54 protein-coding genes and 1 other RNA gene (1 of these 55 only partly in view) are annotated in these 54,927 nt (G+C 67.0%); 27 read left to right on the top strand and 28 right to left on the bottom strand.

Going from position 1 to position 54,927, the window contains the following annotated elements; genetic code table 11:
- Both murG and ftsW read right to left on the bottom strand, forming a co-directional pair.
- Positions 1 to 678, bottom strand: the 5' portion of a protein-coding gene (gene murG, locus AC1Q87_RS21940; protein WP_492610954.1) for an undecaprenyldiphospho-muramoylpentapeptide beta-N-acetylglucosaminyltransferase. It extends 420 nt beyond the left edge of the window; only the first 678 of its 1,098 coding nucleotides appear in the window; its start codon is at positions 676 to 678; its stop codon lies off the left edge, out of view.
- 9 nt (positions 679 to 687) lie between these two features.
- Positions 688 to 1,872, bottom strand: coding sequence for a putative lipid II flippase FtsW (gene ftsW, locus AC1Q87_RS21935; protein ID WP_293403094.1), 1,185 nt, complete (start codon positions 1,870 to 1,872; stop codon positions 688 to 690).
- 150 nt (positions 1,873 to 2,022) lie between these two features.
- Between ftsW and AC1Q87_RS21930 the strand changes: the two genes are divergently transcribed.
- Positions 2,023 to 2,856, top strand: coding sequence for a class I SAM-dependent methyltransferase (locus AC1Q87_RS21930; protein ID WP_492610953.1), 834 nt, complete (start codon positions 2,023 to 2,025; stop codon positions 2,854 to 2,856).
- Here AC1Q87_RS21930 and murD read toward each other — a convergent pair.
- The 9 genes from murD to rnpB all read right to left on the bottom strand — a co-directional run bounded on the left by murD (position 2,853) and on the right by rnpB (position 12,370).
- Positions 2,853 to 4,268 (bottom strand): UDP-N-acetylmuramoyl-L-alanine--D-glutamate ligase, encoded by a 1,416-nt coding sequence (gene murD / locus AC1Q87_RS21925; RefSeq protein WP_492610952.1) that lies wholly within the window; start codon positions 4,266 to 4,268, stop codon positions 2,853 to 2,855. The two genes, AC1Q87_RS21930 and murD, sit on opposite strands and share 4 nt — an antisense overlap.
- An 18-nt stretch (positions 4,269 to 4,286) precedes the next feature.
- Positions 4,287 to 5,396 (bottom strand): phospho-N-acetylmuramoyl-pentapeptide-transferase, encoded by a 1,110-nt coding sequence (gene mraY, locus AC1Q87_RS21920; protein ID WP_492610951.1) that lies wholly within the window; start codon positions 5,394 to 5,396, stop codon positions 4,287 to 4,289.
- Entirely contained in the window at positions 5,396 to 6,793 is a 1,398-nt protein-coding gene (locus AC1Q87_RS21915) for a UDP-N-acetylmuramoyl-tripeptide--D-alanyl-D-alanine ligase (protein WP_492610950.1), read from the bottom strand. The genes mraY and AC1Q87_RS21915 overlap by 1 nt, the downstream gene beginning before the upstream one ends.
- Entirely contained in the window at positions 6,786 to 8,240 is a 1,455-nt protein-coding gene (locus AC1Q87_RS21910; protein ID WP_492610949.1) for a UDP-N-acetylmuramoyl-L-alanyl-D-glutamate--2,6-diaminopimelate ligase, read from the bottom strand. The genes AC1Q87_RS21915 and AC1Q87_RS21910 overlap by 8 nt, the downstream gene beginning before the upstream one ends.
- Complete coding sequence (locus AC1Q87_RS21905) at positions 8,240 to 9,994, bottom strand: peptidoglycan D,D-transpeptidase FtsI family protein (RefSeq protein WP_492610948.1); 1,755 nt, start codon at positions 9,992 to 9,994, stop codon at positions 8,240 to 8,242. The genes AC1Q87_RS21910 and AC1Q87_RS21905 overlap by 1 nt, the downstream gene beginning before the upstream one ends.
- Positions 9,991 to 10,314: a cell division protein FtsL gene (gene ftsL / locus AC1Q87_RS21900; RefSeq protein ID WP_492610947.1), complete on the bottom strand. Its 324-nt coding sequence runs from the start codon at positions 10,312 to 10,314 to the stop codon at positions 9,991 to 9,993. Before ftsL ends, AC1Q87_RS21905 begins: the two co-directional genes overlap by 4 nt.
- Positions 10,311 to 11,240 carry a 16S rRNA (cytosine(1402)-N(4))-methyltransferase RsmH gene (gene rsmH, locus AC1Q87_RS21895; protein WP_492610946.1) on the bottom strand — a complete coding sequence of 310 codons (930 nt, stop codon included), beginning with the start codon at positions 11,238 to 11,240 and terminating at the stop codon, positions 10,311 to 10,313. Before rsmH ends, ftsL begins: the two co-directional genes overlap by 4 nt.
- Complete coding sequence (locus AC1Q87_RS21890; RefSeq protein ID WP_183769392.1) at positions 11,241 to 11,705, bottom strand: division/cell wall cluster transcriptional repressor MraZ; 465 nt, start codon at positions 11,703 to 11,705, stop codon at positions 11,241 to 11,243.
- Between the two features lie 284 nt (positions 11,706 to 11,989).
- Positions 11,990 to 12,370, bottom strand: an RNA gene (gene rnpB / locus AC1Q87_RS21885) — RNase P RNA component class A.
- Positions 12,371 to 12,608: 238 nt separating this feature from the next.
- Here rnpB and AC1Q87_RS21880 point away from each other — a divergent pair.
- Positions 12,609 to 12,842, top strand: a complete 234-nt coding sequence (locus AC1Q87_RS21880; RefSeq protein ID WP_492610945.1) for a hypothetical protein — start codon at positions 12,609 to 12,611, stop codon at positions 12,840 to 12,842.
- Positions 12,843 to 12,967: 125 nt separating this feature from the next.
- Here the strand turns inward: AC1Q87_RS21880 and AC1Q87_RS21875 are convergent, their stop codons facing one another.
- The 4 genes from AC1Q87_RS21875 to AC1Q87_RS21860 form a co-directional block, all read right to left on the bottom strand.
- On the bottom strand, positions 12,968 to 13,735 hold the full coding sequence (locus AC1Q87_RS21875) for an SDR family oxidoreductase (RefSeq protein ID WP_492610944.1): 768 nt from the start codon (positions 13,733 to 13,735) through the stop codon (positions 12,968 to 12,970).
- Between the two features lie 87 nt (positions 13,736 to 13,822).
- Positions 13,823 to 14,338, bottom strand: coding sequence for a GNAT family N-acetyltransferase (locus AC1Q87_RS21870; protein WP_492610943.1), 516 nt, complete (start codon positions 14,336 to 14,338; stop codon positions 13,823 to 13,825).
- Positions 14,335 to 15,060 carry an N-acetylmuramoyl-L-alanine amidase gene (locus tag AC1Q87_RS21865; RefSeq protein WP_492610942.1) on the bottom strand — a complete coding sequence of 242 codons (726 nt, stop codon included), beginning with the start codon at positions 15,058 to 15,060 and terminating at the stop codon, positions 14,335 to 14,337. The genes AC1Q87_RS21870 and AC1Q87_RS21865 overlap by 4 nt, the downstream gene beginning before the upstream one ends.
- Positions 15,057 to 15,950 (bottom strand): DMT family transporter, encoded by an 894-nt coding sequence (locus AC1Q87_RS21860; protein WP_492610941.1) that lies wholly within the window; start codon positions 15,948 to 15,950, stop codon positions 15,057 to 15,059. The genes AC1Q87_RS21865 and AC1Q87_RS21860 overlap by 4 nt, the downstream gene beginning before the upstream one ends.
- A gap of 107 nt (positions 15,951 to 16,057) precedes the next feature.
- Here AC1Q87_RS21860 and AC1Q87_RS21855 point away from each other — a divergent pair, with 107 nt between their 5' ends.
- Entirely contained in the window at positions 16,058 to 16,639 is a 582-nt protein-coding gene (locus tag AC1Q87_RS21855; protein ID WP_492610940.1) for a gamma carbonic anhydrase family protein, read from the top strand.
- On the opposite strand, the gene AC1Q87_RS21850 is transcribed toward AC1Q87_RS21855, so the two are convergent.
- From AC1Q87_RS21850 to AC1Q87_RS21840, 3 genes are all read right to left on the bottom strand, one after another.
- Positions 16,632 to 17,138: a hypothetical protein gene (locus tag AC1Q87_RS21850; RefSeq protein WP_492610939.1), complete on the bottom strand. Its 507-nt coding sequence runs from the start codon at positions 17,136 to 17,138 to the stop codon at positions 16,632 to 16,634. The genes AC1Q87_RS21855 and AC1Q87_RS21850 overlap by 8 nt on opposite strands.
- A gap of 71 nt (positions 17,139 to 17,209) precedes the next feature.
- Positions 17,210 to 17,629: a VOC family protein gene (locus AC1Q87_RS21845; RefSeq protein WP_492610938.1), complete on the bottom strand. Its 420-nt coding sequence runs from the start codon at positions 17,627 to 17,629 to the stop codon at positions 17,210 to 17,212.
- A gap of 83 nt (positions 17,630 to 17,712) precedes the next feature.
- Positions 17,713 to 18,747 carry an aldo/keto reductase gene (locus AC1Q87_RS21840; RefSeq protein WP_492610937.1) on the bottom strand — a complete coding sequence of 345 codons (1,035 nt, stop codon included), beginning with the start codon at positions 18,745 to 18,747 and terminating at the stop codon, positions 17,713 to 17,715.
- 144 nt (positions 18,748 to 18,891) lie between these two features.
- Here AC1Q87_RS21840 and AC1Q87_RS21835 point away from each other — a divergent pair, with 144 nt between their 5' ends.
- A complete protein-coding gene (locus tag AC1Q87_RS21835; RefSeq protein ID WP_492610936.1) occupies positions 18,892 to 19,641 on the top strand; it encodes an exonuclease domain-containing protein in 750 nt (249 codons plus the stop codon).
- A 58-nt stretch (positions 19,642 to 19,699) separates the two neighbouring features.
- On the opposite strand, the gene AC1Q87_RS21830 is transcribed toward AC1Q87_RS21835, so the two are convergent.
- Positions 19,700 to 20,845 carry an acyl-CoA dehydrogenase family protein gene (locus AC1Q87_RS21830; protein ID WP_492610935.1) on the bottom strand — a complete coding sequence of 382 codons (1,146 nt, stop codon included), beginning with the start codon at positions 20,843 to 20,845 and terminating at the stop codon, positions 19,700 to 19,702.
- A gap of 85 nt (positions 20,846 to 20,930) precedes the next feature.
- On the bottom strand, positions 20,931 to 22,133 hold the full coding sequence (locus AC1Q87_RS21825) for an acyl-CoA dehydrogenase family protein (protein WP_492610934.1): 1,203 nt from the start codon (positions 22,131 to 22,133) through the stop codon (positions 20,931 to 20,933).
- Positions 22,134 to 22,354: 221 nt separating this feature from the next.
- Between AC1Q87_RS21825 and AC1Q87_RS21820 the strand changes: the two genes are divergently transcribed.
- On the top strand, positions 22,355 to 23,086 hold the full coding sequence (locus tag AC1Q87_RS21820; protein WP_492610933.1) for an endonuclease/exonuclease/phosphatase family protein: 732 nt from the start codon (positions 22,355 to 22,357) through the stop codon (positions 23,084 to 23,086).
- On the opposite strand, the gene AC1Q87_RS21815 is transcribed toward AC1Q87_RS21820, so the two are convergent.
- The gene (locus tag AC1Q87_RS21815) at positions 23,073 to 24,530 is read right to left on the bottom strand and encodes a phospholipase D-like domain-containing protein (protein ID WP_492610932.1); all 1,458 of its coding nucleotides are present in this window, start codon (positions 24,528 to 24,530) and stop codon (positions 23,073 to 23,075) included. The genes AC1Q87_RS21820 and AC1Q87_RS21815 overlap by 14 nt on opposite strands.
- Before the next feature lie 152 nt (positions 24,531 to 24,682).
- The gene (locus AC1Q87_RS21810) at positions 24,683 to 25,000 is read right to left on the bottom strand and encodes a hypothetical protein (protein ID WP_492610931.1); all 318 of its coding nucleotides are present in this window, start codon (positions 24,998 to 25,000) and stop codon (positions 24,683 to 24,685) included.
- 173 nt (positions 25,001 to 25,173) lie between these two features.
- On the opposite strand from AC1Q87_RS21810, the gene AC1Q87_RS21805 reads away from it, so the two are divergent.
- The 3 genes from AC1Q87_RS21805 (at position 25,174) to AC1Q87_RS21795 (ending at position 26,471) form a co-directional block, all read left to right on the top strand.
- A complete protein-coding gene (locus AC1Q87_RS21805; RefSeq protein ID WP_492610930.1) occupies positions 25,174 to 25,596 on the top strand; it encodes a PaaI family thioesterase in 423 nt (140 codons plus the stop codon).
- Between the two features lie 20 nt (positions 25,597 to 25,616).
- Complete coding sequence (locus tag AC1Q87_RS21800) at positions 25,617 to 25,835, top strand: DUF1289 domain-containing protein (RefSeq protein ID WP_492610929.1); 219 nt, start codon at positions 25,617 to 25,619, stop codon at positions 25,833 to 25,835.
- 132 nt (positions 25,836 to 25,967) lie between these two features.
- Positions 25,968 to 26,471, top strand: coding sequence for a TIGR02281 family clan AA aspartic protease (locus tag AC1Q87_RS21795; protein ID WP_492610928.1), 504 nt, complete (start codon positions 25,968 to 25,970; stop codon positions 26,469 to 26,471).
- Here the strand turns inward: AC1Q87_RS21795 and dusA are convergent.
- Complete coding sequence (gene dusA / locus AC1Q87_RS21790; protein ID WP_492610927.1) at positions 26,415 to 27,437, bottom strand: tRNA dihydrouridine(20/20a) synthase DusA; 1,023 nt, start codon at positions 27,435 to 27,437, stop codon at positions 26,415 to 26,417. The two genes, AC1Q87_RS21795 and dusA, sit on opposite strands and share 57 nt — an antisense overlap.
- Positions 27,438 to 27,550: 113 nt before the next feature.
- Here dusA and AC1Q87_RS21785 point away from each other — a divergent pair, with 113 nt between their 5' ends.
- Positions 27,551 to 28,639 (top strand): tyrosine-type recombinase/integrase, encoded by a 1,089-nt coding sequence (locus tag AC1Q87_RS21785; RefSeq protein ID WP_492610926.1) that lies wholly within the window; start codon positions 27,551 to 27,553, stop codon positions 28,637 to 28,639.
- Here AC1Q87_RS21785 and AC1Q87_RS21780 read toward each other — a convergent pair.
- Positions 28,636 to 29,013: a hypothetical protein gene (locus tag AC1Q87_RS21780; RefSeq protein WP_492610925.1), complete on the bottom strand. Its 378-nt coding sequence runs from the start codon at positions 29,011 to 29,013 to the stop codon at positions 28,636 to 28,638. The genes AC1Q87_RS21785 and AC1Q87_RS21780 overlap by 4 nt on opposite strands.
- 92 nt (positions 29,014 to 29,105) lie before the next feature.
- Complete coding sequence (locus tag AC1Q87_RS21775) at positions 29,106 to 30,314, bottom strand: TraB/TrbI/VirB10 family type IV secretion system protein (RefSeq protein WP_492610924.1); 1,209 nt, start codon at positions 30,312 to 30,314, stop codon at positions 29,106 to 29,108.
- Between the two features lie 1,456 nt (positions 30,315 to 31,770).
- Between AC1Q87_RS21775 and AC1Q87_RS21770 the strand changes: the two genes are divergently transcribed.
- From AC1Q87_RS21770 to AC1Q87_RS21715, 12 genes are all read left to right on the top strand, one after another.
- Positions 31,771 to 32,526, top strand: coding sequence for a hypothetical protein (locus AC1Q87_RS21770; protein WP_492610923.1), 756 nt, complete (start codon positions 31,771 to 31,773; stop codon positions 32,524 to 32,526).
- On the top strand, positions 32,527 to 33,135 hold the full coding sequence (locus tag AC1Q87_RS21765; RefSeq protein WP_492610922.1) for an RES family NAD+ phosphorylase: 609 nt from the start codon (positions 32,527 to 32,529) through the stop codon (positions 33,133 to 33,135).
- Between the two features lie 298 nt (positions 33,136 to 33,433).
- A complete protein-coding gene (locus tag AC1Q87_RS21760; RefSeq protein WP_492610921.1) occupies positions 33,434 to 36,016 on the top strand; it encodes a Z1 domain-containing protein in 2,583 nt (860 codons plus the stop codon).
- A 52-nt stretch (positions 36,017 to 36,068) separates the two neighbouring features.
- A complete protein-coding gene (locus AC1Q87_RS21755; RefSeq protein WP_492610920.1) occupies positions 36,069 to 37,877 on the top strand; it encodes a hypothetical protein in 1,809 nt (602 codons plus the stop codon).
- Positions 37,878 to 37,883: 6 nt separating this feature from the next.
- Positions 37,884 to 38,786 (top strand): hypothetical protein, encoded by a 903-nt coding sequence (locus AC1Q87_RS21750; protein ID WP_492610919.1) that lies wholly within the window; start codon positions 37,884 to 37,886, stop codon positions 38,784 to 38,786.
- On the top strand, positions 38,783 to 39,523 hold the full coding sequence (locus AC1Q87_RS21745; RefSeq protein WP_492610918.1) for a DUF6339 family protein: 741 nt from the start codon (positions 38,783 to 38,785) through the stop codon (positions 39,521 to 39,523). The genes AC1Q87_RS21750 and AC1Q87_RS21745 overlap by 4 nt, the downstream gene beginning before the upstream one ends.
- A 3-nt stretch (positions 39,524 to 39,526) precedes the next feature.
- Positions 39,527 to 41,083 carry an AAA family ATPase gene (locus AC1Q87_RS21740; protein WP_492610917.1) on the top strand — a complete coding sequence of 519 codons (1,557 nt, stop codon included), beginning with the start codon at positions 39,527 to 39,529 and terminating at the stop codon, positions 41,081 to 41,083.
- Complete coding sequence (locus tag AC1Q87_RS21735) at positions 41,080 to 41,940, top strand: HNH endonuclease (RefSeq protein WP_492610916.1); 861 nt, start codon at positions 41,080 to 41,082, stop codon at positions 41,938 to 41,940. The genes AC1Q87_RS21740 and AC1Q87_RS21735 overlap by 4 nt, the downstream gene beginning before the upstream one ends.
- 308 nt (positions 41,941 to 42,248) lie before the next feature.
- Complete coding sequence (locus AC1Q87_RS21730; protein ID WP_492610915.1) at positions 42,249 to 43,760, top strand: DNA cytosine methyltransferase; 1,512 nt, start codon at positions 42,249 to 42,251, stop codon at positions 43,758 to 43,760.
- The gene (locus tag AC1Q87_RS21725) at positions 43,757 to 44,302 is read left to right on the top strand and encodes a hypothetical protein (RefSeq protein WP_492610914.1); all 546 of its coding nucleotides are present in this window, start codon (positions 43,757 to 43,759) and stop codon (positions 44,300 to 44,302) included. The genes AC1Q87_RS21730 and AC1Q87_RS21725 overlap by 4 nt, the downstream gene beginning before the upstream one ends.
- Positions 44,303 to 44,304: 2 nt before the next feature.
- Positions 44,305 to 44,802 (top strand): very short patch repair endonuclease, encoded by a 498-nt coding sequence (locus tag AC1Q87_RS21720; RefSeq protein WP_492610913.1) that lies wholly within the window; start codon positions 44,305 to 44,307, stop codon positions 44,800 to 44,802.
- On the top strand, positions 44,799 to 45,326 hold the full coding sequence (locus AC1Q87_RS21715) for a hypothetical protein (protein WP_492610912.1): 528 nt from the start codon (positions 44,799 to 44,801) through the stop codon (positions 45,324 to 45,326). Before AC1Q87_RS21720 ends, AC1Q87_RS21715 begins: the two co-directional genes overlap by 4 nt.
- 18 nt (positions 45,327 to 45,344) lie before the next feature.
- Here AC1Q87_RS21715 and AC1Q87_RS21710 read toward each other — a convergent pair whose 3' ends face one another.
- Both AC1Q87_RS21710 and AC1Q87_RS21705 read right to left on the bottom strand, forming a co-directional pair.
- Positions 45,345 to 47,048 carry a hypothetical protein gene (locus tag AC1Q87_RS21710; protein ID WP_492610911.1) on the bottom strand — a complete coding sequence of 568 codons (1,704 nt, stop codon included), beginning with the start codon at positions 47,046 to 47,048 and terminating at the stop codon, positions 45,345 to 45,347.
- 10 nt (positions 47,049 to 47,058) lie between these two features.
- The gene (locus tag AC1Q87_RS21705) at positions 47,059 to 47,550 is read right to left on the bottom strand and encodes a hypothetical protein (RefSeq protein WP_492610910.1); all 492 of its coding nucleotides are present in this window, start codon (positions 47,548 to 47,550) and stop codon (positions 47,059 to 47,061) included.
- A gap of 93 nt (positions 47,551 to 47,643) precedes the next feature.
- On the opposite strand from AC1Q87_RS21705, the gene AC1Q87_RS21700 reads away from it, so the two are divergent.
- The 6 genes from AC1Q87_RS21700 to AC1Q87_RS21675 all read left to right on the top strand — a co-directional run bounded on the left by AC1Q87_RS21700 (position 47,644) and on the right by AC1Q87_RS21675 (position 53,268).
- A complete protein-coding gene (locus tag AC1Q87_RS21700; RefSeq protein WP_492610909.1) occupies positions 47,644 to 49,134 on the top strand; it encodes a hypothetical protein in 1,491 nt (496 codons plus the stop codon).
- A 439-nt stretch (positions 49,135 to 49,573) separates the two neighbouring features.
- The gene (locus AC1Q87_RS21695) at positions 49,574 to 50,167 is read left to right on the top strand and encodes a GbsR/MarR family transcriptional regulator (RefSeq protein ID WP_267231362.1); all 594 of its coding nucleotides are present in this window, start codon (positions 49,574 to 49,576) and stop codon (positions 50,165 to 50,167) included.
- Entirely contained in the window at positions 50,160 to 51,587 is a 1,428-nt protein-coding gene (locus tag AC1Q87_RS21690; RefSeq protein WP_492610908.1) for a cytochrome ubiquinol oxidase subunit I, read from the top strand. Before AC1Q87_RS21695 ends, AC1Q87_RS21690 begins: the two co-directional genes overlap by 8 nt.
- Positions 51,584 to 52,585 carry a cytochrome d ubiquinol oxidase subunit II gene (gene cydB, locus AC1Q87_RS21685; RefSeq protein WP_492610907.1) on the top strand — a complete coding sequence of 334 codons (1,002 nt, stop codon included), beginning with the start codon at positions 51,584 to 51,586 and terminating at the stop codon, positions 52,583 to 52,585. The genes AC1Q87_RS21690 and cydB overlap by 4 nt, the downstream gene beginning before the upstream one ends.
- Entirely contained in the window at positions 52,585 to 52,701 is a 117-nt protein-coding gene (locus tag AC1Q87_RS21680) for a DUF2474 family protein (RefSeq protein ID WP_492610906.1), read from the top strand. Before cydB ends, AC1Q87_RS21680 begins: the two co-directional genes overlap by 1 nt.
- A gap of 93 nt (positions 52,702 to 52,794) precedes the next feature.
- On the top strand, positions 52,795 to 53,268 hold the full coding sequence (locus tag AC1Q87_RS21675; protein WP_492610905.1) for a DUF411 domain-containing protein: 474 nt from the start codon (positions 52,795 to 52,797) through the stop codon (positions 53,266 to 53,268).
- Here the strand turns inward: AC1Q87_RS21675 and AC1Q87_RS21670 are convergent.
- Positions 53,265 to 54,674, bottom strand: a complete 1,410-nt coding sequence (locus tag AC1Q87_RS21670; protein ID WP_492610904.1) for a helix-turn-helix domain-containing protein — start codon at positions 54,672 to 54,674, stop codon at positions 53,265 to 53,267. The two genes, AC1Q87_RS21675 and AC1Q87_RS21670, sit on opposite strands and share 4 nt — an antisense overlap.
- Between the last annotated feature and the right edge of the window lie 253 nt (positions 54,675 to 54,927).

Here is a 54,927-nt window from a genome sequence, read left to right as displayed (position 1 = left end):
GCGGGTCTGCTGCTGGACGTCGAGGCGATGGCGCAAATCCTCGGGCAGCTTCTTGATCGCTTCCGGCATCAGCTCGGAGAGCAGCCGCGCCCCCTGGCTGCCGCCGGTGATGAGGATGCGGATCGGGCCGTCGGCGGTCGGCGGCGTATAGGGATGGTCGGCCAGGGCCCGTATGTCGGGCCGGATCGGATTGCCGACGACGACCGCGTTCTCGGCGACGCGGCCGGGCGCCTTCTGCAGCACCGGGAACGCGCAAGCCACCGCGCGGACATGCCCAGCCAGCCGGCGGTTGGCGCGGCCCATCACCGCGTTCTGTTCGTGCAGCAGGGTCGGCCGGCCCTGGGTGATGCCGGCCAGCAGGCCCGGCACCGACGGATAGCCGCCAAAGCCGACGACCACGGCGGGATCGATGCGGGTGAACGCGTTGCGCGCTTGCATGACGCCGCGCACGATCGCGACGCCGGCCTGGGCCATGCCGACCACGTCGCCGCGCTGGAAGGTGCGGGCCGACAGCCCGATGCGCTCCTCGGCCGGGAAGCTCTCGGCGAAGGCGGCGGCGCGCTCGTCCGAAGCCAGCACGATGCGCCATCCACGGGCGATCAGCGCCTCGGCCAGGGCCTGTGCGGGAAAGAGATGCCCTCCGGTTCCACCGGCGGCGACGACAGCGATCTTGCGCATCACGAGCCTTTAGGCGAACGCGCCGGCCTTGGCGAGGCCCTCGCCCTGGGAATAGGCGCCCGGTCGACGGCGAGTCAGCGCAAGCGCCATGCCGAAGGTCAGACAGATCGCCCACATCGACGAGCCGCCGTACGAAATGAACGGAAGGGTCATGCCCTTGGTCGGGATCATGTTCAGGTTCACCGCCACATTGATGAAGGCCTGCTGCCCGACCAGGACGAATAGTCCCGCCGCAGCGACCTGCTCGAAGGGATCGGTCAGCTTCATGGCGCGATAGAGGCCGCGGGTGACGATGAAGCCCAAAAGTATGATCAGCAGCAGCGAGAAGATCAGGCCGTACTCCTCGGCGCCGACCGAATAGATGAAGTCGGTGTGCAGGTCAGGCACGTGACGCTTCATGACGCCCTCGCCGGGGCCGCGGCCGAAGAAGCCGCCGGCGGCGATGGCCTCCGCGGCGCGGTCGACTTGGTGGGTGTCGGCCCGGTCAGGACTGAGGAAGCGGTCCACGCGGCTGGCCACGTGCGGGAACAGGAAATAGGTCGACGAGAGGCCTGTCACCGCCACGCCGCCGAGCAGCATGACCCAGGACAGCGGCACGCCGGCCATCCAGAACGCGGCTCCGAAGGCGATGGTGATCAGCACCGTCTGGCCGACGTCCGGCTGGATCAGCAGCAGACCCACCGACAGGAAATAGAGGCCGAAGGCGATCGAGACGCCTGGCACCCCCTGCCCCTTCTGGCCCTCCGAGAACATCCACGACACCAGCACGATCAGGGCCGGCTTCATGAATTCCGAGGGCTGCAGGGTGAAGCCGCCCAGCTGGACCCAGCGGGTCGCGCCCTTGGCCGTGTGGCCCAGGAACGGCAGGATGAGCATGATCGCGATGGCGACCAGATAGATGAAGAATGCGGCCCGCCGGATTCCCTTCGCATCCAGCATCGACACCCCGATCAGGATCGCCGCGCCGGTCACCGCGAACACGCACTGGCGCACCGCGAAGTGGAAGGGATCGCCGACGTTCATCCGCGCCGCCGCCGCCGGGCTGGCGGCGAAGGACATCATCACGCCGATGGCGATCAGGGCGGCGACCGCCCCCAGCATCCAGCGGTCCGTCGTCCACCACCAGATCCCGACCGACGAGCGGTCGCTCCGCGCAAACGCGTGGGCCTGCTGAGGGCGATGGATGTGGCTCATGGACGTCTCCGCGGGCGCAGCGGCCCGTATCCTCAGATGCCCGCGGCATGCTTAAAATATCTTAACCAAAGGGCCGTCTCACGGCCCTGCGACTTGAAATCTTTCGCGAGCACAGGCGACATCGCCGACCAGCTCGAGAAGGACGCCCCCATGCCCCAGGCCCCCGCCGCTCCGACCGACCAGGCCGCCTACTGGAACAAGACCGGCGGCCAGGCCTGGGTCGACTTGCAGAGCATGATGGACGACCTCAATCGGCCGATCGAAGAGGCGCTGGTCGAACGCGCCTTCCCGGGGGTCGGCAAGCAGGTTCTCGACATCGGTTGCGGCGCCGGCGCCACGACCCTGGCGATGGCGCGGCGGCTCGGCCCCGAGGGCCTCAGTCTAGGTGTGGACATCTCCGCCCCGCTGATCGAGATCGCCGCGGCCCAGGCGACGCCGGGCGCCCAGTTCGTCCAGGCCGACGCCCAGACCTACGACTTCGGCGGCGCGCAGTTCGACGCGGCCATGTCGCGGTTCGGGGTGATGTTCTTCAGCGACTTCGACGCGGCCTTCGCCAACATCCGCAGCGGCCTCAAGCCCGGCGCCGAACTGGTCTTTGCCTGCTGGCGCAGCCCGGCCGACAACCCGATGGCGATCATTCCCGGCCGCGCGGCCGCACCGTTCCTGCCGCCCTCGCCGCCGGCCGATCCGCTCGCGCCTGGCCGTTTCGCCTTCGCCGATCCTGAGCGCGTGCGCGGCATCCTGGCCCGCAGCGGCTGGAGCGACATCGACATCACTCGGCTCGATGCGCCGACGCCGATCTCGCTGAGCGACCTCATCACGCTCAGCCTGCGCATGGGCCCCGTCGCCGCGGCCCTGCGCGAAGCCGACGAGGCGATCCGGAGCAAGGTGCGCGAGGCGGTGGAAACGGCGCTGGATGCAGAAGCCGTCGACGGCGTCGTGCCGATGGTCGCGGGCTGCTGGCTGGCGAGCGCGCGGGCCTAGGCGCGCGCGCCCTTGGCGACCGGGTGGTCCAAGCCCTGCACCGCCTGGCGGAACGCCTCGCCACGCGCTTCGAAATCGGCAAACTGGTCGAACGAAGCGCAGGCCGGCGAAAGCAGCACCACCGCGTCCTGGCCCGAGGCCGAAGCATCGGCGTAGGCCGCGGCGACCGCCGCCCGCAGCGTCCCGCAGCGGGCGAGCTTGGCCTTGCCTTCTAGCGTCGCGGCGAACGCCTCCTCGGCCTCGCCGATCAGATAGGCCTTCTCGATCCTCGGGAAGAGATCGCCCAAGCTGTCGATGCCGCCGGCCTTCGGAACGCCCCCGGCGATCCAGTAGAACTTCGGATAGCTCGACATCGCCTGGCGGGCCGCGTCGGCGTTGGTCGCCTTGCTGTCGTTGACAAACCGCACCTTGCCGACGGCGCCGACCGTCTCCATCCGGTGCGCCAGCCCCGGGAAGCTCATCAGGCCGTCGGCGGCCTCCTGCGAGGTCAGGCCCAGCCCGCGCACCGCGGCGTAGGCGGCCGCGGCGTTCTGCCAGTTGTGGCGCCCGGGCAGCGAGCGGGCGCGCAGCAGATCGGCGACTTCGACCGCCCGTTCGCCGGTGGCGTCGTAGAGCAGGCCCTGCAGCGCATAGACCCCGCGGCCCATGGCCTTGGAGGCCGAGATCGGCACGATGGTGCGGCGGTTGGCGGCGGTGATCTCGGTGCAGATCCGCTGGCCCCACGGGTCGTCCACGCCGATGACGGCGGTGTCGCCCTTGCCCTGGTTCAGCAGGATACGGCGCTTGGCCGCCACATACCCTTCCATTCCGCCGTGGCGGTCGAGGTGGTCGGGCGAGACGTTGAGCAGCAGCGCCACGTCGGGCTTCAGGCTCGAGGTCAGGTCCAGCTGGTACGAACTCAGCTCCAGCACGTAGACCGCCCCGCCGTGCATGTCCTCCAGGCCCAGCACGCCCTGGCCGATATTGCCGCCGACCCGCACGTCGCGGCCGGCGGACGCGCAGATGTGGCCGATCAGGGCGGTGGTGGTCGACTTGCCGTTGGTGCCGGTAATGGCGACGATCTTCGGGCGCTTGTGCTCAGGCGCGGCGTTCACGGTGCGGGCGAACAGCTCGATGTCGCCGAGGATCTCGACGCCGGCGGCCTTGGCCTTCTCGACCGTCCAGTGCGGCTTGGGATGGGTCAGCGGCACGCCCGGCGACAGCATCAGGGCCGCGAACTGCGACCAGTCGGCGGTCGAGAGATCCAGCAGGTCCAGGCCCTCGGCCTGCGCCGTCGCGCGGCTCTCCGGCTTCTCGTCCCAGACCACGACCTTGGCGCCGCCAAGCACGAGGGCGCGCGCGGCCGTCAGCCCTGTGCGGGCGAGGCCGAACACGGCGACCGTCCTGCCTTCGAAGCCGCGGACCGGGATCATGAGACTGCCTGTCCTCCCCTACCGCAGCTTCAGGGTCGCAAGGCCCAGCAGGGCGAGCATCACCGCGATGATCCAGAAACGGATCACGACCGTGCTCTCCGACCAGCCGAGCTTTTCGAAGTGGTGGTGGATCGGGGCCATGCGGAACACCCGCTTGCCGGTCAGCTTGAACGAAGCCACCTGGATCATCACCGACAGGGTCTCCATCACGAAGAGACCGCCGATGATGCCGAGCACGATCTCGTGCTTGGTAGCCACGGCCACCGCGCCGATCCCGCCGCCCAGGGCCAGCGAACCGGTGTCGCCCATGAAGATCTTGGCCGGCGGGGCGTTGTACCAGAGGAAGCCGAGGCCGGCGCCGATCATCGCCCCGCAATAGATCGCGATCTCGCCAACGCCAGGCACGAAGTGCAGCTTCAGGTACTGGGCGAAGACGTAATTGCCGACGAGGTAAGCGATGAAGCCGAACGCCGCCGCCGCGATCATCACCGGCACCGTGGCCAGGCCGTCCAGGCCGTCGGTGAAGTTCACGGCGTTGGCCGCGCCGACGATGATGAACGCCCCGAACGCGAGGTAGAACCAGCCCAGCGGCATCAACAGCTGCTTGAAGATCGGGAACGCGACCGAGGTCGCCAGTTCCGGCGTCTCGGGCGGGCTGGTGCCGAAGATCACCATCAGGGCCACGGCTGCAAGCGCGATGGCCGCCTCCATGAGCAGGCGGATCTTTCCCGACACCCCGGCCGTCGATTGCTTGGTGACCTTGGCGTAGTCGTCGGTGAAGCCGAGCACGCCGTAGCCAGCGGTGACCAGGATCACCGCCCAGACATAGACGTTGCTGAGATCCGACCACAGCAGCGTGCCAACCAGCAGGCCGGCCAGGATCATCACCCCGCCCATGGTCGGCGTGCCGGCCTTCTCGACCACGTGACGCTCAATGCCGTCGGCGCGGATCGGCTGGCCCTTGCCCTGCTTGGCCTGCATCCAGCGGATGAACCGCGAGCCCATGGCCACGACCACCAGCTGGGCCGTGAACAGCGCCATGCCAGTCCGGAAGGTCTGATATTTCAACAGGTTCAGGAACGGCACATAGCCGTCCGCAGCGAGCTGTTGATACAGCCAGTAGAGCATCAGCCCGTCTCCCCCGAACGCACGTCGAGCGCGCCCAGCGCAGCTGCGACCGCGCCCGCCCTCGAGCCGTTGGACCCCTTCACCATCACCAGATCGCCCGGCGCCACGGCCGCGCTGATCAGCGGCGCCAGCTCCGCCGCACTCTCGGCGTAACCGCCGCGACGAGTCGGCGGAAGGGCGTCCCATAGGGATTTCATCAGTGGCCCGGCGGCGAACACCAGGTCCACCTTGGCCGCATCCAGCGGCTCGGCCAGACCGGCATGGAAGGCGGGCGCTTCGGCGCCCAGCTCCAGCATGTCAGTAAGCGCGACGATGCGGCGCCCCCCGGTCTTGCGCGCGCCCAGGCTGGCGAAGGCCGCGCCCATAGAGATCGGGTTGGCGTTGTAGCTCTCGTCGATGAGCGTGAAGACGCCGCCGGCGAGCTTGATGGCCCGTTCCGCGCCGCGGCCGGCCAGCGGCTCGAAGGCGCCGAGCGCCGCCAGGCTGTCGTCCAGGCCGACGTCCAGGGCTTCCAGCATCAGCAACACGGCCATGCTGTTGGGGCCCCAGTGGAAACCGGTCTGCAGGATCGGGAAGTCCAGCGCCTTGCCGTGCAGCCGCGCCTTGATCACCGCGCGGCCCGGCTCAGGCGCGAAATCGACCAGTTGAGCGTCGCATTCCTTCGCCGTCCCGAAGCTGCGCACCGTGGCGCCGGCCTTGTGGGCCTCCTCGGCCAGCAGCTCGAACCACTTGTTATCGGCGTTGAGCACCGCCACGCCGCCCGGCTCGATGCCGGCGAAGATCTCGGCCTTGGCCCGCGCCACGCCGACCTCGCCGTCCGGGAAGTTCTCGACGTGCACCGGACCGACCGTGGTGATCGCCACCGCATGCGGGCGCACGAAGCGCGACAGCGGCGTGATCTCGTCGGCGTGGTTCATGCCGATCTCGAAGATCGCGCGCTCGGTGTCGCGCGGCATCCGCGCCAGGGTCAGCGGCACGCCGATGTGGTTGTTGTAGCTCTTCACCGACGAGTGCGCGCGGCCGGCGCGCTCGAGCCCGGCGCGGATCGCCTGGGTGACGCTGGTCTTGCCGACCGAGCCGGTGACCGCGCCGCGGCGGACCTGCGGCGCGCGCTCGCGCGAGGCTTCTCCCAATTGTTCCAAGGCCTTGAGCGTGTCGGCGACGACGACGCTGGAACCGTCGACGCTCTTCGACGCCAGGCTCGCGGCCGCGCCGGCGGCCAGGGCCTGCGGCACGAACTCGTTCCCGTCGCGCGCACCGGCCAGGGCGACGAACAGGTCGCCGGTCTCGATGCTGCGGGTGTCGATCGAGACGCCATCGACCGCAAAGGCCGGCCCGGCGAGCCGACCGCCAGTCGCCGCGGCGATTTCTTCGGACGTCCAGAGCGGCTTAGACATGCCCAGCCTCCAGCGCCGCGGCCACTTCGGCCACGTCGTCAAAGGGATGAACGGTCGAACCGACGGTTTGGCCCTGCTCGTGCCCCTTGCCGGCGACGACAAGGACGTCGCCAGGCCCCATCAGCGCCACGCCGGCGCGGATCGCCTCGCGACGGTCGCCGACTTCGCGCGAGCCCGGGGCGCCGGCCAGGATCTCGGCGCGGATCGCGGCCGGGACTTCCGAACGCGGATTGTCGTCGGTGACGATGGCGATGTCGGCGTGCTGCGCGGCGGCCAGGCCCATGAGCGGGCGCTTGGCGCGATCGCGGTCGCCGCCGGCCCCGAACACGACGATCAGCTTGCCTTCCACGTGCGGGCGCAGCGACTTCAGCACGGTCTCCAATCCGTCCGGCGTGTGGGCGTAGTCGACATAGGCCTCGCCGCCCTTGGCGCCGGCGCCCACGCGCTGCAGGCGGCCGGGCGCGCCTTCCAGGGTCGCGAGCGCCGCGATCACCCCGTCGACCGGCTCGCCCGCGGCGATGCACAGTCCCGCGGCGACCAGGGCGTTGGAGGCCTGGAACGCGCCGGCCAGGGGCAGCACCACTTCATAGGTCTTGCCCTTGGCCTCGATCTTCAGAGCCTGACCGTCAGGCGTCGGGGTGTGACCGACCAGCTTCAGCCCCTGCCCGGCCTCGCCGACCGACAGCACCGATTGGCCCGCCCCGACCGCCGCGGCGGCGAACGCGCCATAGGCGTCGGAGTCAGCGTTGAGCACGGCGGTTCCGCCCCGCGGCAGCAGCGTCTCGAACAGGCGCAGCTTGGCGTCGCGATAGGCTTCCATGGTGTGGTGATAGTCGAGGTGATCCTGGGTCAAGTTCAGGAACCCGGCCGCGGTCAGCTCCACGCCGTCCAACCGGCGCTGATCTATGCCGTGCGAAGAGGCTTCCATCGCCAAGCGGGTCACGCCCTTGGCGACCAGCACCGACATCAGTTCGGCGACGTCGGCCGCGTCCGGCGTGGTCAGGCCGGCGGGGGTGATCTGCTCGTCGAGGTCCGCCCCGGTCGCGCGGACGCCGAGGGTGCCCATGCTGGCGGCCCGATGGCCGAGGCGGTTGAAGATCTGGCGGCAGAACCCGGCGACCGAAGTCTTGCCGTTGGTGCCGGTGACGGCGACGACCACGGGGGGCTGCACGCCCCAGAACGCGCGCGCGGCCAGGGCGTAGACCCGGCGCGGATCAGGGGTGACGATCACCGGAACGCCAAGCTCCGGGATGTCCTCGGCCGATATGACGGCCACGGCGCCGGCTTCGACCGCCTTGGCGGCGAACGCCTTGCCGTCGACTTTCGAACCCGGCAGCGCGGCGAACAGGAAGCCCAGCTTCACCTTGCGGCTGTCGGCGGTGACGCCGGTCACCTCCGGATCCGTCGCAAAGGCCTGGTGGACCAGTTGGGAAAGCGACTTGCCCATCAGTGGCCGTCCGAGATCGGTCCGGCGGCGATCGAGCCCTCGCCCACCACCTTGATCAGGTCGGGCTGGCGCTGGACGCCCAGGAACGGGGCGATGCGGTCGATGACGCGGCCGGCGGCCGGCGCGGCGACCCAGCCGCCGGTCGAATAGCCGTAGGTCTTGGCCGTGCCGTGCGGCTCGTCCATCAGGATCAGCACGAAGTAGCGATCTTCCTGCACCGTTCCGGCGGTGGGGAACACGGCCGCAAACGACGACACCTGGCGCTGGGTCGAGTAGCCACGGATGGCCGGATCGTACTTCTCGCCGGTCCCGGTCTTGCCGCCGACGCTCAGCCCCGGAGCGTTCGCCGACTTGCCGCTGCCGCCGATGACGTTGGCGCGCATGATCTGCAGCATCTGAATCGAGGTCTGTTCGGACAGCACGCGCTGTCCCTGCGGCTTCTGGCCCGGCTCGAGCTTCTTGATGGTCAGGGGCACCAGATAGCCGCCGTTCAGCAGCGCGCCCATGGCGCTTGAGACGGCCAGCGGACTGACGTTCATGCCGTGACCGAACGAGGTCGAGGCGACCGCATCCATATCCCACTTGCGCGGGGTCAGCGGCCGCGCCGACTCCATCAGCTCGACGCGCGCCGGCTTGGTCAGGCCAAGGGCGCTGAAGTACTTGCTGAGACGTTCGGCCCCGACGCTCTCGGCCAGCTTCGCAGTACCGATGTTGGACGAGTGCTGGAACACTTCCACCAGCGTCAGGATCTTCCGCGCAGCGTGGTAGTCCTTGATGGTCCGATAGCCGAGTTGGTACGGCACGCGCGCATCGAACGTGGACGATGGGTTGGCCACCCCGGTGTCCAGGCCGATCGCCACGGTGAACGCCTTGAAGGTCGAGCCCATCTCGTAGATCGAAGCGGCCGCGCGGTTCAGCTTGGCGTTGTCGTCGGCCTTGGCGACCTGGTTCGGGTCGAAGGTCGGATAGCTGGCCATCCCCAGGATTTCGCCCGTATGGACGTTGGTGACGATGCCCACCGCGCCGCGCGGCTGGAACTCGGCCGCGGCCTTGTAGAGCTCGTCCTCCAGCGCCGCCTGGACGCGCAGGTCGATCGACAGCGCCACCGCCGTCTTCGACGCCGCATTGCCGCGGATGGTGTCGTTCAGCGCGCGCTCGGCGCCGGCCAGGCCGACCCCGCCGGTGTCGGCGAACCCGACCAGGTGGGCGGCGGTCGTCCCCAGCGGATAGACCCGGCGCTCTTCCGGCTCGAAGGTCACGCCCGGCAGGCCCAGGGCGTGGATGCGGGCGCGCACTTCCGGCGTCAGGCCGGCGGCTACGAAGCCGCGGCGCTCGCCGCTGAGCACCTTCTCCAGGCGCTGACGGTTCAGGTTCGGCAGGGCCGAGCGCAGCGCACGGCGGGTCTCGTCGGCATCCCAGATCTCGCGCGGATCGACATAGACGCCGTAGTGCAGGAGGTCGGCGGCCAGCATGGCGCCGTTGCGGTCGACCAGGTCGGCGCGCGAGGCGCCCACCGGTGCGGCGTAGCCGCCGCTGCGGCCGGCGTCCGAGAACAGCGCCGCGCGCGTCGCGCCGATCGCCAGCAGCAGGAAGGCCGTCGCGAACAGCGCCAGCACGAAGAAGATGCGGATGCGCGTGTCGTCTTCGGCCTTGCCGGCGGCCTTGGCGCGCTCGAAGGCGTGCTCCAGTCCCCAGACCTTGGCCTTGAGCCAGCGCCAGCCCGGCGCTTCGAACGATGGATGAGCAAGGCTCACGGCGTTGGCTTCCCGAGGGCGACTTCGCCCAGTTTATCGATGGTGGTCTCGTGCTTGGCCCCGACCGGCCCCATGCCCAGATGGGCGGTCGACAGCGCCTCGATGCGCGAGGGCTGCTCCAGATGGGCGACCTCGGCCTGCAGCAGGCGGATGCGCGCCTTCTCGGCGTCGATCTGCTTTTCGACCGAGGCGATTTCCGCGCGCTCGCGCCCGGCCATGGTCTTGGCCAGGTAGACCGACAGGATGACGGCGATCAGAACCCCCAGCGCGACCACGTCGACCAGCCGAAAGCCCCGAATCTTGCGGGTAAGGAGACTCATTCCGCCTCCTTCCATACCGGAGCGGAGGTGCGAACCCCCACCCTCAACTTGGCCGATCTCGCGCGCGGATTGGTCGCGGTCTCGGCGTCGCCGGGGGCGCGGGCGCCGTTGAACAGCAGCTGGAAGCTCGGCGGCGCGCCGGCCTCGACCGGCGGCGCGTGCCGCGAGCCGCCCGGGGTCTTGCCCGCACGCTCGGTGAAGAAGGCCTTGGCGATGCGGTCTTCCAGCGAATGGAAGGTGACCACGGCCAGCCGGCCGCCCGGCTTCAGGGCCGTCTCGGCCGCGACCAGGCCAGCCTCGAGCTCCGACAGCTCCTCGTTGACCGCGATGCGCAGCCCCTGGAACGAGCGGGTGGCCGGATGCACCTTGGCCCCGCGGCGTCCGCCCAGGGCGCGCTCGATCACCTCGGCCAGATCCAGCGTACGAGTGAACGGCTGCTCGGCCCGGCGGCGAACGATGAAAGATGCGACGCGGCGCGACTGCCGCTCCTCGCCATAGACGTAGAAGATGCGCGCCAGCTCGGCTTGCTCGGCGGTGTTGACGATGTCGGCGGCGGTGGGCCCATCGGCGCCCATGCGCATGTCCAGCGGACCGTCGCGCATGAACGAGAAGCCGCGCTCGGCCTGGTCGAGCTGCATCGACGAGACGCCGAGGTCCAGCGCCACGCCGTCGGCGACGCCCTCGCCCAGCTCGTCGGCCATCTGCGAGAACCGACCGTCGACCAGCCGGAAGCGCTCGCCCAGCCCTTCGGCGAACTTGCGCGCGCTGGGGTCGCGGTCGAAGGCGACGACGTCGGCGCCGGTCGCCAGGAAGGCGCGGCTGTAGCCGCCGGCGCCGAAGGTGCCGTCGACGATCAGCTTGCCGCTGGCCGGCTCCAGGGCGGCGATCACTTCATCCAGCAGGACCGAGGTATGGGGCGCGCTCAACTAAGCCGCTCCCAGCTTGGCGGCGCGCTGCTGGGCGCGCAGTTCGGCCAGGCCCGCACGGGCCAGTTCGCGCTGGGCGGCGCGATGCGCCTGGAACGCCTCGCGCTCCCAGATCTGGAAGCGGTCGCCCAGACCGACCAGCACGACCCAGTCGGTCAGGCCGAACTGGTCGCACAGCTGTTCAGGCAGGGTGATGCGCCCGGCGGTGTCGAAGCTCATCTTCGCCTGCCCGCCCAGCACCGACAGCTCGATCGCCGAGCGCACAGGGTCGCCGAACGGCATCTCGTCCATCAGCGCGATGTAGCGGTCGAACAGCGCCCGGCCGCCGCCCTCGATGCAGTCGGCCTCGATCGAGGGGAAGCAGACGATGCCGTCGAAGGGGCCCGAGACCAGCGCGCGGAATTCCTGCGGCACGACGATGCGCCGCTTGGCGTCCACCTGTTTCTCGAAGGTCGAGAGAAACATCTCGCCGCGCCCCAGATCGCGGCTCCGAGCGAGCCGCCAACTTCACCCCGTTTCGGACCCGCGGAGCCCCAGCTCCGACGCGCCGCTGATCCTCAACGGATGCTGATTGGGTTAACATGGGATCAATTGGGAGACAATGACTCCAGAGCTCAATTTCGGGGAATCTCAAAGAAGTTACGGTCACGCCTCATGCATCCACAGGCGATATCAACAGAACATACAGCGAACTTGTTAAGTATAGCGGCGCCGTCTGTGGACAGCGGTGGATAAGCGGGAGGGAAGTACGGACCAGACGGCCTGTAAGCCGGGTTCTGTGCCGCCCGCGAACGGGCGCGACGATCATTCCTCTGGACCGTCCATTGCTGGACGGTTCTCGCGACCTACCCGGACGCCTCAGGCCTATGACGGCCCTACCCCTTGCGGGGCGCGGAATCCCTATTCGGTCTTGCTCCTGGCGGGGCTTGCCATGCCGTCCCTGTCACCAGGTCCGCGGTGGGCTCTTACCCCACCCTTTCACCCTTACCCCGGTCGAAACCGGGGCGGTCTGCTCTCTGTGGCGCTATCCCTGGGGTCGCCCCCGGCGGGCGTTACCCGCCGCCATGTCATAGTGGAGCCCGGACTTTCCTCGACTGCCCAAAGGCAGCCGCGATCGCCCGGCCGTCTGGTCCGCGCGCTAAGTGGGCCGCCCCGCGCCCGCGGTCAAGCACCGCCTCCATCCCAATTCGTCCCATTGGGAGCGGACTTGCGGACGACGGCGCAGACGCCTAGCGTCTTGGCGAACGTCCGACAGAGGATTCCTACGTGTGTGCTGTGATCGATTGAGGCCGTGAGACCGCTGGGCTGAGCCCTGCCCTCCCCGCCGCGCCTGCAAGGCGCGAGCGCCTCATCTCGATTGGACACATCATGCCGAAATTCCACGACCCGCGCGCGCCTGCGCGCCATCCCGAAACCGACTCCGCGCCGCTGACGCCGGCCGAACGCGCCCGCGCGATCATCGAGCAACAGCTGGCCAAGAAGCAGCAGACCAGCGGCCCGCCGGGCGCGAACGGCGGCAAGGCCGGCGGGGTGCACAAGCCAGGCAAGGGCGGCTGGTCGCCCGCCCCGATCCGCCCTGGCGGCAGAGGGCGGAGAGGATAATTCCCGCAACTCGTCATGGCCGGGCCGGTAGGTTCCGGCCATCCATATGCCCAGACCAGCCAGACGAGGCTCGCGTCTATGGATCCCCGGCGCGCTGACGCGGCCGGGGATGACGAACGAGGAGGTTAGAACTCGGCCGAACCGCCGTCGCACGGCACGACAGCGCCGGTGGTGTAGGCGCTGGCGCGGCTGGCCAGGAAGATCGCCACGCCGGCGATGTCTTCCGGCGTGCCGATACGGCCGCGCGGGTTCGACTTGGCGATGGCGTCGCCGGCCCGGGCCAGCGTCGCGGCCATCATGTGGCTCTGGAAGGGGCCGGGCGCGATGGCGTTGACCAGGATATGCTCGGGGGCCAGGCGCTTGGCCAGGTGGCGGGTCAGCATGATGCAGCCGGCCTTCGAGGTCGAATAAGCGTAGGTCTCCAGCGCCGGCGGCTCGATGCCGTTGACCGAGGCGATGTTGATCACCCGGCTCGGGTTCTCATGCGTGGCTGCCGCACGCAGCTGCGGCAGCAGTTTCTGGGTCAGGAAGAAGATCGACTTCACGTTCAGGTCGACGGTCTTGTCCCAGCCGTCCTCCGGATACTCGTCGATCGGCGCACCCCAGGTGGCGCCGGCGTTGTTGACCAGGATGTCGAGCTTGTCTTCGCGCTCGGCCAGGGCGGCGGCCAGGCCGGTGATGCCGTCCATGTTCGACAGGTCGAAGGGCAGCGAGATGCAGGTCCCGTACTTCGAGAGCTCTTCGGCCAGCCCGTCGCAGACATTGGCCTTGCGCGAGGAGATGTAGACCTTGGCGCCGTTCTCGACATAGCCGCGGGCGATCATCTCGCCGATGCCGCGGCTGCCGCCGGTGACCAGGGCGACCTTGCCCTCAACGCTGAACAGATTGCGCATCGAATACGTCCCTCAATTTCGAAATAAAGGTATGGCGAAAGGCGGAAAACTCGTGGCGAGCACTGCTGACGGGCGGCGCGGCCGCCGTCAAGCCGGCGTCAGCAAGAGCCCCATGGCGATATCGTCCTCCAGCCGGCCGTCCGGCATGCGCACGCGCTGGACGAAGCGCCCTTCGATCACGAAGCCGAGTTGCTCGTAGAGGCGGATGGCGTCGATATTGCCCTCGCGCGCCATGAGCTCGATGCGGGTGACGGTCGGCGACAGCGCCCTGGCCGCCGCGAACAACGCCGCGAACAGCGCGCGCCCGACGCCCCTGCCCTGCCAGGCCGGATCGACCGCGACGGTCAGGTCCGACAGCACGTGGGAGAACTGGTCCGGTCCGATGCGCGAGGCATGGATCTCGCCGGCCAGCCGCCCGTCGATCCAGGCGCCCAGGGTCACGCCGCCGGCCCGCGCCTTGGCCAGGAAGCCCTCGACGTAGGCGATGTCCATCTCGTCCGGTCGCCGCGCCAAACCGCCCGAACCGCCGGCGGCGGCGCGATAGAGCGCCAGCACCTGCGCGGCGTCGTCTGCCGTCGTGGCCTGGATGGCCGGCGCGCTCACGCGCCCGCCGCCGCCCGCAGCAGGCCGATCAGCCGCGCGCGGGTCATGCCGTCGGCCACGCCGTCGACCTTCTCCGGCCGCCAGTGGCGCTGAAAGGCGCGCACGATGGTGGCGGTGTCGGCGTCGTACTTGCCCGATGGCGCGCTGTCGTAGCCGAGCCGGGTCAGCCCGGCCTGCAGGGCGAACACCCCGGCGCTCTCCTCGCCCTCGGACAGCGGCGCGCCCGGCGCGGCGTCAGGCTCGACCCACAGGCCGTGGCCGGCCTGCGCCAGGGTCTTCCAGGGAAACAGCTCGCCCGGATCGTCCTTCCGGGCCGGGGCGACGTCGGAATGGCCGATGATGCGGCCGTCCTCGACCTGCCAGCGGCTGCGGATGTCGCTCAGCAGCTCGATCAGCGCGTCGATCTGGGCCTTCGGAAACGGGCGATATCCCCACTCATGGCCGGGATTGACGATCTCGATGCCGATCGAACGGCCGTTGATGTCGGTCTCGCCCTTCCAGGACGAGACGCCGGCGTGCCAGGCGCGGCGCTCTTCCGGCACCAGCCGGAACACGCGCCCGTCCTCCTCGACGAGATAGTGCGACGAGACCTTGGACTCCTCGTTGCACAGCCAGGCCAGAGCCTCCTCGCCGGTCTTCATGCCGGTGTAGTGCAGGACGATGATGTCCGGCGGGACCTTGCGCTCGTTGAAATTCGGCGAGACGGCTTCAATGAAGTTCATCGGGCCCGTCCCCGCAGGTTGAGCAGCAGCAGCATGATCTGATTGGGCCTCATGGCGATGATCAGCACGCCCGCCAGCGCCACCGCGGCGCCGAAGGCCATGCGGGCGTCGAACGGGTCGTGGGTGATGACGACTCCGAGGCCGATGGTGGCCAGCGGCGTCATCAGGGTCAACGGCGAGATCAGGTTCGCCTCGTAGCGCTGGATCAGCCAGTAGTAGGCCGTGTGGCCGAACACCGAGACCACCAGGGCCGAGAAGATCACCGCGGCCCAGAAGCGCCAGCCGATCGCCAGTCCGGTCTCTACGCCGCCTGGCTCGAAGATCAGCGACATCGGGATCAGCACGGCGGCCGAGGCCACTCCGACCCAGGCCTGGAATTGCAGCGGCTTCACACCTTCCATCTGCTTCATCAGCACCGAGCCGAGCGAGCCCAGCACGACCGAGACCAACACGAACGCCAGGCCGCCGGTCAGGGTGAAGCCGTGCGGATCCCACATCACCGCCAGGGCCCCTATCAAGGTCAGGCTGATGCCCGCCAGGCGACGCCGGTTCAACCGCTCGCCGAGCAGCATGAAGGACAGGAAGGTGGTCGTCGGCACCATCAGCTGGCTGACGATCGCCGCCGACGACGGGCTGGCGGTCTTCAGCGCGATGAACATGAAGGCGAACGAGCCCGCCCCCATGCAGACCGCGATCAGCAGCAAGCGCCACAGCGGACGTGGCGGATTTCGCAGCCAGGGGAACACCGCCGCCGCCACGATGATGAAGCGGACCGCCGCATAGAACAGCGGCGGGGCGTGCAGATAGGCCACGACGTACTTCGAGACAATGTTGTTGGTCGCCCACAGCAGACAGACGAAGACCAGGAGGGCGAAGTCGCGAAGGGCCATGACCTGGCGGTTAGGCGCGGTTGGACCGCGTTTGGCAAGTGCGCCGCTTGTCTGACGTTTGGGAAATCTCCGATTGTGGCCTCCAGTTCGAGCCCGGAGTTCCAGACATGACCGCCGCCCCCTTCCTCGGCCCCGACGTCCAAGATCACGGTTCGGCCTGGATCGACCCTTCGGCGCGGATATTCGGCGCGGTGGAGATCGCGCCCGAGGCCTCGATCTGGTGCAACGTCGTAGTCCGCGCCGAGAGCCAGAAGGTGGTGATCGGCCGGCGGACCAACATCCAGGACTTCGTGATGGTCCACGTCGGCTCGGGCGCCCCGACCATCGTGGGCGAGAACTGCTCGATCACCCACCACGTCACGCTGCACGGCTGCGATATCGGCGACAACTGCCTGATCGGCATCGGCGCGACGATCATGGACGGCTGCGTGGTGGGCGCCGGCTCCATCGTGGCCGGCGGCAGCTTCCTGAAGGAAGGCACGGTGATCCCGCCGAACTCGATCGTCATGGGTTCGCCCGGCGCCGCGACCAAGACCCGCGATAACCGCCGCGCCAACGCCCTGAACGCCTTCCTCTACTGGCGCAACGCCCAGGCCTACGCTCAGGGCGACTACCGCCTGTGGTCGAAGGACAGCTTCCGCGCCGAGATGGCCGCCGAGGTCGCGCGGCTGGCCAAGCTCTTTAGCTGACGAGGCCTAGCAGCACCTCAAGCCCCTTCTTGAATTCGACGACGCCTTCCTTGGCGCCGATGAACTTGGTGAGCGACTCCAGCGGTCCATCGATCGCCGCCAGCGTTCCTTGCACAGCGCGGCGGTAGAACGTCAGCCTTCCCGACCGCTCGCCGTCGGTCACCGCCTCCAGCGCGCGATTGCGCGCCGGACGGATCCGATCGTTCGCGAAGGCGACGATCAGCAACTTGAAACGCAGCGGCTCGCCTCGCAGGCCGTAGTCGTCCCAGGCTTCGGCCGGCCGATCCGCCGACAGCACCAATTGGCTCAGCTGACCGATCTGGTCGCGCGCGATCACGAAGGCCAGCGGCTGGCCGTCCGCAAACAGCGGCATCTGCGGCAGCAACAGTTCGCGATCTTCCCAGATTTCGCCAATGAGGTCGGCCAGCAGGCTTAGCAGCGCAACCAGCGCCTGACGCTCCTCGAACGCCTCGGCGCTCGCGACAGTGAAACTGGCCATGCTCCGCGCTCCCCGGTTCGCCCGATGGGACTATGGCGCGGGGCGTCGTCGCATGGCCAGCAATGCCTTGGCTACGAAGCCTGGGCTTCCATCTGCGCCATCGCCGCCTGGTCCATGAACATCACTTCCCAGACATGACCGTCGAGGTCCTGGAAGCTGCAGCCGTACATCGGCCCCATGTCCAGCACCGGCTTCCACGGCTTGCCGCCCGCGGCCAGCGCCTTGCTGAGCAGGCCGTCGACCTCGGCCCGGCTGTCGGCCGACAGGCAGGTCAGCACCTCGGTCGCCTTGTGGGCGTCGGCGATGTCGCCGGTGATGAAGTCCTTGAAGCGGTCGTGCTCCAGCAGCATGGCGAAGATGTTCTCTTCGATCACCATGCAGGCGGTGTTCTCGCTACAGAACTGCTCGTTGAAGCCGAAGCCGAGCGCACCGAAGAACGCGCGGGAGGCGGCCACGTTCTTCACCGGCAGGTTCACAAAGATCATTCGCATCGGGTGTCTCCTTTGGGGGATTGCGTACCCTAGGACGAAGCGGGCTGGGCCGTCCCGACACCCGATGCGAACTATTTTCCCGTTCAGACCGGCGGCGGGTTCACCGCCCTGAAGCCGCCCTCGCGCCAGTACGGATAGTAGGGATAGGCCGGGGTCACGGCGCTGGCCGCATCCAGCCGGGCGACCTGCTCTATCGTCAGGTTCCAGCCGACAGCTTCCAGGTTCTCTCGCAATTGGGCCTCGTTCCGGGCTCCGATGATCACGCTCGACACGGTCGGGCGCTGCAGCAGCCAGTTGATCGCGATCTGCGGTAGGGTCTTGCCGGTCTCCGCGGCGATCTCGTCCAACGCCTCGACCACGCGATAGAGCCGCTCGTCGTCGACCGGCGGGCCGAAGTCGGCGCTCTCGTGCAGGCGGCTGACCTCAGGCAGGGGCTGGCCGCGGCGGATCTTGCCGGTGAGACGCCCCCAGCCGAGAGGACTCCAGACCATCGCCCCGACGCCCTGGTCGAGGCCCAGCGGCATCAGCTCCCACTCGTAGTCGCGGCCGATGAGCGAGTAGTAGGCCTGGTTGGCGACGTAACGGGGCCAGCCGTGACGGTCCGCGGCGGCGAGCGACTTCATCAATTGCCAACCGGCGAAGTTCGAAGCGCCGACGTAGAGCACCTTCCCCGCCCTCACGAGATCGTCGAGCGCCGCCAGCGTCTCCTCGACCGGGGTGGCTGCGTCGAAGGCGTGCAATTGCAGCAGGTCGATGCGGTCGGTCTTCAGGCGCTTCAGCGCCGCCTCGACGCCGCGCACCAGCCGCAGGCGCGAGGCGCCCGCGTCGAACGGCCCCTCTCCCATCGGCAGCCCGATCTTGGTGGAGATCAGCGCCTGGTCGCGCAGGCCTTCCAGCGCTGCGCCGAGGATCTCCTCGGAAGCGCCGTTGGAGTAGACGTCCGCGGTGTCGAACAGGTTGAGGCCGGCCTCCAGGCAGATCTCGACCAGCCGCCGCGCCTGCGCGGTGTCGGTGTCGCCCCAGGCGCTGAACAAGGGCCCCAGCCCGCCGAACGTGCCCGCGCCGAAGCTCAAGGCGGGGACCTTCAGGCCCGATGCGCCGAGATTGCGATATTCCATGTCTGGCTCTCCTTGCCGTGAGGCCGGGAGATAGCGCGCCGCAAGCTTGAGAATTAGAGACGCATATGGACCAGGATCTGTGCCGCTCGGGCACAAATCTCTGCGGACGTTTGGACTGGTCGCGATCAGGCCCATATTGTGCGGATGACCTTGGAGCGCGTCCGCGTCATCGACCTCGAAACGTCCGGCATGCGCTCGTACGAGGTCTGCGAGATCGGCTGGCAGGACGTCGTTCGCGGCCCGGATGGCCGTTGGACGGTCAATGCGGACCGAGGCGCCAAGTACGTCAATCCCGGCCGACCGATCACCGCGGCGACCATGGCCGTCCATCACATCATGGATGAGGACGTCGCCGGGGCGCCGTTCTGGAAGGACGCAGCGCCTGAAGTCCTTCGCCCGCCGGGCGGCGCCATGGCCCTGGCCGCGCATCGCGCCGCCTTCGAGCAGCGCTTCTGCACGCCACAGCTCAGCGGGGGCGCCAGGTGGATCTGCACCTGGAAGTGCGCCCTGCGTCTCTGGCCCGGCCTGACCGGCTTCTCCAACCAGATGCTCCGATACGAGCGGATGCCCGAGGGATTGGACCGCCAGCTGGGCCTGCCCGCTCACCGGGCGATGCCGGACGCCTACGTCACGGCGCATCACCTGCGCGACATGCTCAACGAGGCGTCCGTCGAGCAATTGCTGGCCTGGAGCGATGAGCCGGGTCTGCTGCCGCGCGTGCCGAGCGGGCCCGATCGAGGCAGGTCCTGGTCGAGCCTGAGCGACAACGCGCTGGAAGCGTTCGCCCAGGATCGCGACCCCGACCTGCGCTTCAGCGCCGAGACGGAGTTGCGCCGGCGCGGCCAGATCACCGATGGCGACGCTGATGCGCCCGCGCAGCGCACGCTGTTCTGAACGAAAAAGGGCGGCGCTCCGAGGAGCGCCGCCCTAACTCAGGCCTGTCCGCTGGGCTTTACGCCGCCGCGCCCAGGCTCAGATTTTCGTAGCGGGCCAAGTTGTGATCGGTCGAGCCGAAGGCGCTCTCGATCATGGTGGCGCGCTTGAAGTAGTGGCCGATGGCCATTTCGTCGGTCATGCCCATGCCGCCGTGCAGCTGGATAGCGTTCTGGCCGATGAACTTGGCCGCCTTGCCGATCTGCACCTTGGCCGCCGAGGCGCCCTTGGCCCGCTCGACGTCGCTGTCGCTCAGCTTGATGTCGGCCATGTAGGTCATCGAGATCGATTGCTCGAGGTTGATGAACATGTCGACCATGCGGTGCTGCAGCACCTGGAACTGGCTGATCGGCTGACCGAACTGCTTGCGCTGCTTGGTGTATTCCAGCGTGCCTTCATGCAGCTTGCGGAACACCCCGCAGGCTTCGGCGCAGGTCGCGACGATGGCTTCGTCGATGACCTTCTCGACCAGCGGGAGGGCGGCGCCTTCCGAGCCGATCAGCGCGTCGGCGCCGACCGAGACGTTCTCGAAGGTGACTTCCGAAGCGCGGAAGCCGTCGACGGTCGGGTAGTCGCGCGTCGTCACGCCCTTGGCGTTCTTCGGCACGATGAACACCGAGACGCCCTGGGCGTCGCGCTGGCCGCCGCCGGTGCGGGCGGTGACGATCAGGTGCGTCGCGTACGGCGCGCCGATGACCACGGCCTTATGGCCGTTGATGACGTAGCCGCCGCCGTCCTTCTTGGCGGTGGTCTTCAGGTCCTGCCAGGTGTAGCGGGCCTGCGGCTCGGCATAGGCGAAGGCGATGATGGTTTCGCCGCCGATGATGCCGCCGATCAGGTCGCTGGCGCCGGCGTAGCCCGAGTGCTTCAGGAAGCCGCCGCCGATCACCACGGTCCCGAGATAGGGCTCGACCACCAGGGCTTTGCCCAGCTCTTCCATGATGACCATGTTCTCGGTCGAGCCGCCGCCCAGGCCGCCCAGTTCCTCGGCGAACGGCGCGCCCAGGATGCCGAGCTCTTCGGCGAAGGCCTTCCACACGTTCGGACGCCAGCCCGGCTCGGCCTTCAGCGCGTCACGGCGCTGCTCGAAGCTGTAGTGGTCGGCCAGATAGCTCGCGACGGTGTCGCGCAGCATCGACTGTTCTTCGGTGAAGCTGAAATCCATCTGGTTTCCCCGTGCATCACCCCGCCCGGGCGCTCCGGCCCAGGCGGGAAATAGGCGTTGTTATGTGACTTAAGACGATCGGCGCTTAGAGGCCCAGCACCATCTTGGCGATGATGTTGCGCTGGATCTCGTTCGACCCGCCGTAGATGGAGGTCTTGCGCATGTTGAAGTAATTGCCGGCCACGCCGTCGGCGTAGTCGGGGCCGATGTTGGCGTTGTGGCCGAGGTCGCGCAGGTACGGCGCGCCATAGTGGCCGACCGCTTCCAGCACCAGTTCGGTCAGGCGCTGCTGGATCTCGGTGCCCTTGATCTTGAGGATCGAACTCTCCGGACCCGGGCCCTTGCCGCTGCTTTCGCCGGCCAGGGTGCGCAGCTCGGTGAACTCCAGCGCCGTCAGGTCGATCTCGAGTTCGGCGACCTTGCGCTTGAAGAACGCGTCGGCCAGCAGCGGGCCGCCGGCGTCCGAACGCTCGGTCCCGGCGATCTCGCGGACCTTCTCCAGGCCGCGCTTCGAGCGGGCGACGCCGGCGATGCCGGTGCGCTCGTGGGCGAGCAGCGCCTTGGCGCAGGTCCAGCCCTGGTTCTCGTGGAACACGCGGTTCTCGACCGGCACCTTCACGTTGTCGAGGAAGACGTCGTTGACCTCATGGCCGCCTTCCAGGGTCGTGATGCGGCGCACCTCGATGCCCGGGGTCTTCATGTCGATCAGCAGGAACGAAATGCCCGACTGCGGCTTGGCGTCCGGATCGGTGCGGACCAGGAAGAAGCCCCAGTCGGCGTGCTGGCCGAGCGTCGTCCACGTCTTCTGGCCGTTGACGATGTAGTATTCCTTGCCGTCGTCGCCGGTGACGCGTTCAGCCTTGGTCTTCAGCGAAGCCAGGTCGGAGCCGGCGCCCGGCTCCGAATAGCCCTGGCACCACCACACGAGACCGTCGCGGATCCCCGGCAGGAACTTCTCTTTCTGCTCCTGGGTGCCGAAGGTGTAGATCACGGGGGCCAGCATCGAGACGCCGAACGGCAGGATGCCCAGGGTGTCGGCGCGAGCCTGCTCTTCCGACCAGATGTACTTTTGAGTGGGGGTCCAACCGGTGCCGCCGAACTCGACCGGCCACGACGGCGTGGCCCAGCCCTTCTTGGCCAGGATGCGGTGCCAGGAGAGATAGTCCTCCTTGCTCAGCTCCTCGCCGCGATCCTGCTTCTCGCGCAGTTCCTTGGGATAGTTCTGGGCGATGAAGGTGCGGGCCTCCTCACGGAAGGCGGCGTCTTCAGGCGAAAAGTCGAGGTTCATAGGCGGCTCCCAGGCGCGAGCATTTACAGCGTATGTCGTTGGGCGCGGACCATACGCGCGTCGCGTGACGATGTGAAGATGACGCTTACGTCAACGTCACATCAACTTATCGCGGTTCAGGTGACGTTGGCGAGAATGGCGGCGCAAGCCCGCGAACCTTCGCCTTGCGCCAGCGTTGCAGCCGTTGCGCCGCGCGTTCGCGGCGTGCATCCCTGAGCCCCATGCCACGCATCCTCACCTACAACGTCCACCGCTGCGTCGGCACGGACCGGCGCCTGGACGTCGGCCGCGTCGCCGAGGTGATCGCGCGGCTCGAACCCGACATCGTGGCGCTGCAGGAACTCGACGTCGGCCGGGCCCGCACCGGCGGCGTCGACCAGGCCCACCAGATCGCGCGCCGGCTGAAGATGGCCTTCCACTTCCACCCGGCGCTTCGGGTCGAGGAAGAGCTCTATGGCGACGCCATCCTGACCACCTATCCGGAACGGATGATCCAGACCGGCCCCCTGCCCGGCTACGCCCCGATCCCGCGCTTGGAACCGCGCGGCGCGGTGTGGATCTCGGTCGAGGTCGAAGGCCGGCCGGTGCAGGTGATCAACACCCACCTGGGCCTGGTGCCGCGCGAACAGCAGATTCAGGCGAGCTGGCTGGCCGGTCCCTCATGGCTGGGTCACCCGATGCGCCAGGGCCCGACGATCCTGCTCGGCGACTTCAACGCCACCGGCTCATCGGTCGTCTACCGCACCCTGGCGGCCAAGCTGGCCGCGGCGCGGCGGCTATCGCCGCACCGTTCGCCGACCTCGACCTTCCCGTCCGCCTTACCGGTGCTGCGCATCGACCACATCTTCGTCAGTCCGGAGATCAAGGTGCAGAACGTCTTCGTGCCGTTCGATCCGCTGACCCGCGCGGCTTCCGACCACCTGCCGCTGGTGATGGACTTCAGCGTGGCATGAACCGGGTGTGCAGCGGGTCCTCGGTGTAGAGCAGGTCCCGCCGCCGCGTGGCGCGCCAGGAATCGACCACCGAGTAGGGATCGCCGAGGTGATAGGTGGCGATGATCTCGCCCAGCGGCGTCTGCTTCATCGGCAAGATCGGCGAGAGCCGACCCTCGGTGTTCAGAAACTCGATCGCCGAGATCATTCCGCCGCGTTCGGCCCTGGCCTTGGCCACGGCGTCGCCCGTGCAGCCCAGAAAGTGCCCGATCAGCCGGTCGCGCAGCGCCCCGATGGTCAGCTCCTCGCCGCCGTCCTCGACCTGCACCCCCAGCTCGACCTCGGTGTCGAAGCCGCCCGAGCGGTTGTTGAGGTTCGCCGAGCCGACCCGCGCCAGCTGCTCGTCGATGATCGTCACCTTGGAATGCACGATGATCTTGGTGCCGGCCGGGGTGATCGGATACCAGGCGCGGAAGCGCCCGAAGATGTCGGCCGAGCGCAGCCGCCAGAGCATGTTCGAACGGGCCCGGTCCATGGTCAGCTGGTCGAACCAGCTGGGGCTCTGTCCGGTCGAAATCAGCACCACCTCCGGGCCGTCTGGCTCGGCCAGCCGCTTGGCCAGCGCCGCCGCGTACAGCGGTGAGGCGAAATACTGGTTCTCCAGATAGATCAGCGACTTGGCCGCCAGGATCGACTCGATGGTCAGGCTGCGGATTTCAGTGACGCCGGGGCGCTCGTCCCAGGCCGGCTCCGTCCGCTGGATCGAAACATCGACGTCGCTCAGATGCGCCGGAACGTAGGCGGGCCACGGATCCTCGCCGGTCGGTTCGGGCTTGGCCAGCGCCTCGCCTGTCGCGCGCCGCCAGCGTTCGCGGGCCAGGTCGCCCAACGCCGCTGCGGCGGCGCCGTCCACCATCATCATCACCTCGTGGCGCGGCGCGTGGTGGTGTTGATCGGGCATGATCCGGCGAGGATCGTGCTCCAGGTGGCCGGGCGTATCCCAACGATCGACGCTGATGTCGCCGCCGCCGCAGAACGCCAGGGCGTCGTCGACGACCAGCACCTTCTGATGGTGGCAGGCGCCGAACGGCACGTGGTCGTCCAGCCAGAACTTCACGCCCGTGTCGCGGAACCACTTGCGGGCCTTGTGCGGGAAAAACTGCTGGCTGGCGGCGATCGGCAGCGCCGACTTCCAGATCAGGATGCGGATGTCGAGATCGGGCCGCGCCTTGGCCAGCGCCACCAGGATCCGCCCCACCTCGTCAGGATCGGCCGGACCGTCGAAGCCGTCGGGAAACAGCCGCGCGCGCGGATCGAACCCCCACCCCAGCAGCAGGACCGAGCGGCGCGCCTTGCGCAGCGCCTCGAAGACCGCGGTGAAGTAGGCCTCGGTGTCGACCAGAAAGGCGGCTCGGCCCGCGCGTTCCTTGCGCCAGCACGTCTCGCCGGGCCTCAACAAATCCATCACCGACCCAATCGCCCAGCTACGGCCTCCACCCATCAAAGCGTACGGCCAAGCCTGGTTCCGCGGCAAAAAGAAAAGAGCGCCCGGCCGGGGGGACACGGGCGCTCAGTCTGGAAGCGACTGCCGGGTGGGGTCCGGCAGGCGATCGGGCGTTAGCCCTTGTAGGCTTGGCAAGGTCCGTTCAGTTCGGCGACGAGACGCGCCTTGCGGTCGGTGTTGTCGGTCTTGCCCTCACGCTTGGCCTTGTCGAACTCGGTCTTGCCGCGATCGGTGACGAAGGCGTTGCGGGTGCGCCCCTCGCTCTTGATGAAGGCGTCCATCGAGGCGGTGTCGACGCTGGCGATGCCGGAGGCGGCCAGTCCGCGGCAGCGGTTGGCCTTCAGGTAATCCACGTCGCTGATGGCGGCGGAAGCCGAACCGGCGGCGGCCAGCAAACCCACGGACGTCAAGGCGATGGCGAACAGTTTCATGGCGTTTCTCCCTCGAAATTCAATGAGGGGAAACTGCTCGCGAGACCACCAACACTCAAATGAATTCCCGGCAATGATTAGTATTCGTAGATTAAATTAAAGTCATGATCCGAAACCTTTACTGCAGAACATAAATATCTTGTAATGATCCGGAAGCGACGCAAAGCTGCGCCATGACACTTTCGCTCAAGCTCGACGCCGACCAGATCAACACCCTGCTTCGCGGGGCGTTTCCCGACGGGTCGGACGCCCATTTCCCGAGGGTGACGGAGGTCGCCCCGGGACGGGCTCTGCTCGTGCGGGCCTATCATGACAGCATGCTGCGCCCCGGGCGGCTGATCTCCGGCCCGAACCTCATGTCGCTGGCCGACACCGCGGCCTATGCGCTGGTGCTCGCCCACATCGGCGATCAGCTGATGGCCGTGACCAGTTCGCTGGTGATGAACTTCCTGCGCGGCGCCCAGCCCGGCGACCTGCATGCCGAGGCCCTGATGCTCCGGCTCGGCCGGCGCAGCGCGGTCTGCGACGTTAGGCTCTGGACCGAACATCCCGAACGGCTGGCGGCGCAGGCCACCGTCACCTACGCTATCCCCTGACCCGCTGCGCGCCGAAAGCCATGACCGACACCCCCGCCAGACCGCCCGCCCCCATCAAGACCCCCTGCATCAAGGTCTGCGTCGTCGATGGCGAAAGCGGGCTCTGCCTGGGCTGCTATCGCCGGCTGAGCGAGGTCGCCGGCTGGGCCAGGCTTAGCGATGAGGAGCGCGCCAGGATCATGGACGAACTGCCGTCGCGCCGCGGCCAGATCCGCCCCGAAAAGTTGGCAATGTTTTAACCTTAAACCTTTGCTGTAGTTAGCTTTTCCGCAAGTTTCGATTCACGCCTTGCAAACCCCGCCGGCGTAAGGTCCCCGCCGAACAGGGCCGAAAACGGCCCGCGGTGAGCCTAAAGCGGCAAGGTGTGGGACATGCTCAAACTGGCGATCGTAGCGCTTCTCGGCGCCGTGTCTGCGGTGGGCGCGGCCGAAGCGCTGAACACCCTGACCGATCCGAAACCTGAACTGCGCGCGGCCCTCGCCATCACGCCCCAACCGGCGTCGCACGCCCAGCCCGCCTCGATCGCCAAGGACCGTGACGGTCACTACTGGGCCGAGGCGGACGTCAACGGTTCGCGCGTGCGCTTCCTGGTCGACACCGGCGCCAGCGCCGTCGCCCTGACTCTGGCCGACGCCCAGCGCCTGGGCATCGCCACCGACAAGCTCGACTACAACTACAAGGTCGTCACCGCCTCGGGCGAGACCCGGGCCGCCGCCGTGACGCTCGGCCGGGTGTCCGTCGCTGGCGCCGCGCTCAACGACGTCCAGGCCATGGTGATCGAGAGCGGCCTGGAAAGCTCGCTGCTCGGCATGACCTATCTAGGCCGCCTGGCCAGCTTCGAGGCCACGCGCACGGCGCTCATCCTGCGCCCGTAGGATCTCGGCCAAGGCCGCGTCGATCACTTCCAGGCCGGCGCCGGCCTTCACGCCCTCGACCGTCAGCACCCGCCGCCAAGCGCGCGCGCCCGGCAGGCCGTGGAACAGCCCCAGCATGTGTCGGGTGATGGCGGCCAGATGCGTGCCGGCCGCCAGCTCGCGCTCCACATAGGGCCGGTAGAGCTCCACCGCCCGGAAGCTGTCGACGTCCTCGACATCCGCCCCGAACACCCGCCGGTCGACCTGCCCGAGCAGCGCCGGCGTATGATAGGCCGCCCGGCCCAGCATGACGCCGTCCACGGCCTCAAGATGCGGCTCAGCCTCGTCCAGCGAACCGATCCCGCCGTTGATCACGATGGTCAGGTCGGGCCGTTCGCGCTTCAGCCGGTGCACCAGCGGATAGTCCAGCGGCGGCACGTCGCGGTTTTCCTTCGGCGACAGCCCCTTCAGCCAAGCCTTGCGGGCATGGACGACGAACAGCGAGACGCCGGCCTGCGCGCACAGGTCGACCAGCCGGAACAGGCTTTCCTCCGGATCCTGGTCGTCGACGCCGATCCGGCACTTGACCGTCACCGGGACCTTCACCGCCGCGCCCATGGCCGACATGCACTCGGCCACCAGCTCGGGCTCGCGCATCAGACAGGCGCCGAAGCGGCCGCTCTGCACCCGGTCCGACGGGCAGCCGACGTTAAGATTGATCTCGTCATAGCCCTCGGCCTCGCCGATCTTGGCGGCCGCGACCAGGTCGGCCGGCTCCGAGCCGCCCAACTGCAGCGCCACCGGATGCTCGGCCGGTTCGTAGGCCAGCAGGCGCTCGCGGTCGCCGTGCAGCACCGCGCCCGTCGTCAGCATCTCGGTATAGAGCAGCGCCCGCGCCGACAGGGTGCGGTGCAGGCTCCGGCAATGCCGGTCCGTCCAGTCCATCATGGGTGCGACGGACAATCTATGTGCTTGAAATTGCTGCAATTTTCTTGTAGTCTCAAAGAGTTAGATCGCGGCGTGTACACTCGATTTTGCGACGCGATACGACGTTTTTCGCCACGGTTCGACGCCTCACTGTACACATAGAGGACACGAAATTGGCCGCGTTCGTGAGGCTTCCGTCTGGCTCCTGGCGCGCCGTGGTCCGGCGCAAGCGCCGGTATATAAGCGAGACCTTCAAGCGCAAAGAAGACGCGCGGACCTGGGCGCTCGAGGCCGAGCGCCAGATCGACCAGGGCGTCGCCCCAACTTCCACGCGCGTGAAGGGGATGAAGACCTTCGGCCAACTGATCGATCTGCACATCGCCGACATGAAGGAGGTCGGCAAGGCGCCCGGCCGTTCCAAGTCCGCGACGCTTGCAATGCTCAAGCGCGAGCTTGGCAAGCGGCCAGTCATCGACATGGATCGCGAGCGCCTGATCAAGTTCGGCCGCGATCGTGCCGCCCAGGGGGCCGGCCCCGTCACGGTGAGCATGGATATCGGCGCCGTCAGGCTGGTGATCTCCCACGCCGCGGCGGTCCACGGGCTCCCCGTGAGCATGGAGCAGGTCGATCTGGCGCGCATCGCGCTGAAGCGTCTGGGTCTCGTGGGCAAGAGCAATGAGCGCGACCGGCGCCCCACCGAGGAAGAGCTTCAGAGGCTCTTCAAGCACTTCGACAGCCTCAGGCTCCCGTGCATCCCCATGAGCCGGGTCATGCGCTTCGCTATCGCCACGGCGATGCGCCAGGAGGAGATCTTCCGGGTGACCTGGGACGACTACAATCCCCGCACCAAGATGCTGCTGATCCGGGACCGCAAGGACCCGCGGGAGAAGAAGGGCAACCACCAGCGCATCCCGCTGCTCGATATCTCCGGCTACAACGCGGTCGAACTCATCGAAGAGCAGCGCGGGGTGCGCAGCAACGAAGAGGACCGCATCTTCCCGCACAACCACAAATCCGCCGGAACCGCGTTCACACGGGCCTGCGGCATTCTCGGAATCGTCGACCTGCACTTCCATGACCTGCGGCACGAAGGCACCAGCCGCTTGTTCGAAGCCCGCCTGGAGATCCAGCAGGCCGCGCTCGTGACTGGCCATAAGGACTGGAAGATGCTGCGCCGCTACACACACCTGAAACCGGAGTCGCTGCACGACCTGATTGCCGAGCGGAGGCCGCCCCCGGAGAAGCCCGAGGACGCCGACTAGCGGACGGGCTTTGGCCTGGGCTTGATCTGCTCGGCCCGGTCCGCAGCATCGAGCAACTGCCAGGCCAGCTCGCGCATCGCCGTTGGAGAGGCGTGCAGGAAGGCGCGCTTGCTGTGCGGCCGACCGGCGTCTGGCGCCTGCGTGGTCAGCCGTACACAGACCTCGACCTGGCCAAGGACAACCGGCCGGACGTCGAATTCGAGTTCACGCTGGCCAAGGACATTGTCCGAGGATTTCATGGTGATGCCACCAGCGGCGGGCAGCGGACGCTCGGGTCTCGCCCCGATCGCATAGCTTTCGTGGCTGCTGATCTCCTGGCGTTCCGCGCGCTGCCGCAGCACCCAGCCCAGGGCATCGGATTCCCGTTCGCTCATGAGCGCATTATGGCGCGCAAGATGGCAGGGTGGCGACCGTTCGGGTGACCAGACGCGCGGGGGCTTCCGGCGCTGCGCATTCAACAGCCTGACTACGGTTCAAGGTCCGATAGGAAGCGCCCCGAGACCACCGGGTCGATGGTGTCGGCCTCCGCCAGCGCCCATCTCGTCCATCTCTCTAGCGCCGCGTCGGACACGGGCTCGAGCCTGGCTGCGTTCGCAGCGCGAACGGCGTCCACATATCGCCTGATACGCGCCGCACGCTCCAATTCCTCGGCCCCGTCTATCAGCGAGGCGATACGCGCTGCGGCCGCCGCTTCATCTCGCGCGATGCGCTCGGCTTCGGCTTTCTCCGCCGCAAGGTTGGCCTCCCTGGCCCTGCGCGCCCTGTCCTCGCGATCCCACTGGTGCCGCATCAGGGCCCACTTGCGGGTGTCGTCCTCCGCCTGGAAGAGCAGGCCTAGGACGATGTCCGTGGCCTGTCGTTCGAGGGGTGTCTCGTCCTCCCGCCAGATGCGCTTGGGCGGTGTGCGGTCGTCATGCTCGACCAGATCGAACCGAAGCCGCTCGGTGTTGGGCCCCTTGAACCTTCGGCCGTCCCTGTGGAAGTAGCTTTCGGATGCGCCGCCTTCGATCCCGAAAAGGATGTAGGTCCAGGCGCCGCCGACGCTGATGCTGAACCGTTCGCCAGCATGAGTGCTGCCGCTGGCCTTGCATCCCAGGCGTTCCAACTCCGTCAGGATGCAGGACAGGATGCGAAGCCGGCGCTGCTGGATTGGCCTGGCGAACTTCGGTCCATGGCGGTCGGCGAAGTATGCACTGACGGACGGGCTGGGTTTCCGCTCCGCGTCCTGCCTCAGAAGCCGCGCCACTATTGGGTGGGGATTTGTCAGGACTGCGGGGACCTTGATCACCCTGACGGCCGCCTGGATCTCCTGCCTCAGCAGGATCCGGCCGGTGGGGCTGTCGTAGACGTTTTCGGTCACCTGGGCGGTGATCTGGCCGGGCAGATCAGACCGGATGCCGGTGAGCAACGCGGCGGGGATGACCGCGCCGGCCTGGAGCACATAGGGCGACACCGGCGCCTGCAGCCGATGGCTGCTCGTGGTCTGGAGATCGGTGGGCGCGCTCAGGAAGGCCTGCTTACGGTCGGCCGGAGCGGTCGCTGCGGCCGTCGCGCCCGGCGCCGGCGCGAGGCCCAGGCTGATAGCGCCCTCCCCTTCCGGCGCGCTCCGATCGCTCGTCGCGAACAGGCGGCTGGTGCGCGCCGCCTGCCGCTCCTGATCGAACTGCTGGCGCACCGGATCCGGCGGGGGGGCCGCGCTGGCGGGGGGACCGTCGATCGTCGGTGCGACACCGCGGCCGGCCTGCGCATTGAGGATCGGGCGCCCCAGGTCCCGGGCAGCGGCGGGCCGAGCCTGGGCGCATCCCTCGCCAGGCCAGCATAATCCTTAGGCAGGGCGGCAAGCGCGTCGGCGGGTGGCTTGGCGTCGGTAGCGAAGAGTTCGGCCTTCGGTCCCTTCCCGGACTGTCCCTGCATCGCCACCGCGACTGCGCCCGCGACCGCCAACACGGCGCCCCCGCTCAACACAATCAGCGTCTTGCGGGAGAGCCGCGTGACCCGCGGTGGATCACCGATGGTGACGAGGTAGCAGCCGGTCGGCGCGCTCTCCCCATCCACCTCGGGCTCCACCACCGGGGCCTGGAGGACGCCCTTCGCCGCGATGCTAGCGGCCAAGGCCTCGATATCCGCCTCGGCGTGCGGGGTCCGCCGCGCGTTTCGCGGCGACTTCTTCAGCTTGTTGAGCGGCACGTCGATGACATCGCCGTCCTGATGAATGACTTCGGTCTGTTGGGTCATGTCTGCCTCCTTGGGGCATGGCTGGCAGGCGCAAGGCGCGCCTGCAGCCTTGCCCGTCGGCGAGACCGGGTGTGCAAGCGGAGTGGGCGGCTTCGCGGGGAACCGGCTGCAGGGCCCCTGCCCTGCGGTTGGATCCTGCCGGCCCTGCGAGGGGACCGAAGCTGGGCGGAAGCCACTCCGAAGCGCGCCGAGGGCGGCGCCCTAAGCACGGCCGCGCGCCAGCGCGGCGTAAGGGAGAAGGCTGCAAGGAGCCTGCGCGACAGGTGCAGCCTGACGCTGCACGGCGGGACGCGCCGTCGAGCGGCCGGCGGCGCCAAAGCGCGCACAGGGCGTCACGCCCGCAGGAGCCGCGCAAGGCGCGGCGGGACCGAGCGTGACCGCCGGCCGCTCTCAATATCCTCGAAGGGGCGTTCGAGACGCGCGAGAAACGGTCATGTCTCTTCAAGTCCGGAAGGCGCACAATCGCGCATGTTCCGGCCATCCGACTATTTGAGCTTTGCCTTGGCGGCCGATCAGTCCGCCAGCAACGCTCCCACGGCCGAGTTGCGTGAACACTCCGGCGCGATGGCTCAAGCTTGGCGTGACCTAGTGGCGTTCACCGTCGCCACCGAAGCGTGTCGCCCGGGTGGTCCCTGCCTGGACTAGACGGAACATGTGCTGACCGTGTTTTCGGCGGAACCAAGCGTGACCGCCGGCCGATCTCCGTTTTCTCGAAGGGGCGTTGCGGGGTTCACCCCGCTGGAAGGGGTCGGGCGAGACGCCAGGCTCGACCGCAGGGGAAGGCCTTCCCCCATCTTTCGAGACGGTGCCGCAGCGCCACGCCAACAACTTTACGAACTTATCGAACTTGACGAACCTACCGTAAAAGCACACCTTACGCGTTGAGAGGAATTGTCATGCCGAACGCCAAGCCCGCACCGCCGCCGACCAAGGCGAAGCCCGCTTCCCGCGCCAAGAGCGTCGCCGCGTCCGTCCTGTCGCAAGCCAAGCCGGGCCGCGTGACGACCGGCGAGTTCACCGTCGCGCTCGGGCCCAAGACCCTGCGGACGCTCTCGTCGCGCAAGGCCAACGTCAAGGCCCTGATGGAGGTCCTGGGCGAGACCATCGACGAGAGCCGCAAGAGCGGCCGGAGCATGGGCTTCATGGTCGAGGTCGACCGGACGGGACAGCCGCGGATCCTGCCGGCGAAGAACCTTGCGGCGCAGGCGGAGCCGAAGCCGGTCTCCCGTCCGGCAGACGATGCGGACGATCTCGACCGCGCCCTGGACGCCGCCCGCGAACGCGGGCGGCTGCGCGCGGCGGAGGTGCTGAGCGGCGAGGAGATGCTGAGCGCCGAAGAGTTCGCCGAACTCCTCGGGGTCTCCCGTGTAACGGTGAACGCCAAGCGCCAGAAGCACGAGGTCCTGGCCCTGGAAGGGGCCAAGCGCGGCTTCCGCTTCCCGGCCTGGCAGGTGGACGAGAACGGCAAGCCGTTCGACGTGCTGCCGAGACTGTTCGAGCTGCTCGGCGACAGTCCCTGGACGGTCTACCGCTTCCTGGTGCAGCGCCATGCCGAGCTCGATGGCGCCAGCGCCCAGGACTACCTGAGGCGCGGCCGCGCCGACCAGGTGGTCGAGACGGCCGAGAGCGTCGCGCGCGGCGCCTTCGCCTAGGTGTCGGGCGCCCCGCCGACACCGGCCTTCGCCGCCGCGACACTCGACCTGGCGCACATCGCGCCAGGCGCTGTCTTCGGCCGCATCTACCGGCAGGCGTTCCCCGATCCGTTGGGGTTCGGCAAGACCCGCAGCCGCTTCAGCGACCCGCGCCGGCGCGCCGAAGCCAACCGCTTCGGCGCGCTCTATCTCGGCTCGTCGCTGAAGGTCTGCTTCCTTGAGGCCGTGCTGCGCGACGACCGCGACGGCGTCGTCGGCGACTACCTGATGGACGAGATCGAACTGGACACCCGCCGCTACGCCGAGGTCGAAGTTCGCGAGGCGCTGAAGCTCATCGACCTGCGCGGCGACGGGCCGGTACGGATGGGCGTGCCGAGCGATGTCCCGCGAGGCTCGAAGCAGACCCTGGCGCGCAAGTGGTCTGTGGCCTTCCACGACCACCCGGAGCAGGTCGACGGGATCATCTACCCCTCCCGCCTGAACGGGGAGACAAACCTGGCCATCTATGACCGAGCCGTCGCAAAGCTGGTTGCGCCGCGCGTTCACGCCCTTCGCCGTACGCCGGGATTGGCGCGAGTGCTCGACGAATTGGCCGTCGCGATTGTCTAGGGAACCAGCGGCCTTGCAGAGCGAACATGCGCTCGCTCTCAAGTATTGTCCCCGCGCCACCCAGATGGAGCTACTCGAGTGAGGGTGATCCCACCGATGTGGTTGCGCTCGCCGAGTTCAACGACCTGAGTTGGTGAACCTCAATACCGCCTGAGAGGGATTAGTCGCGCACGAGACGTGAATTACTGGAGCTGCGACCCTTGCTTGCAGGGCGTTGGCCGGTACAAAGGGCTGGCGGGGTTGGGTTATGAATCACAAACAAGAAGACGGTCGCCCCGGCCCCCAGGTCCTGGGCTGGATGAGACAGATCCAGAAGGAACAGGCTGCGGGCCTGGACCTTGAGACTGCCGCCCGCGAGGCGCGGATCTCATTTGAGGCCGCCCTGGGCGCTCCGCTGACGGAGGGCCAGCTGGCGCACTGGGAAGCCGCGCAGGCCGAGATTCTCCGAAGCCTCGAAAGACCTGATGAACGCGTTGAACCCCACGCGATAAGGAAGCCAAGACGGCCACAGTGGTATCGCGGACCTTCTGCCGCCGATGCGAATTGGCCACCCTTCAGGGCATTCCTCCTGGAGCGGAAACGCTGGTCGCTCGAAACGGTTGAGAGCCTCGATCAGACTTCGTCTGAGATCGTCTCGCTTCTTGAAGGCCCCACCCAGCCGCTGTTCCGAGGACGCGGCCTAGTCGTCGGCTATGTGCAGAGCGGCAAGACCGCCAACATGCTGGCCGTGATCGCGAAGGCCGTTGATGCCGGCTACAAGTTCGTGATCATCCTCGCTGGGCTAACGAACTCGCTGCGCAAGCAGACCCAGGGACGCTTCGAGGCCGACCTGAGGGCCCGGAACCCGCTGGGCTGGCACCTCCACACCTCATACGACGACGCCGGGGATTTCCGAACGCCGCCTAACCTTTGGTTCTCCGTGATGGACCAGGCGCAGGTGGCGATCGTGAAGAAAAACGTCACCCCCCTGCGGCGTCTCATCAGGACGATCGAGAAGACCCCGCCCGCGCTCAGGGAGCGGATGCCCGTCCTGATCATCGACGACGAATGTGATCAGGCGAGCGTCAATTCGAGCGGCAGCCAGTTCGACATGACCGCTATCAACGGGGCGATTCGACGCCTGCTGACCCTGCTGCCGAGGGTTCAGTACGTCGGCTATACCGCCACCCCGTTCGCGAACGTCCTCATCAATCCCCAGCTGGCCGATGGTCAGCTCGATGATCTCTACCCCGAAGACTTCATTTCCTCCCTGCCGTTGCCCGCTGGCTACTTCGGCGCGGAAAGCCTGTTCGGCAGGACCCCGGCTGATGCGGGTGATGAGGCGCAAGACGAGATCGGGCTCGACATGGTCCGCGAGGTTCCCGAAGCTGATGCGTTGGCCGTAAGGCCGCCATCGGCCCGGGCCCGCAACAGCTTCGAACCGGGTGTGCCAGCTTCTCTGGAACAGGCCATCGCCTATTTCCTGATGGCGACGGCGGCTCGCTACGCCCGGGGCCAGCGCGAGCAACACTCATCGATGCTGGTCCATACGACCGTCTACACCATCGTCCACAACCGTCTGGCCCAGGCCATAGAGGACTGGCTGGCATCCTTCCCGGCGATGATGGGGTCTACCGAAGGCGCGGCCTCGCTGGAGAAGCTGTGGGAACAGGAGGCTCAGGCCGTTGATCCCACGCGGTGGGGTCTCAAAGGGGTTTCGTTTGCCGAGGTGCGGCGGCATCTGCCGGACGTACTGAATGACCTGGAAGTCGTGATTGAGAACAGCGCGAGCGAGACGCGGCTCGCCTATGACTCCGGTCCGCGCAAGTACATCGTTGTCGGCGGGTCGGTTCTTGCCCGCGGCCTCACGATTGAAGGCCTGACCGTCAGCTACTTTGTCAGGAGCTCCAACCAGTACGACACGCTGCTGCAGATGGGGCGCTGGTTCGGATTCCGTCCCGGGTACGAAGACCTCCCCAGAATCTGGATGTCGCCCGAACTTGCGGTCGCGTTCCGGGACCTAGCCGGTGTCGAGGCTGAAATCAGGTCAGACATCGCGGAGTACATCCGCAGGGATCTGACGCCCACGGACTTCGCAGTGCGCATCCGGCAAATTCCGGGCATGGCCATCACCGCGGCCAGCAAGATGATTGCTGCCGAGAGCTGCGACGTCAGCTTCTCCGGTGAACACCTCCAGACCATCAGGTTCCAGCATCGGGATGCTGACCTCCTGGAGCGAAACTGGGCGGCCGGCGCGCGCTTGCTGGTGGCCGCGGCGAAGGACCACGAGATTGTCGATCGCCCGCAGGGACGCTTGATCCGCGGAGCACCACTGCAGTCTGTCCAAACGTTCCTCAAGGCCTACTCGGCCTCCGAAAAGGACCGCTTCTCAGAGGGACTTTCTGACTACATCGCAGCTGAGGCTGCTGGTGCGGATGGCGCCTTCAGAGAATGGAACGTCGCCCTGGTCGAACCGCCCGGCGGCAGAACTTCCAGCAAACCGCTTGGAGCGTTCGGTCCGGTCCGGATGGTCACGCGCTCCCGTCTCAACATGCCACGACCAGACGGCGCAGCCGACATCAAGGCCCTGATGTCGCGGCGGGACCTGTTCGCCGACGTCGACGAATCAGCGGCGTCAGACGACTGGGAGTCGCTGAAACGGCAGCGGCAGGCCGTGGTCGGTGATCTGACACCGCTACTGCTGCTCTACGCCATCGACCCGGGCTCCGCGCCCGCGGCTGGCAGCCGCTACCGCGCACCGCTGGACGCTGTCGCCGAAGTGCTCGGCATCGGCCTGGTGTTGCCGGATCGGGGCGAGCGCAAGCGATACGTTCGCGTGCGCCTGCCGACGGATGAGGATGCGGAAGACGTGCTGGTCGATCTTCCGGAGGACTCGGCTTGAGCCGGGCAGCACCGCATTCCCACCTCTCCGAGAAGCGCCCGGGGTGTTTCCCATGCCCCTGAAGCTGTCTGCTGAGCCGTTTGGCCCATTTGGTGGGATGGCCGGGGACGGCGCCAGGAAACTGCTCGGCGCGCCGCCGCTGACCCCACTGCAGGCGGTCATCCGCGAGTCCGGGCAGAACTCGTGGGACGCGCGGCGAGGCGCGAGCTGCGTGCGGTTTGAAGTCCGGCTGCGGAGCCTGACGCCTTCAGAAGCGACGGTGCTTCGCGAGCAGGTCTTCGCCGAGCTCCCGGTTCCTTCCGCATCCCGAGATCCACTGCGCGGATTTCTCGACGGTGGACGTCAGCTTGTCCTCGAAGTCAGTGATTTCGGCACTGTCGGGCTCGGTGGGCCGACACGGGCCGATGTCGCGCCGGTCGCAGGTCAGTCCCCGCGTTTCGTCAACTTCGTCCGCAATATCGGCGTCGCCCGCAATACGCCTCAGGGCGGCGGCACCTATGGGTTCGGCAAGACCTCGTTCTACAAGGCCAGCGGCTGCTCCACGATCATTGTGGACTCTCTCGCGACGAACGGCGCGGAGCCGGAACGACGCCTCATAGCCTGTCATCTCGGCGGCGAGTTCGCTGACACCAACGCTAGGAAATTTACCGGACGCCACTGGTGGGGCGCGCCTTCGGATGAAGATGACTTCGTCGAGCCTCTGATCGGGAACGCTGCAGCTGGCCTCGCCCAGGCGCTTGGCCTGCCGGCGCGCGGAGCAGACGACACCGGGACCACGGTCGCGGTCCTCATGCCACAGGTGGACTCTGTCGATGCGGCGATCGCTGAGATCCGGGAGGCTCTGCTCTGGTTTTTCTGGCCCAAGATGGTGGCCATCGATGGTGAGCCAGCTGCAATGGAATTTGCGCTCGTTGCAGAGGGCAGCGAGGTATCGATCCCGCCACCGGAGACGTTCCCGCCGCTCGACCTCTACGTCGAAGCCTTCCTGGAGGTGAAGCGAAAGACTGCGGCCAGCAAGGCGGTGATGTGCCTTAGCCCGCACAAGCAGCTTGGCCGTATGGCCGTTTCGCGCGGGTTCCGGAGCGATCGAAGGATGCTGGCTCAGGACTCCCTGGTCCCGCAAACATCGTCGCATGTGGCTCTGATGCGTCCGGTGGAACTGGTTGTCCGCTACCTCGAAGGCCAGCAACTTGCGCAGGGATCGCACGAATGGGCGGGCGTCTTCATCTGCAGCAATGAGGCGGAGGTCGAGCGCGCTTTCGCGGATTCGGAACCCCCCGCGCATGATGACTGGGTCCCGACCAATCTCGAAGAACGACGGCCGAAGACGTTCGTCAACGTTGCGCTCCGGCGGATCAAGGAACTGGCCAGCCAGATCATCTATCCGCAGGTGAATCCGGCTGCCAGCGCTCCGGATCAGCCGCCCCTTGCGAAGGCGGCGTCCATCTTGGGCGCGCTGGCGCCGTCACCTCCCGACGCCCAGGGTGGCGGGGGTGGACGCACCCTGCGTGGCCGCCTGCGGCGCTGGACCGTTCATCCCGCCCGGTTTGTATCGATCGAGGATATCGAGGACGGCGTGGTCGAGGCCGTCTTCCAGGTGGTGGCGTCCAATTCATCGACTTCGCCGCTTCGCGTTGCCGCGAGACCCGGCCTGATCATGGAGGACCGGATCACCGACGAAGTTAGGCTCCCGGACGGCGCTCAGGTCACCGTCGCGGGGTGGGAGACACCGGACGGGACCGATCTCACCGAAGGGGACACTGTGGAAGTGGCCCCAGGCACGACCGCCGACATGCGCGTCAGGATCCGCATCCCTGGCTATGGCGGAGCCGTCGGCGTGCTCCTCGGCGCCGAGGATTGACGACCGATGACGGCAATCGCGTTTCCCTTCCTGAGAATCCATCCCGACGACGTGATCACCGAGCCATGGCAGCTTGTCGACGAGGGGACGCCGTCGGACCTCGGCTACTATCTCCCGTCGTGGGACTACGGCTCTGACCTGCGCGTGAAGCGGCGGCTGCGCGTCAACGTCAGCCACATCGCCGAAACTCTGGGATTTGTGGCCGGAGATCTGCGGCTGCTGGCCGTCCTCACATTCGGGACCGGTGGTCTCAGGGATCCGCGGCGGCGGTGGATCCACTGGTCCGGAACCCTGAGCGAGGCCGTTCCGGACTTCGAGGTCGACGTCACGGTCGACGGTAACCGGCTGTCCCAACACCTGATGCTCCGCACCGAACTGCTGCTCAAGGCACCACTGAACGCCGGAGGCCGTCTCTCCCCCAAGCGCACAGGCACGAGGCTGTGGGAGGATACACATTTCCTCCGCCTCGAGCCGGAAGAGGTTCGCTTCGCGACCGAGACGGCAAGTTTCCGGACGCAGTTTCCCGAGTCCCGCAATGCTCTCTGGAAACTCGAATGGTCGGCTGCCGACCTTTCCCAGGAGTTCGCCGGAGCCTTCCGACTCTTCATCAACGCTGACGAACCCGAGTTCGTCGTGAGGGTGAGCAACGCTGACACAATGACGATGCGCCTCCTCATGGCGGCTGTACGCTTACAGATCGCTCGCGGCGCCCTGGCCAACGACACGTTTGATCAGGGTCTGATCGCCGCCAATCCGACCTCCATCGCGGCGGCGGTTGGCGGGTGGTTGCAGCTCGCATTTCCGAACCAGGACCTTGAGACGATCCGCCAGGCTTGCACGGTGGATCCGTCGCGGTTCGAGGCCGCGTTGGCGGCGGTGGTCGATGACCTCGAGGAGGATGGTCAGTGACGGATGCGGCGCATTTCCCGCGCTTGGCCACCCAGGGTGTCCGGCTTATCCTCCAGGACAGTTCGGTGTTCGCCGATGACTGGAGCGCGCGCCGCGCACTGGTCTCACGGTGGACCGCATTTGCGTCCACGGGTGGCCGGCGGACTTCCGACGATGACCTGTCAGGGCTCCGAACCGCGATCCTGGACATTGCAACACAGAACGGCTTCCCCAATCGCTCCGCCCAACGGGAGCTAGGCGCCTTCGACCTGCAGGTGACGATGGCGCTTTTCGAGCGGGATCTGGTTCCAGGCCCGGAGGCGCTGCGCGATGACGTCTGGGCCTTCCTGGCTACTGTGCTCCTACCGGATGTTGTGAACTGGCGCTTCGGCACAACGGCGGAGCGCTACCAGGGCGGGGTCAGGAACACATTCCAGCGCCTTTGGCTGCGAGGTGCGACATTCCAAAAGGGGGCCGGCCCTGATCGCTGGGAGATCGTCGGCAGTCTCAGCGAAGACGCAAACCTCAATATCCTGGAACGCCCCTCGCTCTCCGCCTCCACACGGGTTGCGAGGGCCATCGGGGAGGAGTGGCTCGCCCTCTACCGAAGGCCGCTTGGCGCGGCCCTCGAAGCCGTCACACGCCGAACAGCGATCTCTCTGCGCATCACCAATCAGGTCCTCTACCTGGACGCACTGGAGGACGGGCCGCTGCGCGAGGAAGTCGCACGCCACTTCCAGCTAGCAATGAGGGTCTGAGGGGTGCCGACCTTCTACTACCCCGCCCAGCGGAAGGGGCTTCCGCCGCAGGAGCCACGGCGGTCATCCTGGCTCCTCAGGGCCGAACCGGTCGACGATGATGGGTTTCGAACGACTTTCCGTCTCAGCTTCGTGGACGCGAACGGCGAGCTGAAGGCGGTCGGCTCGGTCAAGATCCTTCGACAGGGTATGCGGACCGGCCGCCCGGCAATGGACCCGAGCTTCCAAGCGCTGGGACCCGACTACGCCTCCCTTGGCGCGGAGCTGGAATACTACCGCAACCTGAAAGACATCGCGGGCGACGGGGCCCTGGAGGTTCTGGCTTCGCTGGGCGATATCGCACTGGATGAGGAGCGGCGTCGCCGGTTTGAGAACGAGCCCGGATACGAAGGGTCATTGCTGAGGTTCTCGCCGGCACGGGCGGCCCTCGATGAGGCCGCGGGCATCTTCGGGGCCGTCAGCCCCCAACCCCCGCGACGGGACGAAGAGGACCTCGTCTTCCACACGAACACAGGTGGAGCGGGCTTCTCAGTCCGGTTTGATCTGGGCACCAGCAGGGAAGTCCCAGGCCGCATCAACGTCATCGTCGGCGCCAACGGCTCTGGGAAGACGAGGCTGCTGGCCAATCTGGCGCTGGCGGCCTTCGCCCCCTCGGACTCGCCGACCGGGAGGAGTCAGTGGGGGGCGCTGGAGGGCAAGCCTTCGCTCAGTCGGGTGCTGGCGTTCTCGTACAGCGCCTTCGATGACTTCGATGTGCCGGGCGCCAACCAGAACCAGAAGTCAGCGTTCCTGGGCGATAGCACATCCATGGGCTACCGCTACTTCGGTCTGCGGGACCTGTCGGCCGTACGACCCCGACAGACGCGCACACCTGCGCCCCTCAAGACGGCCCGTCAGATAGCCGGCGAGTTCCGTCGCTCGACTTCGACCGCGATCGAAGAAGAGCCTGGTCTCTTCGTCGAGATGCTGAACAGGCTCATTGAGGAGCCGTCTTTCGGGTCGACCGGCGTCAGTCCGGTCCGCATCACATCCGAGGCAGACGGTGATCTTCGCGGACGCCTAGACAAGCTCTTTGCTGGTTCAAGCACGGGACACAAATTTGTCCTGCTCATGATCGCCCAACTGGTGGCGCACGTCCGTCCGGGTAGCCTCGTGCTGGTTGACGAACCCGAGGCCCACCTCCATCCGCCCCTGCTCGCGACGTTCCTGAGGGTGATGCGTCATCTCCTGGAGGTTCGAGACTCGCACGCCATCATCGCAACGCACTCTCCTTTCGTTGTGCAGGAGACGCCGGCCCGATACGTGCGCGTCGTCACGCGATACGTGAACCGGACCTCCGTCGATGAGCCGCTGACGGAGACCTTTGGTGAGGACATTGGGACTGTCAGTCGCGAGATATTTCGTCTGGACAGCCGCCGTGGCGAGTTCGTGGCTATCCTCCAGGATCTGGCTTCCCGCTATCCGCTGGATGCCATCGAAGGCTTCTTCGAAAACGGACTCAGCAGTCAGGCGCGAGCCCTCGTCGTCGCCATGCAGGCCCGGGGACGTCTACGCCAATGAAGAGCGCGGACAGCCCAACCCGCCCCTCGGCGGCGGACTACCAGACCTGCGTCACCCGATCGTACAACCCCGGCAAGGCGCGGCTCACCGCCCGCCGCCCCGAAGTGCTGGCAGACTACGACGCGTACGCGGCGAGCCGGGGGCGACCCCATCTCATCGCCAGGACCAACATCTGGGGAAATCCGGACGCGGGATACCAGCAGCGGCTATACGAGCACACGTGGAAGGGCGGCTGGCTGGAGGACGTCCGATCCGATGTGATGGCCGCCGCCAGGGGCTTCTGCCTGCTGTGCAATGCCACCCAACCAGGCACCATCGACCACCTGCTCCCCCAGAGTGACTATCCCACACTCTCAATCTTCGCTGGGAACCTGATCGCCGCGTGCGCCGACTGTAATCGCCGCAAGTCCGACACCAATCACGACGATCCCGCCCGACAGTTCGTCCATCCGTATTTTGACGCGATACCCAGTGACCGGCCATTCCTCCGCGCTGACGCGATCGCGAACGGTGTCCTCAGCCCGCACTTCGAAATCGTTGATCATCCGGAGATCGATCCCGAGCTCACAGAGAGGCTGCGGTGGCAGTTCGCGGAACTCGAAATGGCCCCATTCTATCGGAATGAGGCCGTGATCTTCTTTCAGAAGCGCCAGTACGCGTGGGCGGACGCAGCGGAAAATGGCTGGCCTGCTCTGGAGATCAGCCTGAGGGGAGACCTGCGGTCCGTCATGAGGGCATTCGGCGTGAACTACTGGGAAGCGGCGTTCCTGCAGGCGTTGGTGGACAGTCCTGAACTCCAGGCCGACCCGATGCACTACCTGACGGCCAATGTCGCCGAACTGGTTCCGATCCCCTGAACCTATGGTGCAAGCGGACCTGCCAGACACCCACAGTGATCCTCTCCGAAGGCATGGCCGTGCAGTTCTGCACACTTCTGTTGACTACGCGGGAACGAACCGGAAACTCCGGGGTGGACTGGAGGTGATTCGGTGAGCGAAGTTGTACGGGTCCAGGTGCTGATGAAGCCCACGGAGGCAGCTCGCTTCGAGCGGTACTGCACCGACCGCGGACACAAGAAGTCGACGCTGATCGCGCGCCTCGTGCGTGAGCACCTTGAGCGCGAAGGCTACTTGGCCACGCGTGGCCCGCTTTCGGCTGCTACGCGGTGAAGGATGCCCGCCAAGTCCTGCAGAAGAAGCTCGACCGCATCCGTGCCGGCGGCAAGCCGCGCGTGCTTGACCTCTTCTCTGGCTGTGGGGGAATCTCGCTCGGTTTCAAGGCGGCAGGGTATGAGATAGCGGCGGCGGTCGAATTCGACCCGGATGCCGCTAGGTCACACGGCGCCAACTTCCATCCGTCAGACCCCCGACACGCTCAGGCGCGCGACATCACCGCCACGTCACCTGTGGCGCTCGCTACGGCGCTCGGGCTCGGCGATGTCGCACATGCATTCGATGTGCTTGTCGGCGGCCCGCCATGCCAAGCCTTCGCTCGTGTCGGTCGCTCCAAGCTTCGCGAGGTGGCGGAACATCCGGAAGCCTTCAGGCACGATGCCCGGGCCCAGCTCTACATCGAATACCTCCGCTACGTTGAGGCATCTGCGCCGCTGGCCGTCGTGATGGAAAACGTCCCAGACATGCTCAACCACGCCGGCCACAACCTTGCGGAAGAGATCGCCGAGGTCCTTGAGGGCAAGGGCTATACCTGCAGCTATTCGCTGCTGAACGCGGCCTACTATGGCGTCCCCCAGATGCGTGAGCGGATGATCCTGGTCGCCATCCGCAAGGAAGTTGCCACTGAGGTGCGGATACCCGAGCCGACCCATTGGATCGAGCTACCATCCGGCTACAGCGGCACGCGCGCGGTGGCGCTGAAGCTCGTCGGCAGCCAGACGTCGCTATTTGGGGAACATCGCTACAGCGAAGCCCCCTCCCCCCCCAAGGATCTCCCGGCGGCTGTGACCGCCACGCAGGCGCTCGGCGACCTGCCGGCGATCTATGCGCGGCGACAGCTTGAGGCGGGGACCCTGCGCAGAGGGAGACGCGCCTTCGACGTGGCGGTCCCGTACGGCTCTGCCAATGCACAGGGAGATTATGTGGGTCTTATGCGCAATTGGCCCGGCTATGAGGGCGGGCCTGCGCTCTACGACCATGTGATCCGGTACCTGCCCAGAGATTATCAACTGTTTGCCGGCCTGGAGTCGGGCGATCAGTATCCCGAGGCCCACCGCTACGCGCTGTCGCTCTTCGCGACGCGCGTTGCGGAGGCCCGGCGGAAGGGCAAAGCGCCAGAGGAAGGTTCCGAAGCCTGGGAGACCCTCAAGGCCAGCATCGTTCCGCCATATGACGCGAGCAAATTCCCCAACAAGTGGAGGAAGATGGAGCCGGACCGTCCAGCGCGAACCCTGATGGCGCACCTCGGCAAGGATAGTTACAGCCACATCCACTACGATAGCGATCAGGCCCGGCCGATCTCCGTGCGTGAAGCTGCGCGCCTGCAGTCGTTCCCCGACGGATTCGTGTTCAAAGGCACGATGAATCCCGCCTTCCGGCAGATCGGAAATGCAGTGCCGCCGTTGCTGGCGAAGCAGATCGCCATGAGCCTGAAGGCCCAGTTGCTCACCAGGACCTCCCGCGGTTCGGATGGCATCCGGGCAGTCGGAGGAGGCCTGCGGTGAGCTCACCGGAACTGATCATCGTGCGGTCCCTCACCGACTCCGACATGGGCCTGTTCTCCGCTCATCGTCGCGGGGCGACAAGCAAGCAGCGGGCGATTGCACTGACGACGGTCGCAGCGGAACAACTGCTGCATCCTTCGGTGGTTGAGACCAAGGGCGCTGAGTTCGACTGCATCTGCCTCTACGGCCGAGTGACCAACCGCGAGCTCCGCCTGATCAACAAAGGTGGGAAGAACTGGCGTCTCGGGGGGCGGCAGATTCCCGGGAAGGATTTCGCGAGCCTCGACAGCAAGGACTTCGCGCTCATCCGATCAGTCCGCCACAACGACGGGTCCTCACCCATCCTGATGACGTTCGTCGGGCGGCACTCGCAGCGACTCATCCAGGCTGGGCTTGTGGCCACTCTCGCCGGGTCACTGCCCCAAAGCGTCGCTGTGTTCCACGAGAGCGCGGAGGAGTTCAGTGCGCTGGCGGAACTGTTCCCTCCCGTTCCTGCGAGGGTCGCCGTGCAGCGCTCAGCCCAGCAGCAGGCGTTCGTCTGACGATGTGCGCCGAAGTCGGCCAACGACGGCGCGACGTCCATTCGCCCGAAACACGCAGCTACAACATGAGCCGCATCCGGGGGCGCGATACCAAGCCGGAGATGCTTATCAGGCGCGGCCTTCACGCCCGCGGATTTAGATTCCGGCTGCATGCCCGAGATCTGCCCGGGCGGCCCGATTTGGTGTTTCCCCGACGTCGGGCAGTGATCCTGATCCACGGCTGCTTTTGGCACGGCCACGACTGCCCGATGTTCCGGCTTCCGACCTCTCGCGCCGACTTCTGGCAAACAAAGATTGAGGCCACTCGCGCGCGCGACGCTCGTGCTGCCGATGCACTCGCGGAAGCGGGATGGCGACAGCTGACGATCTGGGAGTGCGCCTTGCGCGGTCCTGCCCGGCGGACAGTTTCGGAAACGCTCGATGTCTGCGCGTGCTTCCTCGCGGGAGCAGTCCCTTCCCACGAACTCACGGGCGAGTGGGAGGCGGGAGGCATCCGGTGAACCAATCAGCCCCTTCTCCAGCGCCTTCGATAGACCTTGGCAGCCTCTGCGATGCCGACCTTCTGGGCCTGCGTGCGGCAGTGCATGGCGAGTTGAAGCGGCGTGGTCTCGCCCTCGGGGTGGGACAGGTGGCCGAGAAGATCGCCATCGACTATTTCAACGCCAACCCGGCTTGTCCGAACCTGAAGGATGCGGCCGTCGGAACTGCGAATGTCGACGCCCTGTCACGCCGCGGTGACCGTTACTCGATCAAGGGCGTCCTGGATGCCCGCAAGACCGGCACCGTTTACCCCACCGTTGACGAACCGAACCGTCAGCTTTTCGAGTACCTGCTGATTGTGAAGCTGAATCCGGACTGGTCACTGCAGGCCATCTATGAGTTCGACTGGCAGACCTTCTTGCGGTGCCGCAGTTGGGACAAGCGAATGAACGCTTGGTACGTGGGTCTGGCGGCCAAGACGCTTGCGCAGGCCAAGTGTTACCTGCCCGATGTCGTCAGTAGGCCGGCCCCTGCTGCTAGCTAGCGCAGACTGGATGGAGCGTCACGGCGGCTCGGCCGAAGGGTTGAGGACCACGCCGAGGTCGCCAACGGGAAGCATCCGGCTCTCGACGCGCTTGCGCGCCCGCGACCGCGCCAAGTCCCTGACCAGCGCGTCGAGCGTGGCGCCTACGGATCGTCTCGGCCCCTCGAGCCGCGCCTTCCTAAAGTGAGCCCAATCCGACCAGTGGGCCCGCGTGTCGCGCAAGTCGAACCCCGTATAGTGGGCGTGATAGCGACCGAGAACGATCAGTTTGATGTCCGGGGTCTCTCGGGTTTTGAACCCGAGCCGGGATAGCAGTTCGTCGAGGCCGTGACGGTCGATCCAGGTGGTCAGGTCCTCGATCCAGGCGTTGCTCTCGTCGAGGAGATTACGGCCGGCGCTGCGGCGGGCGCGATCATCGACGTCGACGGGTTGCTGCCACTTCAGCTGGAAGAGGGCGAGTTCGGAGGTCTTTGCATCGTACGCGGCGAAGTCGATATCCGTCTTGTCCGACTTGCCTTCGCGGAGTCGAAGGGGTCGGTCTCGCACCATCCACCGCGGCGGTGGAAACAACGGTTTGAGTTCGTCGATCCATCGCTGTTCCCGGTTGTTCGCGACGATCGACCAGTCGCGAGCATGGCGCGACCGCAGGTCTGCCAGCAGGAAGAGGAAGGGATTTATATCCAATCCGTACACCGGCAGCACGACGGCGTTCTGACCGGTCCGCACCAGCGGCGCCCACACGGTCGCTTCGGCGGCCAGGTGAACAGCCGCGTTTTCCGGCGACAGGGTCAAGCAGTTCAGGATTTCCTCAATTTCGAGACGATCGGCGTCGAGCTTACGCGCGACATAGGTGGCCAAGGCGTCGCGTGGAGACCAGGCGGTTAGGAGATTCCGCAAGTGAAGGTCTGGGCGCCTCCGCTTCAACAGCGCGGCGAACGCGATCTGCTTTTGCGATCGCGCGGAGAGCTCGGTCAGGACCTCAAGATATCGCGAGAACGGACGGCCCCCGAGCATGTCCTGTGGACCGAGCAAGTCCTGGGCGTAGATGCGCTCGAGATAGATCCGCGCCCATTCCCCGAAGAAGGCGTCGACGTCGGGGGTCGAGTAGAACTCGAGCCCCCAGCCCTCATAGACCCCGATGCAGCCTTCCATCTCGCGGGTGAGCTTGCGCGTTCGGGCGTTGAGCCTCGCCTCGTGGCCAGCCCGCCGCGCCATGGCCAGTGAACTCGCCCATCGAATGCCGGCTCGCCCTACATCCTCGTCGTAGTGGGAGTCCGCGGCGCTCTTCAGAACGAGCACCTCGCGGGGCCCGGGCTCGCCGTCCGCCGGCAGGGAGCGGAGAGCTCCGGTGAGTATCCCCTGCCTCAGCCATACCTCGTAGCGCTCCGCGAGGTGCAGGACGCCGCAATCGAGGAGGAAATCGTCGGCCCTGTCTTGGGTCGCGGGGCTCGAGGCAAGGTAGCGGAAGAGCCGGTCCTCCAAATCCAGGGGCAACACGCGTGACAGGGCGTGGTTGACCCCCCAGGAGGCGATTGATCGATGTTCGCTTTGATTAGGCGGCTTCGCCCTCGACGGCTCCATCAGGTCGGCCATGAACAGGTCGTCCAAGGCCCTCAGGACCTCGAGGGTCAGCACGTCGGCGGGGCGCCGGAAATCCTCAAGGTAGAGCCGTTGCTGCGCCACGGCCTCGGCAAGCCTTTCAGAAGGGGTGGGCGGCAACATAGGCGGCCGATCAACTCTCGGCCGCCGCCTGCCGGTCGATCTCGTCTAGCCGCTGTGACCACCAGTCGATGGCCTCCTTGAGGACATCGCGACCGTCTTCTCCAGCGTAGGGGCCCCCGTCCATCGGTCGGAACAAGTTCTCGTCCAGGCTGAACACGCCCTCGTCGTCGCCGAGGACAGCGACAGGAATGTCACCCTCCGAGATTTCCGAGGCGTATTCCTTGAGGATGTTGTTGCGCTCGCGCTCGATGAAACCCTGGAAGATCTCGTGGCCGGGATCACCGGCCTTCCAGGACTTGAAATGCTGCTCAGCGATACGCTGGAGTTGCGGTTGAGCCTCACCGTCGACCTTGTGCAGGACATGACCGACGGTCCGGATGAGGGCGACCGCCGCCACCCAGAACAGACGGAACTCGACGTCGCTGGTCGTGAGCTCCAGGCGGTCCCAGGCCTCCTGGCAATCAGAAAGGACCTGACGGGCGTGGACGGTGTACGTTCCCATTTTGTACCTCTACCATGCCGGTCCAAGGGAACGAAGCTGCGAAGGTGGCGACAGGTTTTGCTGGCCCGTCCGCGGCGTTGGAGAGGGTGCTCGATGAAGAAGACGCTCGAGATTGATTTCGGCGACTATCCGGAAATCGACTTCTCGACCTTGGACATCGGGTTGCACGACGAAATCAGGGTGGAGATCCCGTTCAGCTATCTTGGCTCGTCGATCTCCTATGTCGACGTATGCGTCGACTTCCTCCACGCATCATGGGCTGTGGAGAGGCTAGCCAACTGCGCCAAGAGCGTCAGCGCCAACCTGTCAAACACCGGCGTTACGGCCACCTTCGATGGGCCGCTGCCTGGCATCAGAGAAGCTCTCGCGGATTGCGCCGTACTCTATTCGGAGGACGACCCAACGGGCGAGGCCGCTGACCGGCTCGACGACGTGATGGGCGCCATCGCCGACTTCCGGGAGGAGATTCATCTGGTCAAGCCCCGCGCGCCCGAACTCGTCGACGCCTACCTGGTCAACCTCGTCGTCGGCGCGAACAAAGAATGGCAATCCGAAGCTCCTGATTACTACAAGGATCAGATCGCTCGCTTCCCAGAGCGCCAGCTCGACTTCTTCAGGAGCGCCCATAGCTCTAGCCTGGGCCGCTCGTGCTACAGCTCCCCAGACGGATGGATCGTCCCCAGGGCCCTGAACCTGGACCGGTTTTTCCGAACCACCGGGCAAAAGTACGCCCAGCATGAATTCCTCACGGCGGAGATCGTGGTGGTCGACGGCCAGGCCATGGCCGTAGCCGAGGATGTCGTCGCCGACTTCTCCATGCGCGAGTTCTTTAGGTCGCAAGCGTGCGCGGGCCTCGTCAGCATCGATCCCGACGACGACGATGGTCCGTACGAATGGCTCAATGGTCCCTCTGTCATGGCCCCGGGACGCGGCATCGACTTGAGCAGGCCTTGGGGAGAAGAGCCTCTTTGCCGCATCCACTCGACCGGCACCCTGGCGATCATCGCCGACCGCGAGTTCCTGCACCTCCTCTACAACGTGAAGGCCACCTCAGCTTTGGCGATGGATGGCGCGCGGGCGCGCGCCGCCGAGCTGGCCGACAAGTTGTCGCGCCTGGTGAACAGCCCGGCCGAGCTGTCGCTGAATTGGTCGGCTCTGACCGACGAGGACTTCGAGCAGCTTTGCTATGACCTGATCGCCATGCACCCCAAGTACGACGCCGACTCGATCCGGAAGCTCGGCAAGTCGCGCTCGCGCGATGGCGGGCGCGACATCCAAGTCTACGACATCCCGACGAGTCCATGGGACAAGCCGCGTAAGTGGATCTTCCAGTGCAAGCTCGTCACGAATGGGGCGTCACTAGGCGCTGCGAAGGTGATCGATGTCGGAGACATGCTGGAACAGCATGGCGCGGAGGGATTTGGCGTGATGACCTCGGCCCCGATCGACGCGACGCTCTACGACAAGGTCGACAAAGTCTGCGAGCGGCGCGGCGTCCTATCGCACCATTGGTCCGTGCTTGAGATCGAGCGCGCAGTCGCGCGCAATGCGGCGCTGAAGAAGCGATACTTCGGCAGGCACTAGGTTGGGCCCTAGGGCCGGAAGGACGAAGAAGCGACCTTCAGCGAAATCGAATGTTTGGCGCTCGTCGCGAGAGACGCCGCGCCCTTGGCTGAAACGCAGCTCCAGCGGCCGGCCAGTGGCGGTTTCCGGCGGTGCAATCGCAGGGACGAAAACGAAAGAGAACACGAACTTTCGTGTGCAATCCGCGCACACGCGCCCGGCTAACTATTTGAAAAGATTCAACGCTCCGTCCAGTCCATCATGGGTGCGACGGACAGTCGGTAGCTGTCGCGATATGCGGTCGGCGTGGTCAAGGGATGCGCTCGGGCGGCGGGGTTCGTGCGCCACTTAGTACAGCGCGGGCCCGCTTTCCACCCGCGCGGCGTTCGGCCGCCGCGCAGAGCATTGACCGAGCGTCATCAATTTTCTAATTTTCAGAAATTCCTGAAAGTTCGAGAACATGAATCTCCCTCCCCTCACCCAGGCCTTCGTTCTCCACTTCGGCGAGATGGGCAGCCGCTGGGGCATCAGCCGCACGGTCGGCCAGATCTACGCCCTGCTGTTCCTGGCCGAGGAGCCGCTGAACGCCGACGACATCACCGAAAAGCTCGGCTTCTCGCGCTCGAACGTCAGCATGGGGCTGAAGGAGCTGTCGTCCTGGCGGCTGGTGAAGCTGCAGCACAAACCCGGCGACCGGCGCGAGTACTTCTCGACGCCCGAGGACATCTGGGAAATCGTGCGCATCCTGGCCGAGGAACGGCGCAAGCGCGAGATCGACCCGACCCTGTCGATGCTGCGCCAGGCGCTGGTCGAGACGCCGGCGACCGAAGGCGAGCGCCACGCCCAGGCGCGGATGGCCGAGATGCACGGGCTCATCGAGCTGGTCACGCGCTGGTCGGAGGACATCCAGAAGCTGGAGACGCAGACCCTGATCCAACTGCTCGAGGTGGGTTCGAAGGTGCAGAAGGTGTTCGAGATCAAGGACCGCCTGAAGGTCGTCGCCGGCGGCAAGTCGCGCCGCCGCGCCAAGTCCGAGGGCCAGGCCGATGTTTGACGACATCAGCGCGCTCACCCTGGCGCGGGCTCAGTTCGCCTTCACCGTCTCGTTCCACTTCATCTTCCCGGCCTTCTCGATCGGCCTGGCCAGCTATCTGGCCGTGCTCGAAGGGCTGTGGCTGAAGACCGGCAAGGAGGTCTATCTCAACCTGTTCAAGTACTGGCTGAAGATCTTCGCCCTGGCCTTCGCGATGGGCGTCGTCTCCGGCATCACCATGTCCTACCAGTTCGGCACCAACTGGTCGGTGTTCTCCGACAAGGCCGGGCCGGTGATCGGCCCGCTGATGGCCTACGAGGTGATGACCGCCTTCTTCCTCGAGGCCGGGTTCCTCGGCGTGATGCTGTTCGGCATGAACCGGGTCGGGCCCAAGCTGCACTACATGGCCACCCTGGCGGTGGCGATCGGCACCTTCATCTCGGCGTTCTGGATCCTCTCGGCCAACAGCTGGATGCAGACGCCGCAGGGCTTCGTGATGAACGCCGCCGGCCAGTTCGAACCGGCAGACTGGTGGGCCATCGTCTTCAACCCGTCCTTCCCCTACCGACTCGTCCACACTGTGCTCGGCGCCTACCTGACCACCGCCCTGGTGGTCGGCGCGGTCGGAGCCTGGCACCTCTTGAAGGACAAGACCAACGCCGGGGCCCGGGTGATGTTCAACATGGCCATGGGCATGATCGCCGTGGCCGCCCCGATCCAGATCTTCGCCGGGGACATGCACGGCCTGAACACCCTGGAGCACCAGCCCGCCAAGGTCATGGCCATGGAGGGCCACTTCCAGAGCCATCCCGACGGCGCGCCGCTGATCCTGTTCGGCATCCCGGACGAGAAGGCCGCCACCGTCCACGCGGCGATCTCGATCCCGAAAGCCTCCTCGCTGATCCTCAAGCACGACCCGGACGCGCCGCTGGCCGGTCTCGACACCGTGCCGCGCGAGAACTGGCCGCACGTCTCCATCGTCTTCTGGTCGTTCCGGATCATGGTCGGTTTGGGGATGCTGATGCTGACCCTGGGCGCCGTCAGCCTGATCGCCCGCACCCGCCGCAAGCTCTACGACTGGCCTTGGCTGCACCGCTTCGCGCTGGTCATGGGCCCGTCCGGGTTCGTCGCGGTGCTGGCCGGCTGGGTGACGACCGAGGTCGGCCGCCAGCCGTTCACGGTCTACGGCCTGCTGCGCACCTCGCAGTCGGCCGCGCCGCTGGACGCGCCGGCCGTGGCGGCCTCGCTCCTGGCCTTCGTGGTCGTCTACTTCATCGTGTTCTCGGCCGGCACGGGCTACATCCTCAAACTGATGAGCCACGCGCCCCACGCCGGCGAGCCCGGCCTCGAGCCCGCTCCCGACCATCCCGTGCGCACAGCCGGCATCACCCCGGCCCCCGGCATCCCCGTCCACCGCGCCAACCAGGGAGACGTCTCGTGAGCCTCGACCTCCCCTTCGTCTGGGCGTTCGTGATCGCCTTCGCGGTCTTCGCCTATGTCGTCATGGACGGCTTCGATCTCGGCATCGGCATCCTGTTCCCGACCTTCAAGCCCGGCCCTGAGCGCGACTCGGCCATGAACTCGGTCGCCCCGGTCTGGGACGGCAACGAGACCTGGCTGGTGCTGGGCGGCGGCGGACTGATGGCCGCCTTCCCGCTGGCCTACGCGATCGTGCTGCCCGCGCTCTACGCCCCGATCATCGCCATGCTGCTGGCGCTGATCTTCCGCGGCGTGGCCTTCGAGTTCCGCTGGCGCGATCCCCAACACCGGCCGTTCTGGGACTTCGCCTTCACCGCCGGCTCGGTGGTCGCCGCCTTCGCCCAGGGCGTGACCCTGGGCGCGCTCCTGCAAGGCATCGCCGTCGAAGGCCGCCAGTACGCCGGCGGCTGGTGGGACTGGCTGACGCCCTTCAGCCTGCTCACCGGCGTCAGCCTGGTGGTCGGCTACGCCCTGCTCGGCGCCACCTGGCTGGTCATGAAGACCGAGGGCCCGATGCAGTCTCACATGCGGCGCATGGCGGCCTGGCTCGGCGCCGGCACGGTCCTGCTCATCGCCGCGGTCAGCGCCGTCACTCCGTTCCTCGAGGGCGCCTACTACGAGAACTGGTTCGCTTGGCCCAGCGTGCTGCTGACGGCCCAGGTCCCGCTGCTGGTGCTGATCGGCTCGGTGCTGTTCTTCCGCAGCCTGCGCAAGAAGCACGAGCGCTGGCCCTTCCTGCTGGCGTTGGCGCTCTTCGGACTCAGCTTCGCGGGTCTGGGGATCAGCATGTTCCCCTACGTCGTCCCGGGCGCAGCGACCATCTGGGAGGCTGCAGCCCCCGACTCCAGCCTGCTGTTCATGCTGGTCGGCGCGTCGGTGCTGATCCCGATCATCCTGGCCTACACCGGCTACGCCTACTGGGTGTTCCGCGGCAAGGTCGGCCACGAGGGCTATCACTGATGGCCGCTCCCTCCTCCTCGTCCTGGCGGCGATTGGCCTGGTTCGTCGGCCTGTGGCTGGCCGGCGTCCTGACCGTCGGCGCGGTCAGCTACCTGATCCGCGCCTGGCTGCTTTGACCTGAGGGGCGGCCGCGCCGCATGCGTATCCGTCTATGGGCGGGTCTCCCCCCGCCTTCGGGGACCATTGAGTAAGTAGTGGTGTTTGAGTTGATGAGTTCGTCGAACCCGGCCCCCAATCGGCGGCGCCTGCTGCTGGCGGCATCTGCCCTGCTGCTGGCGGCGGGCTGCGCCCAGGCCGCGCCGCCGCTCGATCTGGTCGTCTACAAGACGCCCTGGTGCGGCTGCTGCAAGGGCTGGATCACCCACATGACCCGGGCTGGCTTCAAGGCTACGGTGCACGAGGTCGAGGACCTGACGCCGATCCGCGAGAAACACGGTATTCCGTTCAATCTGTCCTCCTGCCACACCGGCCTGATCGGCGGCTACGCCGTCGAGGGCCACGTGCCGCCCGCCGACGTCCTGCGCCTGCTCAAGGAGCGCCCCAAGGCGCTCGGCCTGACCGTCCCTGGCATGCCGATCGGATCGCCGGGCATGGAAAGCCCGACCGGCGAGACCGAAGCCTACGCCGCCCTGCTGCTCCTCGACCGATCCGGGAAGACGCGGGTCTTCGCCCGCCACGGCTAGCTCAGCGAGAACGGGACGATCGAGCGTTCGGTGCGCGAGACCCGGAAACTGCGGTCAACCGGCGGGAACGCCCGCTGCAGGCAGTCATCGCGCTCGCAGATCCGGCAGCTGACCCCGATCCGCGCCGGCGGCCCCTTCAGGTCCACGCCGTCGGAATAGACGATGGCGTCGGCGTACTCGACCTCGCAGCCCAGCCCCAGGGCGTAGCGCCGATCGGGCGTGCCGTGCCCGCCCGACCGCTTCAGCACGCTCCAGGCCAGGCACAGATAGCGCGCGCCGTCCGGCATTTCGGCCACCTGGGTCAGGATGCGGCCGTCGCGCCCGAACGCCTCGTGGACGTTCCACAGCGGACAGGTGCCGCCGAACCGCGCGAACTGGAACCGGGTGGCGCTGTGGCGCTTGGTGATGTTCCCCGCCGGATCGACCCGCACGAAGTAGAACGGCACCCCGCGGGCGCTGGGCCGCTGCAAGGTGCTCAACCGGTGGCAGGTCTGCTCGAAGCTGGACTGGAAACGCAGGGTCAGGGCGTCGATGTCGTGCCGCAGTTCCTGCGCCGCCTGGCGGAACGCCTCGTAGGGCAGCACGAGCGCCCCGGCCGCATAGTTGGTCAGGCTGATCCGGCAGATGTCCACCGCCGCCGGGCTGCGCAGCTCCGAGGCCGCCAGCTCCGCCTCGATGATTTCGCCCAGCTCGGCGGCGACGACGTGGCAGGCCATCTGAAAGGTCCGCGTCTCGGCCGGCTGGGCCATGTTCAGCGTCAGCTCCCGCTTGGTCGGATCGTAGCGCCGCATCAGGTCGCCCTCGGCCACCCGCCGCACGACGACCTGCAGCTTGTCGCGCAGATAGGCCTCCAGCGCGCTCTCCAGCGGGATCTCAGGCGCCAGTCCGCAACGGTCATGCAGCTGCTCGGCCGCCACGTCCAGCGCGTGGATGTAGTTGTTCTTGTAGTGGAAGTAGTCGCGCACTTCCTCGTAGGGCAGCTGCGCGCTGGCCGCGACGGTCTCGTCCAGCGACAGGGCCTCGTCGGTGGCGCTCAATCGCTCGCCGGCCCGCCGGTGCGCCCGGTGCAGATCGAGATAGTGCCGCGCGAAGCTCGGGGCGTTGGTCACCACCAGCTTCAGCTCGGCCAGAGACGGCGCCGGGGCCTCCGCGGCCGATTCCGCCGTCGCCTCGCGCAGGTCGGCGATCATCCGCTGGTCGTCGTCGGCGTCGAGTGAGGCGGCGTCCACATCGAACACTCGCATCATCGAGATCAGCACCCGCGCGGTGACCGGCCGCTGGTTGGCCTCGATCTGCGAGAGATAGCTGACCGAGACGCCAAGCCTTGCAGCGCAAGGCTCCAGCTTCCAGCCCCGCCCCTCGCGCAGGCGGCGCACCTTCGGTCCGACGAACAGCTTTTGCGACATTTGCAACTTCGCAGAATGTGAATTTGTGAAGCGTGTTTTTCACAATAGCGCCTCTATTCACATGACGTCACCTGCCCTGGCGCCTATCGCAGTTCCGCGCCTGCTTTCGATGGCGCTCAGACGTGAAGGCGAGGCCCGTGAATTCCATCGTCCGAAATCTCGCGCCGACGGGCGCCAAGCACATCCTTGAAGAGCTTGAGAAGCGCCGCGGGGAGGCGCGTCTGGGCGGGGGCGAGCGCCGGATCGCCAGCCA

The organism is Phenylobacterium sp. GW823-FHT02A09 (assembly GCF_058797775.1).
Note: the sequence above shows the minus strand (reverse complement) of the source record. Positions and strands in the feature narration are given on the sequence as shown.

Excerpts from the sequence above, each read along its gene's own strand:
- ftsW (WP_293403094.1), bottom strand. The coding sequence starts at position 1,872 with ATGAGCCACATCCATCGCCCTCAGCAGGCCCACGCGTTTGCGCGGAGC.
- AC1Q87_RS21930 (WP_492610953.1), top strand. The coding sequence starts at position 2,023 with ATGCCCCAGGCCCCCGCCGCTCCGACCGACCAGGCCGCCTACTGGAAC.
- murD (WP_492610952.1), bottom strand. The coding sequence starts at position 4,268 with ATGATCCCGGTCCGCGGCTTCGAAGGCAGGACGGTCGCCGTGTTCGGC.
- mraY (WP_492610951.1), bottom strand. The coding sequence starts at position 5,396 with ATGCTCTACTGGCTGTATCAACAGCTCGCTGCGGACGGCTATGTGCCG.
- AC1Q87_RS21915 (WP_492610950.1), bottom strand. The coding sequence starts at position 6,793 with ATGTCTAAGCCGCTCTGGACGTCCGAAGAAATCGCCGCGGCGACTGGC.
- AC1Q87_RS21910 (WP_492610949.1), bottom strand. The coding sequence starts at position 8,240 with ATGGGCAAGTCGCTTTCCCAACTGGTCCACCAGGCCTTTGCGACGGAT.
- ftsL (WP_492610947.1), bottom strand. The coding sequence starts at position 10,314 with ATGAGTCTCCTTACCCGCAAGATTCGGGGCTTTCGGCTGGTCGACGTG.
- AC1Q87_RS21890 (WP_183769392.1), bottom strand. The coding sequence starts at position 11,705 with ATGTTTCTCTCGACCTTCGAGAAACAGGTGGACGCCAAGCGGCGCATC.
- AC1Q87_RS21880 (WP_492610945.1), top strand. The coding sequence starts at position 12,609 with ATGCCGAAATTCCACGACCCGCGCGCGCCTGCGCGCCATCCCGAAACC.
- AC1Q87_RS21875 (WP_492610944.1), bottom strand. The coding sequence starts at position 13,735 with ATGCGCAATCTGTTCAGCGTTGAGGGCAAGGTCGCCCTGGTCACCGGC.
- AC1Q87_RS21865 (WP_492610942.1), bottom strand. The coding sequence starts at position 15,060 with ATGAACTTCATTGAAGCCGTCTCGCCGAATTTCAACGAGCGCAAGGTC.
- AC1Q87_RS21860 (WP_492610941.1), bottom strand. The coding sequence starts at position 15,950 with ATGGCCCTTCGCGACTTCGCCCTCCTGGTCTTCGTCTGTCTGCTGTGG.
- AC1Q87_RS21855 (WP_492610940.1), top strand. The coding sequence starts at position 16,058 with ATGACCGCCGCCCCCTTCCTCGGCCCCGACGTCCAAGATCACGGTTCG.
- AC1Q87_RS21850 (WP_492610939.1), bottom strand. The coding sequence starts at position 17,138 with ATGGCCAGTTTCACTGTCGCGAGCGCCGAGGCGTTCGAGGAGCGTCAG.
- AC1Q87_RS21845 (WP_492610938.1), bottom strand. The coding sequence starts at position 17,629 with ATGCGAATGATCTTTGTGAACCTGCCGGTGAAGAACGTGGCCGCCTCC.
- AC1Q87_RS21840 (WP_492610937.1), bottom strand. The coding sequence starts at position 18,747 with ATGGAATATCGCAATCTCGGCGCATCGGGCCTGAAGGTCCCCGCCTTG.
- AC1Q87_RS21835 (WP_492610936.1), top strand. The coding sequence starts at position 18,892 with ATGACCTTGGAGCGCGTCCGCGTCATCGACCTCGAAACGTCCGGCATG.
- AC1Q87_RS21830 (WP_492610935.1), bottom strand. The coding sequence starts at position 20,845 with ATGGATTTCAGCTTCACCGAAGAACAGTCGATGCTGCGCGACACCGTC.
- AC1Q87_RS21825 (WP_492610934.1), bottom strand. The coding sequence starts at position 22,133 with ATGAACCTCGACTTTTCGCCTGAAGACGCCGCCTTCCGTGAGGAGGCC.
- AC1Q87_RS21820 (WP_492610933.1), top strand. The coding sequence starts at position 22,355 with ATGCCACGCATCCTCACCTACAACGTCCACCGCTGCGTCGGCACGGAC.
- AC1Q87_RS21815 (WP_492610932.1), bottom strand. The coding sequence starts at position 24,530 with ATGGATTTGTTGAGGCCCGGCGAGACGTGCTGGCGCAAGGAACGCGCG.
- AC1Q87_RS21810 (WP_492610931.1), bottom strand. The coding sequence starts at position 25,000 with ATGAAACTGTTCGCCATCGCCTTGACGTCCGTGGGTTTGCTGGCCGCC.
- AC1Q87_RS21805 (WP_492610930.1), top strand. The coding sequence starts at position 25,174 with ATGACACTTTCGCTCAAGCTCGACGCCGACCAGATCAACACCCTGCTT.
- AC1Q87_RS21800 (WP_492610929.1), top strand. The coding sequence starts at position 25,617 with ATGACCGACACCCCCGCCAGACCGCCCGCCCCCATCAAGACCCCCTGC.
- AC1Q87_RS21795 (WP_492610928.1), top strand. The coding sequence starts at position 25,968 with ATGCTCAAACTGGCGATCGTAGCGCTTCTCGGCGCCGTGTCTGCGGTG.
- AC1Q87_RS21780 (WP_492610925.1), bottom strand. The coding sequence starts at position 29,013 with ATGAGCGAACGGGAATCCGATGCCCTGGGCTGGGTGCTGCGGCAGCGC.
- AC1Q87_RS21770 (WP_492610923.1), top strand. The coding sequence starts at position 31,771 with ATGCCGAACGCCAAGCCCGCACCGCCGCCGACCAAGGCGAAGCCCGCT.
- AC1Q87_RS21760 (WP_492610921.1), top strand. The coding sequence starts at position 33,434 with ATGAGACAGATCCAGAAGGAACAGGCTGCGGGCCTGGACCTTGAGACT.
- AC1Q87_RS21755 (WP_492610920.1), top strand. The coding sequence starts at position 36,069 with ATGCCCCTGAAGCTGTCTGCTGAGCCGTTTGGCCCATTTGGTGGGATG.
- AC1Q87_RS21750 (WP_492610919.1), top strand. The coding sequence starts at position 37,884 with ATGACGGCAATCGCGTTTCCCTTCCTGAGAATCCATCCCGACGACGTG.
- AC1Q87_RS21735 (WP_492610916.1), top strand. The coding sequence starts at position 41,080 with ATGAAGAGCGCGGACAGCCCAACCCGCCCCTCGGCGGCGGACTACCAG.
- AC1Q87_RS21720 (WP_492610913.1), top strand. The coding sequence starts at position 44,305 with ATGTGCGCCGAAGTCGGCCAACGACGGCGCGACGTCCATTCGCCCGAA.
- AC1Q87_RS21710 (WP_492610911.1), bottom strand. The coding sequence starts at position 47,048 with ATGTTGCCGCCCACCCCTTCTGAAAGGCTTGCCGAGGCCGTGGCGCAG.
- AC1Q87_RS21705 (WP_492610910.1), bottom strand. The coding sequence starts at position 47,550 with ATGGGAACGTACACCGTCCACGCCCGTCAGGTCCTTTCTGATTGCCAG.
- AC1Q87_RS21700 (WP_492610909.1), top strand. The coding sequence starts at position 47,644 with ATGAAGAAGACGCTCGAGATTGATTTCGGCGACTATCCGGAAATCGAC.
- AC1Q87_RS21695 (WP_267231362.1), top strand. The coding sequence starts at position 49,574 with ATGAATCTCCCTCCCCTCACCCAGGCCTTCGTTCTCCACTTCGGCGAG.
- AC1Q87_RS21690 (WP_492610908.1), top strand. The coding sequence starts at position 50,160 with ATGTTTGACGACATCAGCGCGCTCACCCTGGCGCGGGCTCAGTTCGCC.
- AC1Q87_RS21680 (WP_492610906.1), top strand. The coding sequence starts at position 52,585 with ATGGCCGCTCCCTCCTCCTCGTCCTGGCGGCGATTGGCCTGGTTCGTC.
- AC1Q87_RS21675 (WP_492610905.1), top strand. The coding sequence starts at position 52,795 with ATGAGTTCGTCGAACCCGGCCCCCAATCGGCGGCGCCTGCTGCTGGCG.
- AC1Q87_RS21670 (WP_492610904.1), bottom strand. The coding sequence starts at position 54,674 with ATGTCGCAAAAGCTGTTCGTCGGACCGAAGGTGCGCCGCCTGCGCGAG.